The 57,671-nt window shown below is 48.2% G+C and carries 54 protein-coding genes and 1 pseudogene (2 of these 55 running past the window's edge); 29 read left to right on the top strand and 26 right to left on the bottom strand.

Annotation, left to right across the window (positions count from 1 at the left end; all coding sequences use genetic code 11):
- From mnmA to M2404_RS08235, 3 genes are all read right to left on the bottom strand, one after another.
- Positions 1-38: the beginning of a tRNA 2-thiouridine(34) synthase MnmA gene (gene mnmA, locus M2404_RS08245; protein WP_259239243.1), read on the bottom strand. The gene continues 1,087 nt to the left of window position 1, outside the view; only the first 38 of its 1,125 coding nucleotides appear in the window; its start codon is at positions 36-38; the stop codon falls past the left edge of the window.
- 68 nt (positions 39-106) lie between these two features.
- On the bottom strand, positions 107-562 hold the full coding sequence (locus M2404_RS08240) for an NUDIX domain-containing protein (protein ID WP_259239242.1): 456 nt from the start codon (positions 560-562) through the stop codon (positions 107-109).
- A gap of 16 nt (positions 563-578) precedes the next feature.
- Positions 579-1,175, bottom strand: a complete 597-nt coding sequence (locus M2404_RS08235) for a pseudouridine synthase (protein WP_405047776.1) — start codon at positions 1,173-1,175, stop codon at positions 579-581.
- Positions 1,176-1,375: 200 nt separating this feature from the next.
- On the opposite strand from M2404_RS08235, the gene M2404_RS08230 reads away from it, so the two are divergent.
- A complete protein-coding gene (locus M2404_RS08230) occupies positions 1,376-3,604 on the top strand; it encodes an NADP-dependent isocitrate dehydrogenase (RefSeq protein WP_259239241.1) in 2,229 nt (742 codons plus the stop codon).
- A 73-nt stretch (positions 3,605-3,677) separates the two neighbouring features.
- Here the strand turns inward: M2404_RS08230 and cspD are convergent, their stop codons facing one another.
- Positions 3,678-3,896 (bottom strand): cold shock domain-containing protein CspD, encoded by a 219-nt coding sequence (cspD, locus tag M2404_RS08225; RefSeq protein WP_068230786.1) that lies wholly within the window; start codon positions 3,894-3,896, stop codon positions 3,678-3,680.
- 192 nt (positions 3,897-4,088) lie between these two features.
- On the opposite strand from cspD, the gene clpS reads away from it, so the two are divergent.
- Positions 4,089-4,409 carry an ATP-dependent Clp protease adapter ClpS gene (gene clpS, locus M2404_RS08220; RefSeq protein ID WP_259239240.1) on the top strand — a complete coding sequence of 107 codons (321 nt, stop codon included), beginning with the start codon at positions 4,089-4,091 and terminating at the stop codon, positions 4,407-4,409.
- A 54-nt stretch (positions 4,410-4,463) separates the two neighbouring features.
- Positions 4,464-6,731, top strand: a complete 2,268-nt coding sequence (gene clpA, locus M2404_RS08215) for an ATP-dependent Clp protease ATP-binding subunit ClpA (protein WP_259239239.1) — start codon at positions 4,464-4,466, stop codon at positions 6,729-6,731.
- A gap of 83 nt (positions 6,732-6,814) precedes the next feature.
- On the opposite strand, the gene infA is transcribed toward clpA, so the two are convergent.
- From infA to trxB, 4 genes are all read right to left on the bottom strand, one after another.
- Positions 6,815-7,033: a translation initiation factor IF-1 gene (infA, locus tag M2404_RS08210; RefSeq protein WP_008610216.1), complete on the bottom strand. Its 219-nt coding sequence runs from the start codon at positions 7,031-7,033 to the stop codon at positions 6,815-6,817.
- A 94-nt stretch (positions 7,034-7,127) separates the two neighbouring features.
- The gene (locus M2404_RS08205; RefSeq protein ID WP_259239238.1) at positions 7,128-7,829 is read right to left on the bottom strand and encodes an arginyltransferase; all 702 of its coding nucleotides are present in this window, start codon (positions 7,827-7,829) and stop codon (positions 7,128-7,130) included.
- A complete protein-coding gene (gene aat / locus M2404_RS08200; protein ID WP_259239237.1) occupies positions 7,822-8,544 on the bottom strand; it encodes a leucyl/phenylalanyl-tRNA--protein transferase in 723 nt (240 codons plus the stop codon). Before aat ends, M2404_RS08205 begins: the two co-directional genes overlap by 8 nt.
- A 12-nt stretch (positions 8,545-8,556) precedes the next feature.
- Positions 8,557-9,513 carry a thioredoxin-disulfide reductase gene (gene trxB, locus M2404_RS08195; protein ID WP_259239236.1) on the bottom strand — a complete coding sequence of 319 codons (957 nt, stop codon included), beginning with the start codon at positions 9,511-9,513 and terminating at the stop codon, positions 8,557-8,559.
- Positions 9,514-9,734: 221 nt separating this feature from the next.
- Between trxB and M2404_RS08190 the strand changes: the two genes are divergently transcribed.
- Both M2404_RS08190 and M2404_RS08185 read left to right on the top strand, forming a co-directional pair.
- Positions 9,735-13,016, top strand: a complete 3,282-nt coding sequence (locus M2404_RS08190) for a sensor histidine kinase (protein ID WP_259239235.1) — start codon at positions 9,735-9,737, stop codon at positions 13,014-13,016.
- A 230-nt stretch (positions 13,017-13,246) separates the two neighbouring features.
- A complete protein-coding gene (locus tag M2404_RS08185; RefSeq protein WP_259239234.1) occupies positions 13,247-14,839 on the top strand; it encodes a S8 family serine peptidase in 1,593 nt (530 codons plus the stop codon).
- Between the two features lie 38 nt (positions 14,840-14,877).
- Here the strand turns inward: M2404_RS08185 and trhA are convergent, their stop codons facing one another.
- Positions 14,878-15,519 (bottom strand): PAQR family membrane homeostasis protein TrhA, encoded by a 642-nt coding sequence (trhA, locus tag M2404_RS08180; protein WP_259239233.1) that lies wholly within the window; start codon positions 15,517-15,519, stop codon positions 14,878-14,880.
- A 108-nt stretch (positions 15,520-15,627) separates the two neighbouring features.
- Here trhA and M2404_RS08175 point away from each other — a divergent pair, with 108 nt between their 5' ends.
- Positions 15,628-16,887, top strand: coding sequence for a glycosyltransferase family 4 protein (locus M2404_RS08175; protein ID WP_259239232.1), 1,260 nt, complete (start codon positions 15,628-15,630; stop codon positions 16,885-16,887).
- Between the two features lie 6 nt (positions 16,888-16,893).
- Here M2404_RS08175 and M2404_RS08170 read toward each other — a convergent pair whose 3' ends face one another.
- Entirely contained in the window at positions 16,894-17,268 is a 375-nt protein-coding gene (locus tag M2404_RS08170; protein ID WP_259239231.1) for a hypothetical protein, read from the bottom strand.
- Positions 17,269-17,403: 135 nt separating this feature from the next.
- On the opposite strand from M2404_RS08170, the gene M2404_RS08165 reads away from it, so the two are divergent.
- A complete protein-coding gene (locus M2404_RS08165; RefSeq protein WP_405047779.1) occupies positions 17,404-18,186 on the top strand; it encodes a Nif3-like dinuclear metal center hexameric protein in 783 nt (260 codons plus the stop codon).
- Positions 18,183-18,947, top strand: a complete 765-nt coding sequence (locus tag M2404_RS08160; protein WP_259239230.1) for a methyltransferase domain-containing protein — start codon at positions 18,183-18,185, stop codon at positions 18,945-18,947. The genes M2404_RS08165 and M2404_RS08160 overlap by 4 nt, the downstream gene beginning before the upstream one ends.
- Here M2404_RS08160 and tamB read toward each other — a convergent pair whose 3' ends face one another.
- The gene (tamB, locus tag M2404_RS08155; RefSeq protein WP_259239229.1) at positions 18,948-22,715 is read right to left on the bottom strand and encodes an autotransporter assembly complex protein TamB; all 3,768 of its coding nucleotides are present in this window, start codon (positions 22,713-22,715) and stop codon (positions 18,948-18,950) included. It lies immediately after the preceding gene.
- Positions 22,712-24,433: an autotransporter assembly complex protein TamA gene (gene tamA / locus M2404_RS08150; protein WP_259239228.1), complete on the bottom strand. Its 1,722-nt coding sequence runs from the start codon at positions 24,431-24,433 to the stop codon at positions 22,712-22,714. The genes tamB and tamA overlap by 4 nt, the downstream gene beginning before the upstream one ends.
- A 223-nt stretch (positions 24,434-24,656) precedes the next feature.
- Here tamA and M2404_RS08145 point away from each other — a divergent pair, with 223 nt between their 5' ends.
- The gene (locus M2404_RS08145) at positions 24,657-25,772 is read left to right on the top strand and encodes a beta-ketoacyl-ACP synthase III (RefSeq protein ID WP_259239227.1); all 1,116 of its coding nucleotides are present in this window, start codon (positions 24,657-24,659) and stop codon (positions 25,770-25,772) included.
- 69 nt (positions 25,773-25,841) lie between these two features.
- Here M2404_RS08145 and M2404_RS08140 read toward each other — a convergent pair whose 3' ends face one another.
- The gene (locus M2404_RS08140; protein ID WP_259239226.1) at positions 25,842-26,150 is read right to left on the bottom strand and encodes an isoamylase early set domain-containing protein; all 309 of its coding nucleotides are present in this window, start codon (positions 26,148-26,150) and stop codon (positions 25,842-25,844) included.
- A gap of 457 nt (positions 26,151-26,607) precedes the next feature.
- Between M2404_RS08140 and M2404_RS08135 the strand changes: the two genes are divergently transcribed.
- Together M2404_RS08135 and M2404_RS08130 are read left to right on the top strand one after the other, a co-directional pair.
- Entirely contained in the window at positions 26,608-27,828 is a 1,221-nt protein-coding gene (locus M2404_RS08135; RefSeq protein ID WP_259239225.1) for an efflux RND transporter periplasmic adaptor subunit, read from the top strand.
- A gap of 3 nt (positions 27,829-27,831) precedes the next feature.
- A complete protein-coding gene (locus M2404_RS08130; protein WP_259239224.1) occupies positions 27,832-31,020 on the top strand; it encodes an efflux RND transporter permease subunit in 3,189 nt (1,062 codons plus the stop codon).
- Positions 31,021-31,079: 59 nt separating this feature from the next.
- On the opposite strand, the gene asnB is transcribed toward M2404_RS08130, so the two are convergent.
- Positions 31,080-32,744, bottom strand: a complete 1,665-nt coding sequence (asnB, locus tag M2404_RS08125; protein WP_259239223.1) for an asparagine synthase B — start codon at positions 32,742-32,744, stop codon at positions 31,080-31,082.
- 202 nt (positions 32,745-32,946) lie between these two features.
- On the opposite strand from asnB, the gene M2404_RS08120 reads away from it, so the two are divergent.
- The 7 genes from M2404_RS08120 (at position 32,947) to M2404_RS08090 (ending at position 39,243) form a co-directional block, all read left to right on the top strand.
- A complete protein-coding gene (locus tag M2404_RS08120) occupies positions 32,947-33,765 on the top strand; it encodes a DUF3025 domain-containing protein (protein WP_259239222.1) in 819 nt (272 codons plus the stop codon).
- Between the two features lie 23 nt (positions 33,766-33,788).
- Positions 33,789-34,589, top strand: a complete 801-nt coding sequence (locus tag M2404_RS08115; RefSeq protein WP_259239221.1) for an ATP-binding cassette domain-containing protein — start codon at positions 33,789-33,791, stop codon at positions 34,587-34,589.
- On the top strand, positions 34,590-35,792 hold the full coding sequence (locus tag M2404_RS08110; protein WP_259239220.1) for an ABC transporter permease: 1,203 nt from the start codon (positions 34,590-34,592) through the stop codon (positions 35,790-35,792).
- Positions 35,793-35,930: 138 nt separating this feature from the next.
- A complete protein-coding gene (locus M2404_RS08105; RefSeq protein ID WP_259239219.1) occupies positions 35,931-36,137 on the top strand; it encodes a bacterioferritin-associated ferredoxin in 207 nt (68 codons plus the stop codon).
- 133 nt (positions 36,138-36,270) lie between these two features.
- On the top strand, positions 36,271-37,161 hold the full coding sequence (locus tag M2404_RS08100) for an aspartoacylase (RefSeq protein ID WP_259239218.1): 891 nt from the start codon (positions 36,271-36,273) through the stop codon (positions 37,159-37,161).
- A gap of 112 nt (positions 37,162-37,273) precedes the next feature.
- Complete coding sequence (locus tag M2404_RS08095) at positions 37,274-38,074, top strand: substrate-binding periplasmic protein (protein WP_259239217.1); 801 nt, start codon at positions 37,274-37,276, stop codon at positions 38,072-38,074.
- A gap of 110 nt (positions 38,075-38,184) precedes the next feature.
- Positions 38,185-39,243 (top strand): hypothetical protein, encoded by a 1,059-nt coding sequence (locus M2404_RS08090; RefSeq protein WP_259239216.1) that lies wholly within the window; start codon positions 38,185-38,187, stop codon positions 39,241-39,243.
- Positions 39,244-39,322: 79 nt separating this feature from the next.
- Here M2404_RS08090 and gloA read toward each other — a convergent pair whose 3' ends face one another.
- Positions 39,323-39,724 (bottom strand): lactoylglutathione lyase, encoded by a 402-nt coding sequence (gloA, locus tag M2404_RS08085; protein WP_259239215.1) that lies wholly within the window; start codon positions 39,722-39,724, stop codon positions 39,323-39,325.
- 349 nt (positions 39,725-40,073) lie between these two features.
- Here gloA and M2404_RS08080 point away from each other — a divergent pair, with 349 nt between their 5' ends.
- Together M2404_RS08080 and M2404_RS08075 are read left to right on the top strand one after the other, a co-directional pair.
- Positions 40,074-40,688 carry a DUF6795 domain-containing protein gene (locus tag M2404_RS08080; protein ID WP_259239214.1) on the top strand — a complete coding sequence of 205 codons (615 nt, stop codon included), beginning with the start codon at positions 40,074-40,076 and terminating at the stop codon, positions 40,686-40,688.
- A 166-nt stretch (positions 40,689-40,854) separates the two neighbouring features.
- Complete coding sequence (locus tag M2404_RS08075; protein WP_259239213.1) at positions 40,855-41,853, top strand: lipase family protein; 999 nt, start codon at positions 40,855-40,857, stop codon at positions 41,851-41,853.
- Positions 41,854-41,949: 96 nt separating this feature from the next.
- Here M2404_RS08075 and M2404_RS08070 read toward each other — a convergent pair whose 3' ends face one another.
- Both M2404_RS08070 and M2404_RS08065 read right to left on the bottom strand, forming a co-directional pair.
- On the bottom strand, positions 41,950-42,546 hold the full coding sequence (locus M2404_RS08070; protein ID WP_259239212.1) for an NADPH-dependent F420 reductase: 597 nt from the start codon (positions 42,544-42,546) through the stop codon (positions 41,950-41,952).
- A 7-nt stretch (positions 42,547-42,553) separates the two neighbouring features.
- Positions 42,554-43,303 (bottom strand): 3-oxoacyl-ACP reductase family protein, encoded by a 750-nt coding sequence (locus M2404_RS08065; RefSeq protein WP_259239211.1) that lies wholly within the window; start codon positions 43,301-43,303, stop codon positions 42,554-42,556.
- Between the two features lie 147 nt (positions 43,304-43,450).
- Here M2404_RS08065 and M2404_RS08060 point away from each other — a divergent pair, with 147 nt between their 5' ends.
- Together M2404_RS08060 and M2404_RS08055 are read left to right on the top strand one after the other, a co-directional pair.
- Entirely contained in the window at positions 43,451-44,377 is a 927-nt protein-coding gene (locus tag M2404_RS08060) for a LysR family transcriptional regulator (protein ID WP_259239210.1), read from the top strand.
- Positions 44,378-44,479: 102 nt separating this feature from the next.
- Positions 44,480-44,827: a hypothetical protein gene (locus tag M2404_RS08055; protein ID WP_259239209.1), complete on the top strand. Its 348-nt coding sequence runs from the start codon at positions 44,480-44,482 to the stop codon at positions 44,825-44,827.
- A gap of 106 nt (positions 44,828-44,933) precedes the next feature.
- Here the strand turns inward: M2404_RS08055 and M2404_RS08050 are convergent.
- A pseudogene (locus M2404_RS08050) lies at positions 44,934-45,089 on the bottom strand (endonuclease III); the annotation flags it as partial.
- 322 nt (positions 45,090-45,411) lie between these two features.
- Here M2404_RS08050 and M2404_RS08045 point away from each other — a divergent pair.
- The 7 genes from M2404_RS08045 (at position 45,412) to M2404_RS08015 (ending at position 49,226) form a co-directional block, all read left to right on the top strand.
- Positions 45,412-45,846 (top strand): hypothetical protein, encoded by a 435-nt coding sequence (locus M2404_RS08045; protein WP_259239208.1) that lies wholly within the window; start codon positions 45,412-45,414, stop codon positions 45,844-45,846.
- Positions 45,847-45,871: 25 nt separating this feature from the next.
- Positions 45,872-46,342 (top strand): hypothetical protein, encoded by a 471-nt coding sequence (locus M2404_RS08040; protein WP_259239207.1) that lies wholly within the window; start codon positions 45,872-45,874, stop codon positions 46,340-46,342.
- A 100-nt stretch (positions 46,343-46,442) separates the two neighbouring features.
- On the top strand, positions 46,443-47,003 hold the full coding sequence (locus M2404_RS08035) for a hypothetical protein (RefSeq protein ID WP_259239206.1): 561 nt from the start codon (positions 46,443-46,445) through the stop codon (positions 47,001-47,003).
- An 81-nt stretch (positions 47,004-47,084) separates the two neighbouring features.
- A complete protein-coding gene (locus tag M2404_RS08030; protein ID WP_259239205.1) occupies positions 47,085-47,474 on the top strand; it encodes a hypothetical protein in 390 nt (129 codons plus the stop codon).
- Between the two features lie 44 nt (positions 47,475-47,518).
- Positions 47,519-48,094 carry a hypothetical protein gene (locus M2404_RS08025; RefSeq protein ID WP_259239204.1) on the top strand — a complete coding sequence of 192 codons (576 nt, stop codon included), beginning with the start codon at positions 47,519-47,521 and terminating at the stop codon, positions 48,092-48,094.
- Between the two features lie 88 nt (positions 48,095-48,182).
- Positions 48,183-48,713 (top strand): hypothetical protein, encoded by a 531-nt coding sequence (locus tag M2404_RS08020; RefSeq protein WP_259239203.1) that lies wholly within the window; start codon positions 48,183-48,185, stop codon positions 48,711-48,713.
- 228 nt (positions 48,714-48,941) lie between these two features.
- Positions 48,942-49,226, top strand: coding sequence for a hypothetical protein (locus M2404_RS08015; protein WP_259239202.1), 285 nt, complete (start codon positions 48,942-48,944; stop codon positions 49,224-49,226).
- Positions 49,227-49,334: 108 nt separating this feature from the next.
- Here M2404_RS08015 and nth read toward each other — a convergent pair whose 3' ends face one another.
- The 8 genes from nth to M2404_RS07975 all read right to left on the bottom strand — a co-directional run.
- Complete coding sequence (gene nth / locus M2404_RS08010; protein WP_259239201.1) at positions 49,335-49,967, bottom strand: endonuclease III; 633 nt, start codon at positions 49,965-49,967, stop codon at positions 49,335-49,337.
- Positions 49,968-49,975: 8 nt separating this feature from the next.
- Entirely contained in the window at positions 49,976-50,671 is a 696-nt protein-coding gene (locus M2404_RS08005) for an electron transport complex subunit E (RefSeq protein ID WP_259239200.1), read from the bottom strand.
- 10 nt (positions 50,672-50,681) lie between these two features.
- On the bottom strand, positions 50,682-51,308 hold the full coding sequence (rsxG, locus tag M2404_RS08000) for an electron transport complex subunit RsxG (RefSeq protein WP_259239199.1): 627 nt from the start codon (positions 51,306-51,308) through the stop codon (positions 50,682-50,684).
- Positions 51,305-52,372 (bottom strand): electron transport complex subunit RsxD, encoded by a 1,068-nt coding sequence (gene rsxD / locus M2404_RS07995; protein WP_259239198.1) that lies wholly within the window; start codon positions 52,370-52,372, stop codon positions 51,305-51,307. Before rsxD ends, rsxG begins: the two co-directional genes overlap by 4 nt.
- On the bottom strand, positions 52,369-54,579 hold the full coding sequence (rsxC, locus tag M2404_RS07990) for an electron transport complex subunit RsxC (RefSeq protein ID WP_259239197.1): 2,211 nt from the start codon (positions 54,577-54,579) through the stop codon (positions 52,369-52,371). The genes rsxD and rsxC overlap by 4 nt, the downstream gene beginning before the upstream one ends.
- Before the next feature lie 7 nt (positions 54,580-54,586).
- The gene (rsxB, locus tag M2404_RS07985; RefSeq protein ID WP_259239196.1) at positions 54,587-55,138 is read right to left on the bottom strand and encodes an electron transport complex subunit RsxB; all 552 of its coding nucleotides are present in this window, start codon (positions 55,136-55,138) and stop codon (positions 54,587-54,589) included.
- Positions 55,138-55,719: an electron transport complex subunit RsxA gene (gene rsxA, locus M2404_RS07980; RefSeq protein ID WP_259239195.1), complete on the bottom strand. Its 582-nt coding sequence runs from the start codon at positions 55,717-55,719 to the stop codon at positions 55,138-55,140. The genes rsxB and rsxA overlap by 1 nt, the downstream gene beginning before the upstream one ends.
- A 115-nt stretch (positions 55,720-55,834) precedes the next feature.
- Positions 55,835-57,671: the 3' portion of an EAL domain-containing protein gene (locus tag M2404_RS07975; protein ID WP_259239194.1), read on the bottom strand. Its footprint extends 89 nt past the window's final position; the window shows 1,837 of its 1,926 coding nt (coding positions 90-1,926); its start codon lies beyond the right edge, outside the window; it ends in the stop codon at positions 55,835-55,837.

Below are 57,671 nucleotides of genomic sequence, written 5' to 3'. Positions count from 1 at the left end.
CTGTTAGCGGAGCTATCAGTTGAGCGGATATCTGGCATAACACTGCACTTTTGAAGGCCAAAAAAACAAGGCGCGGATTATACACCAAATTTATCTGCTGCGCATGTTATCGCGTTGGTTGGATCAGCGATAACGGCAAGCGTACCCCTTGTGTATATAAGCTGATAGCATCACTGACTAAACGGCTTCTAAGCGGCAGGGCTGCCTGTGACAGCTCATTGGCACTATACCAGTGCAAGGCCAGAATATCGCTGTCTTGTGGCTGGTACTGTGCAGGCAGGCTGCTGGGTTCAAATACAATATTCAGCCGCACATAGCGATGACCATTCGCTGCTTTTAACTGCGAAATTCCCAACCAGGCACTAGGTTCAAGTATCAAACCGGTTTCTTCTAACAGTTCGCGTTTTACTGCACCAAGCAAATCTTCATTCTGTTCAACATGGCCTGCCGGTTGGTTAAGCACACGCTGCCCCGTGAGTTTGTCTTTTTCCTCAACCAGCAAAAACTTTTGCTCAAAACAGACGATGGCAGCAACGGTAAGGTGTAGCAAATCTCTGCTCATAATGTGGCCGGTATCCTTATTTAAGCGCTGTTACGGTAAATTGGCCTGGTGCTAACTGGTTAAGATGCCAATCACCAATTTGTACCCGGATTAAGCGCAATGTGGGAAAGCCCACCGCAGCAGTCATCCGCCTTACCTGACGGTTACGGCCTTCGGTAATGGTCAGACTTATCCAGCAGGTTGGAATAGTAGCACGCTGGCGCACCGGCGGTTGGCGTGGCCAGACATCAGGCTCGGGCAAACGTTGCGCTATTGCCGGTGAAGTAGGGCCATCATTTAGCTGTACACCTGCACTTAATTGCGCCAGAGCGTCATCGCTGATATTGCCCTCCAGTTGCACCCAGTAGGTTTTGGCCATTTTATGTTTCGGATCGCTGATCTGATGCTGGGTTTTACCACAGTTAGTAAGCAGCAGCAGCCCTTCGCTATCGCGGTCAAGCCGGCCCGCAGCATACACATCAGGCACAGTGATAAAATCTGCCAGCGTGGCGCGGGGTGGGGTACTGTTATCGGTAAACTGACACAGTACATCAAACGGCTTGTTGAACAACACTAACACCGGCTGTCCGACCTTGGTCGTATTGCGTTTTTTCGTATATGGATTATTTTGCAAATTCTGCCTGCTACGCAACGGTTTCACTGTATTTTTGTCTCTGAAATTCATAGCATCCGGCTGCCTATTTTATTGAATGTCATGCTGCTATACTACCGCCGCTTAGCAACAAATGCGTTTAAAACATCAACATCGCCCGGATGAAGGTGCGAACTGGCCAGTATCAGCCAGCTGATCGCAAACACATTACAGGAATTAACATGTCAAACGAAATTGCAAAAATTATCTACACTGAAACAGACGAAGCTCCGGCACTTGCCACCTATTCGTTATTGCCTATCGTACAGGCATTCTCTGCTGCGGCTGGTATCGCGGTAGAAACCCGTGATATTTCTCTTTCTGGCCGTATTATTGCCAACTTTCATGATTTCTTAAAACCTGAACAACGCATTGCTGACGCCCTGACTGAACTTGGCGAGCTGGCGAATCAGCCTGAAGCCAATATCATTAAACTGCCGAATATCAGTGCTTCTATTCCACAGTTAAAAGCCGCTATTAAAGAGCTGCAACAACTGGGTTATGTCTTACCCGACTATCCGGCAGAAGCCAAAACTGAGCAAGAGCGTGACGTTAAAGCGCGCTACGATAAAATTAAGGGCAGTGCGGTTAACCCGGTGTTGCGCGAAGGTAACTCTGATCGCCGCGCCCCGGCATCGGTTAAACAATACGCGAAGAAAAACCCACACAGCATGGGTGCCTGGGCGGCTGCCTCGGCTTCCCACGTGGCTCATATGACACAGGGCGATTTTTACGGCAGCGAAAAATCAGCCACTTTTGCTAACGCAGACACACTGAAAATTCAGCATATTGCCAAAGATGGCACTGTATCAGTGTTAAAAGATAAAGTTGCGGTACTGGCAGCTGAAGTGATTGATGCGGCAACTATGAGCAAAAAAGCACTGCGCGACTTTTATCAGCGCGAAATTGCTGCGGCTAAACAGCAGGACGTATTGCTGTCACTGCATTTAAAAGCCACTATGATGAAAGTGTCAGACCCTATTATGTTTGGCCATGCGGTAACGGTGTTCTTTAAAACAGTGTTTGATAAACACGCCGCGTTGTTTGCTGAACTGGGTGTTGATGTTAACAACGGTGCCGGTGATATGTTCGCCAAGGTTGCCACGCTGCCACAGGCCAAGCAAGACGAAGTACTGGCAGATATTAAAGCCTGTTATGCTGCCCAGCCTGCACTTGCGATGGTGAACTCAGACAAAGGCATCACTAACCTGCATGTTCCAAGCGATATTATTATCGATGCGTCTATGCCGGCCATGATCCGCAGTTCAGGCCAGATGTGGGGCCCGGATGGCAAGTTAAAAGATACCAAAGCGATGATCCCGGATCGTTGCTACGCCGGTGTGTATCAGGAAACGATCGATTTTTGTAAGAAAAACGGTGCCTTTGACCCACGCACCATGGGCTCTGTACCAAACGTTGGCCTGATGGCGCAAAAAGCGGAAGAGTATGGCTCACACGATAAAACCTTTGAAATTGCTGCTGACGGTAAAGTGCAGGTATTAGACAGCAAAGGTGATGTGGTGTTTGAGCACAACGTAGAGCAGGGCGATATCTGGCGTATGTGTCAGGTAAAAGATGCACCGATCCGCGATTGGGTAAAACTGGCTGTAAACCGCGCCCGTTTAAGTAATACGCCTGCGGTATTCTGGTTAGACAGTGCCAGGGCACATGATGCTCAGTTGATTACCAAGGTAAAAGCCTATCTGCAAGACCATGATACCAGCGGGCTGGATGTTCAGATCCTGTCACCGGTTGAAGCAACCCGTTTTTCACTGCAACGTATCAAACAAGGGTTGGACACTATTTCAGTAACCGGTAACGTACTGCGTGACTACCTAACCGACTTATTCCCGATTTTAGAGCTGGGTACCAGTGCTAAAATGTTGTCGGTAGTGCCGTTAATGAATGGTGGTGGTTTGTTTGAAACCGGTGCTGGCGGTTCTGCTCCTAAACACGTTGAACAGTTTATCGAAGAAGACTATTTACGCTGGGATTCGCTGGGCGAGTTTTTAGCACTGGCGGCTTCACTGGAGCATTTAAGTCAGGTTACCGGCAACCGCAAAGCTAAAGTGCTGGCTGATGCACTGGACGGCGCAACGGCCAAGTTCCTTGATAATGATAAGTCACCACGGCGTAAACTGGGCGAACTGGATAACCGTGGCAGCCACTTCTACCTTGCTTTGTACTGGGCAGAGGCTTTAGCGGCGCAAAATGCTGATGCAGAGTTACAAAGCCGTTTTGCCAAGCTGGCAACCGTGCTGCAACAGCAGGAAGCTACAATCGTTGCCGAGCTTAATGGTGCGCAGGGTAAAGCAGTAGATATTGGCGGTTACTACCGGCCAAACCCACAGCTTGCAGCTAAAGCTATGCGGCCAAGCCACACCTTTAACCAGGCACTGGCTAAGGCGTAATAAACTGCCGGATAAGCAAAAGCAGGCGTAATGCCTGCTTTTTTGTCGGTCAGGTTACACCCAAGCAAATATATTATTCTGTCAGATCGCCGGGCAGTTTAATATTCACAGCGTGTAAGCCTTTAGGGCCTTCAGACAAGTCAAATTCAACATCTTGTCCAGCCTTTAGCGTGCGGTAGCCATCCATACTAATGGTTGAATAATGAGCAAAGATGTCTTCATCACGGCCATCTTCGCGGATAAATCCAAATCCTTTGGCGTTATTGAACCATTTTACTTTACCGGTAGCCATACAACTTACTTCCTTCTCTAAGTTAGCTAAATTCTGTATTCTTAGTCTTTATCAGCGGGATTGTTATTGATCCCAACAACTAATGTAGATAATTTGACCATGTAGTCAAGTTATTTGCAAAATTAAAACGAAATTTCACTAATATTTAACTCAAAGCTCCTTTGATGGAATACGCAGGCATGGCTATAGTTTATGAGCGGACATAAAGAAGGTAATGTACAACATGGTGGTTTAGAGGAACTAACACGGCAACGTGTGGCTCCGCCACCGATGTATAAGGTGGTGCTGCATAACGACGATTACACCCCGATGGATTTTGTCATTGATGTGTTAAGCCGTTTTTTTAATATGCAGTATGAACAGGCAACTGAAGTAATGTTAAAAGTACATTACGAAGGTAGAGGGGTATGTGGCGTTTTTACCGCAGAAATTGCGGAAACTAAAGTGCAGCAGGTTACGCAGTATGCGAAAGAGCATCAACACCCGCTGCTCTGTACCATGGAACGCGCTTAAGGTAAGTCCTGGCATGATTCTGGTGTCGTTACTCAGGTGGATTAGGAGTGGTGTATGTTAAATAAAGATCTTGAGTTAACTCTGAATTTGGCTTTCAGGTTTGCGCGTGAGCGCCGTCATGAATATATGACGGTAGAACACTTGCTGCTGGCATTGCTTGACAACCCGGCAGCAGGTGATGCGCTGCGCTCTTGTGGCGCAAATATTGAGAAACTGCGGCTGGAACTGGGCAGCTTTATCGATTCAACCACGCCAGTATTACCCGACGGTGAAATGGAGCGTGATACTCAGCCTACATTGGGTTTTCAGCGGGTACTGCAGCGTGCAGTATTTCATGTGCAATCATCCGGCAAGGCCGAGGTAACCGGTGCCAATGTACTGGTAGCCATTTTTAGTGAGCAAGAGTCACAAGCGGTTTATTTACTGAAGAAAATTGATATTAGCCGCCTGGATGTAGTGAATTTTATTTCGCATGGTGTAACCAAAACTGAAAAGTTAGAACAACATGATGAACATACCGCAGAAGAAGCAGGCGAAACGCTGAGCGACGATAGCAAGTATCTGGAAAACTTTACCGCCAATTTGAATATTCAGGCGAAGAACGGCCAGATTGACCCATTGATTGGCCGTGAGCATGAAGTTGAGCGGGCTATCCAGGTATTGTGCCGCCGTAAGAAAAATAACCCGCTGCTGGTAGGTGAGGCTGGTGTAGGTAAAACCGCTATTGCCGAAGGTTTGGCGTATCGAATTGTGCACAAAGAAGTACCGGACGTTATTGCCAATGCCACGATTTACTCGCTGGATATGGGCGCTCTGCTGGCGGGTACCAAGTACCGCGGTGATTTTGAAAAACGGCTGAAGTCTTTGCTAAAAGAGCTGGAGCGGGAAAAAGACGCGGTTTTATTTATTGATGAAATTCATACAGTCATCGGTGCCGGTGCGGCCTCCGGTGGTGTAATGGATGCCAGTAATCTGATTAAACCCTTGTTGTCCAGCGGACGTTTACGTTGTATGGGCTCTACCACGTATCAGGAGTTTAAAAGCATTTTTGAGAAAGACACGGCACTGGTGCGCCGCTTCCAGAAAATTGATGTGGCTGAGCCGAGTGTAGAAGATACCACCCGGATTTTGCTCGGTTTAAAAGAGCGCTACGAGCAGCATCACAATGTGCGTTATACGCAAAAGGCCATTCGTGCTGCGGCTGAGTTATCGGCTAAATATATTAATGAGCGTCATTTACCGGATAAGGCCATTGATGTAATAGATGAAGCCGGTGCCAGCCAACGCTTATTGCCGGTATCTAAGCGTAAAAAAGTGATCAATGTGCCGGAGATTGAGCATGTGATTGCTAAAATGGCGCGTATTCCGGAGAAGTCGGTATCGGCATCAGATAAAGATGTGCTGGCAAATTTAGACCGCAATTTAAAACTGGTGGTGTTTGGCCAGAACGAACCTATTGAAGTACTGACATCGGCTATCCGTTTATCGCGTTCAGGTCTTGGTAACGAAGAAAAACCAATAGGGAACTTCCTGTTTGCCGGCCCTACCGGGGTGGGTAAAACGGAGGTAACCAAGCAACTGGCTAAGGCATTGGGAGTAGAACTGCTGCGGTTTGATATGTCGGAATATATGGAGCGCCATGCTATCAGCCGTTTAATTGGCGCACCACCAGGCTATGTCGGTTTTGAGCAGGGCGGTTTACTGACTGATGCCGTATCAAAACACCCGTATTCTGTGGTATTGCTGGATGAAATCGAAAAAGCCCACAGCGATATTTATAATATTCTGCTGCAGGTGATGGACCACGGTACTTTAACCGATAATAACGGCCGCAAGATTGATTTTCGTAATGTAGTACTGGTAATGACCACTAATGCCGGTGTACAGGAAACCATTCGTAAGTCGATTGGCTTTAAACAGCAGGATCATAGCCATGATGCGTTGTCAGAAATTAACCGTACCTTTAGCCCTGAGTTCAGAAACCGGCTTGATGGTATTATCTGGTTTCAGCACCTGGCGGCAGACATTATCCTGCAAATTGTTGATAAGTTTATCTGTGATTTACAGGTACAGCTGGATAAAAAGCAGGTATCAATGGAGCTAAGCAGTGCAGCACGGCAATGGCTGGCTGATAAAGGTTACGACCATGCTATGGGCGCGCGGCCAATGGCCAGGGTTATTCAGGAGCAGCTGAAAAAGCCGCTGGCGAATGAAATTCTGTTCGGCCGTTTACTGCATGGCGGGGATGTGCGGGTAGATCTGGTTGATGGCCAGCTAAGCTTTGCGTATCAAACCACAGAAGAAGCAGCACTGGCAGATTAACGCCGGGAAGCTCAGCGGTAAAACAAAACAGTAAACCCGGCCAAGGCCGGGTTTGTTTTATCTGGCGTAATGCAAAAGCCGGCTTAGCGCTGGCGGAACACGATACGGCCTTTAGTTAAGTCGTATGGTGTTAATTCTACGGTTACTTTATCGCCGGTTAAAATACGGATATAGTTTTTACGCATTTTACCTGAGATGTGAGCGATAACGACATGGCCGTTTTCCAGTTCAACTTTGAACATGGTATTTGGCAGGGTATCCAAAATGGTACCTTGCATTTCAATTACGTCTTCCTTCGCCATTCAGCGTACTTGCCTCTTAATATTGGGTGAACCATAAAAAAACTGCGCAGATTGTGCCGAAATCATCGGCATAAGTAAAGCAACAAGCGCTTTTTTAGCCAAATGAATGCCATTGCCCCTGAATAAAGCGTTGTTGTGGCAAAAAAGCGGCTTTATAGGCCATTTTCTGACAGCTATTGATCTGATAGCCCAGATATACCCAGTTTTTCTGATCCCGCCCGGCACATTGCAATAAATACAATACAGCTAAAATACCGGGAGAGAGCGCACTGACATCGGGATGAAAAAAAGTATATACCGCCGAATAAGCATCGGTTGTTTCATCAACAATCGTTACTGCTACTAATTGCTGTTGATAATATTGTTCCAGATAACGTACTTTTAGCCATGAGCAATTTAACATAGAATCCAGTTGAGCCTTATCGGGCGGATACATATTACCATCAGTATGTTTATGGCAGATATAAGCGGCAAATAGCGGATAATAATGTGTGCTGGCATCGGTACACAGTTTGTATTGCCAATTGATGCGCTGTGCTTTATTAAGCAAACGGCGCTGGCTACGGCTGGCATTAAAAGCTGTAGGGTTAATACGTACTGACTCGCAGGCACGGCAGGCCGGGCAGTGCGGGGTGTAAACCTGCTCACCGCTGCGACGAAAATTAAGCTCAAGCAATTGCTGATACAGTGCTGCACTAACAGGCTGCTCAGGCAGCAAAAACACCAGTTGCTCCTGCTGCGCTTCCAGATAGCTGCATGGGGCTGGGGCGGTAAGGCCAAAACGAAGCTCATGCATCTGCACTATCCAGTTCGATAGCGCGGGCTTGCCAGTGCGATGGCGGCGTTAACTGCTGGCGGTATTGCTTTAGCAGCTGTACATAGTTATTACGTGACATCTCTTTTGCTCCCAACTGCATAAGAAACGGATTAGGTAACTGGCAATCAATCCAACCCGGTGCAACCTGCTGTAGATGTTGCTGCAGGGCAACTAACGCCAGTTTGGCTGTGTCCGGCAGCCGGTTAAACATTGACTCACCACAAAACAGGCTGCCAACCAGCACGCCGTATAAGCCACCAACTAAACGCTCCTGTTGCCACACTTCAATACTGTGGGCGTGCCCCTGTAAGTGTAATTGCAGATAGGCCTGCTGCATTTGCGGCAGGATCCAGGTAGCGGGTTGGCGTGCTCTGGGGGCTGCGCATTCGGTTATAACCTGTGTAAACGCAGTATTGATACTAAAGCGTAGCTGATGGCGCTTAATCTGTTTTCTTAGTGTGCGGTTTAGTTTAAGGCTGTCGGGAGCAAAAGCGGCGCGGACAGACGGGCTCCACCATAACAGTGGATCGCCTTCACTAAACCAGGGAAAAATACCATTTGCATAAGCATTGATAAGGCGGGGCGCAGATAAATCTCCGCCCATTGCCAGCAAGCCGTCAGGCTCGGCCAGCGCACGATGCAACGCAGGAAAGCTGACATCGTTTGCTGACAGCTCTGGCAAATAAATGGTCACAGTACAACCTGTTTACTTGTTCAGCGCATCCAGATAACGTTCGGCATCCAGCGCGGCCATACAACCGGTACCGGCAGAGGTAATAGCCTGACGGTAAATGTGATCCGACACATCACCGGCAGCGAATACGCCGGCAATACTGGTTTGCGTAGCATTGCCTTCAGTACCGCTTTGTACTTTCAGGTAGCCGCCATTCATCTCCAGTTGTCCGGCAAAAATGTCGGTATTGGGTTTATGACCAATGGCAATAAATACGCCCTGTAATGCCAGGTCTTTATCGGCTTCGCCTTTGGTTGAGGTTAACCGTACGCCGGTTACACCCATATCGTCGCCCAGCACTTCGCCCAGTTCACAGTGAGTGTGCAGCACGATATTGCCGCTGTTTACTTTAGCCATTAAACGGTCAACCAGGATTTTCTCGGCTTTAAAGCTGTCACGCCGGTGCACTAAATGTACTTCAGCAGCAATATTGGATAGGTATAATGCTTCTTCTACGGCGGTATTACCACCACCTATTACCGCAACTTTCTGGTTACGGTAGAAAAAGCCATCACAGGTTGCACAGGCCGATACCCCCCGGCCACTGAAAGCCTGCTCTGACGGCAGGCCAAGGTATTTAGCTGAGGCACCGGTGCAGATAATCAGTGCATCGCAGCTATAAACGGCGTTATCACCGGTAAGCATAAAAGGCCGTTGCTGCAGATTTACCGTGTGAATATGATCAAATACAATTTCAGTATTAAAGGTTTCGGCGTGTTGACGCATACGGTCCATTAAAGCCGGGCCGGTTAAACCATGCGCATCGCCCGGCCAGTTTTCTACCTCAGTAGTCGTGGTAAGCTGGCCACCTTGTTGCATACCGGTAATTAAAACCGGTTTCAGGTTAGCGCGGGCAGCATAAACCGCAGCAGTATAGCCAGCAGGGCCTGAACCTAAAATAAGCAGGCGGCTGTGTTTAACATCAGACATGAATTTCTCCGGAAACAACATAATTAACAGCGGTAATGGCGACGATTTTAAAAGAATGCAACCCCAAGCGAAAGTAGCACCTGAGATTTAATCTGCGTCGCACTGTAAAGCCTGGCTTGCTATGCTATGGTTAGTTCGTACCGCATACTTTAACTACTTTAATATTAACGGCTTGGGCGTCAGAAATTATCGGGGGCATTTTGCACTGTCAGAAAATAGGGATGGTTTTCATTGTACGTTGTTTGATGGTGTTGCTGGCGTATTGCGCCGGCGCGTCGGCTGAACAGCATTACGTTCGTATCGGTGTTGACGACGGTTTGCCCAATGCCACTATCTACAGTATTAAACAAGATAGCACCGGTTTTATATGGCTGGGTTCTACTAATTCGGGTTTATTGCGCTACGACGGCTACCGCTTTGTTGAGTTTGCAGTACTCACTGCTGCCGAGTTACGCAGCCACCAGACACCTGATGTAGGAGTGGTACTGATTGATAATGCCGATAATATCTGGGCCGGTACCTGGGGCCTTGGGCTATCAAGGCTGGATGCACAAACCGGAGAGTTAACACGCTATACCCGTGAAAACGGGCTGGCCGGAAACCAGATCCAGGGCTTATTGCAAGACGCGGACGGTAACATCTGGGTGGGCACGACATCGGGTTTAAGCCGTATTAATACGCAGTTTCAGATCACCAATATTGGCCAGGACGGGGCTGAACAGGCATTGGCAGATCAGCGGGTCTGGAGTTTAACCCAGTCATCTGACGGGGTGATTTGGGTTGGTACCGCCGCCGGTTTACACAGCTGGCAGCCAGACAAAGGTTTAAGCCCTGTCTATAAGTTAGTTAACCATAAAGAGCACTCTGCGCCCGGTAATTTTAGCCGTGATAACGAAATCCGCGCGGTTTATGCTTTAGGGCAACAGCTGTGGGTTGGCAGCCGGCAAGGGCTGTTTTTGTTTAACCGGCAACGGCTTCAGTTTGAGCAGGTATCTTTGGCTTTATATGGTGAGGCAGAGCCTTTAATTAACATACTGTCAGTTGACGACAGCACTGCTGAGTTATTAGCCGGTAGTTATAGTGGTTTGTATCGTGTCTCGCCAACTCATCAGGCCGGGCAGAGCATAAAAAAGGCCGAATTAGGTAATGTTAATGTACGCAGTATTTTGCAGGATAACTCCGGTGTGCTGTGGCTGGGTTCGCGGGAAAGTGGCTTGTTTCGCAATATTTTATCCAGTAGAGCATTTGATGGCATCAACGCTTTTTCCAGGGCACTTGGTGAGCACAAAAGATTTTCTGTTACGGCTATATATAAACAACCCGATGCACTGTGGCTTGGCAGCTCAAATGGTGTATACCGCATTACCTTGCCAACCGGAGATTTTCAGTTTTTCAGCACAGGTAGTAGAGTTAACGCCATCGCTGCTACACCGCAGAGCGAGGTTTATATTGCCTCTGATACAGGTTTACTAAAATACAACGGTACGGCAGAGCTGCTAAAAACCGATGAACCATTCGAGCTGGCTAACGTCGTTAACCGTAATGTAAGAGATTTACATATTGATGCCGCAGGCAGATTTTATCTGGGTATGTGGGGAGAGGGTGTTATAGCCTGGCAACCTGAACTGCAGCAGGCAAAACGTTGGTTAACGCAGCTGTCAGACAATATGGTGGGCAATGCCGTTCAGCAATTGTTTGTTGGCTCTTCGCAGCAGCTTTGGGTCGCCACACGTTACAGCGGTTTGTTTCAGATCGATTTAGCCACTGATAAAGTCACACAGCACACTGTCAATTCTACATCAGGTATAAAATTACCCCACAACGATGTCAACTGTGTCAGTGAACACGCCGCTGTATTGGCAGTTTGTACCCGTGATGGGCTATTACTGATAAATCTGGCAACAACTGAGCAGCAGTTACTGACAACACAAGACAGCTTACCTGACAACGATATTTTGGGAGTGTTACAACAAGATCAGCAACTATGGGTGATGACCCCGAAGGGCCTGGCGCTGAGGCTGGCTGGCCAGTTGCATTTTATTCACTATAACCGTAATGACGGTATGATAAGTTCTGAATTAAATACCAATGCGGTAATTGCGGATGACAGTAGTGTTTTATTTGGTGCTATTGCTGGGTTGATAGTGGTAAAGCCTGACCAGTTGCAAAATAACCAGAAAGTGCCAGACCCTGTATTATCCGCATTGGTTATTGATTATCAGCAATTGCACACTAAACCACATAAGCAGCCCTGGAAGATGATTAATTTATCGGCGGATCAGCATACGATGAATTTTGAATTCAGCGCCTTGGATTATCAGGACCCGCAGCGTAATCAGTTTCAGTACCAGCTTGAAGGTATTGATAAAAAATGGGTTATTGCAAATGAACGCAATAGCGCCTTTTACGCAAACTTGCCGGTGGGCACCTACTCATTGTGGCTGAAAGCCTCTAATAATCATGGTGTTTTCAGTGAGCCGGTAAAAGTGGCTACCTTAAATGTTATGCCGCATTGGTGGCAGCAAAGCTGGGTACTGTATTCGCTTGTTGCACTTGTAAGCCTGTTGTTGTGGCTGATGCATCAGTATCGTTTACGCCATGTCAGGCAAATAAACCGCTTGCTGCAGGCTGCGGTAGAAAATAAAGCTAAGGCTCAAACCGTGCTGGAAACCCGGGTTGCCGAACGAACCCGGGCACTGGAAGAAAGTTCGGTTACGTTATCACTACGTACCCGGCAATTAGAACGCAGTCTGGATGAGCTGGCTAAAACCAATCAGGAGCTGAAATTGCTTGATAAGCTAAAGGATGAGTTTATTGCTACAGTCAGCCATGAACTGCGTACACCGCTTACCGCGATAAGAGGCGCCATAGGGCTGATTACGCAAAAGGTGGTTACTGCTGATTCGGCACTATATCAGGAGATGCTGCAAACGGCTCAGGCTAACAGTGAGCGGCTGGCACATTTGATTAACGATCTGCTGGATTTACAAAAATTCGCTGCTGGTACCTTTACGCTGAATATCACCCGTTTGGATATTACCGCACTGACCCGTCATGCCATTAATGCCATGCAGCCTTATGCCAGCCGTTATCAGGTTGAACTGCAACTGGCATCAGAGCAGGACTACCCGTTATGGGTAGAAGCAGATGCACTGAGGTTAAGACAGGTTATTGATAACCTTATTTCCAATGCGGTGAAGTTTTCAGCGGAGCAAGGTGTGGTAATAGTGCGCCTGATTGAGGTGCCGCAAAGCATAAGATTTGAAGTTGAAGATTTTGGCAGCGGTATTCCTGCTGAATTTCAAAAACATATCTTTGGTAAGTTTTCGCAGGCTGATTCCTCTGACAGCCGGGCAAAAGAAGGCACCGGGCTTGGCCTGGCGATATGTAAAAAGATCATTGAAAATCATCATGGCCAGATTGGTTTTAGCTCTGCAGCAGGGAAAGGCACAGTATTTTGGTTTAAATTAGCCCGGCAGCATGAGCCGGTGTCAACAGGCTGATTTTTTAACAAACGTATTTATCATGATTATTACCCCTTATGTTGTACCTTAAAAAACTATTTTGTTTCTGATAGTTGTCTATTTTTTCTGGAATGGGTTTATCTCATACATTTGTAAATTATTTATAAGACCTTTGTAATGGTGGCAATGCCTGTTATCTGATTAATTGCTAAGCGGCAGGATGCGGAACGTACAACAAGGACCTTAACTTATAATCCAAGGGTACTGTAATGAAAAACATGATGAAAAAAATGACAACTATACTGGCGGTTACATCTGCTGGTTGTTTTGCACTAAGCCTGACGTCGGTAGCGGTAGCAGAAGGTATAAAAAAAGCAGAGCCAGCAGAGCGTGAATTTAGCCTGGTTGACCTGACAGAAGATAAAACCAACCGTTATATTATTAAATTTAAAGAGCCGGTCGCGCAGATGAGTGCAACCGGCACAGAGCAGCGCGCTGAGTTCTCGGTACAACGTGCACAGCAAGTGCTGCAAAAAGCCAACGTTGACGCACTGTCACATTTAAAATCAGTGCATGCCAGTGTGGCCGAGCTGACACCTAAACAGCTAAAGTTATTGCAGACTAATCCTGACGTTGAATACATTGAAGAAGATCATAAACGTTATCTGATGGATGTGATCACGCCTATGGCACAAACCACACCTTATGGTATTACCATGGTGCAAGCTAATCAGGTAAGTGATGGCAGCGCCGGCAATACAAAAGTGTGTGTTATTGATACCGGTTGGACTTCAGGGCATGAAGATTTACAAAACTCGGGCGTGACGGGATATTCTTTTTCCGGCCATGGTAACTGGTATCAGGACGGTAACGGCCACGGTACTCATGTAGCCGGGACGATGGTGGCGCTGAACAATAACAGCGGTGTAGTGGGGGTTATTGGTTCCGGCCAGGCCGGGGTGCATATTGTTAAAATTTTCAATAATTCTGGCAACTGGACCACAGCTTCAAACCTGATCACGGCTATTCAGTCTTGTAAAGATGCCGGCGCTAAAGTAGTCAATATGAGTCTGGGTGGCGGCTCGTCTAACCAGACTGAAAATACGGCGATGACCAATTTCTACAATGGTGGTATGTTGCTGGTGGCTGCAGCGGGTAATGCCGGCAATACCAGTTTCTCCTACCCAGCGTCATACAACGCCGTGGTGTCGGTTGCTGCGGTAAACTCAAGTGGCGCTTTAGCCAGTTTTTCACAGCGTAACTCTCAGGTAGAAATTTCCGGCCCGGGCGTTAACGTTAACTCTACCTGGAACAACGGTGGCTACAACAGCATTAGCGGTACCTCTATGGCATCGCCTCACGTTGCAGGTGTTGCTGCGCTGGTGTGGAGTAATCACCCGCAATGTACTGCAGCACAAATTCGTAATGCGCTTAATGCTACGGCTGAAGATCGTGGTGCCGTCGGCCGTGATACGTCTTACGGTTGGGGTATTGTCAAAGCCAAAGCGGCACATGATTACTTAACCAACAATGGCTGCGGCGGTGGCGGCAGTAACCCACCACCAACCGGTGGCGCGACATTCCCTAACCTGTCAGCAACCAGTGGCCAGTGGTTAAGAGGCAGTTACCAGATCCCTTCAGGTGTATCAACGGTAACTTTCCAGATATCCGGCGGTACCGGTGATGCCGATTTATATGTTAACTATGGTACTGAACCGAGCACAACAAGCTATAACTGCCGGCCTTACCTAAATGGTAACAATGAAGTCTGTACCATTAATAATCCGCAAGCCGGTACTTGGCATGTGGGGATCCGTGCTTACACGGCCTTTAGTGGTGTAACCTTCAGTTATCAGTACTAATAACGTTAAACAGGCCGGATGATTCCGGCCTGTTTTTTCTAGACTGGTAATACGTAGTAATACACTGCGAAAAAATGTAATACACTGCCCCCGAGCACAAATAAATGCCAGATAGCATGGTGCATAAAAAGCCGTTTCCAGGCATAAAATATCACGCCAAAAGAGTAACTTAAGCCACCGGCGAGCAATAGCAGCAGGCCTCCGGTGTCAACATTGTTCAGCATCGGCTGTATGGCAATAATCACCAGCCAGCCCATCCCCAGGTACAAACCCAATGATAATTTTTTATATTTCAGTGCTGTAGCCAGCTCTATAATTACGCCCGTTATTGCTACCAGCCAGATCAGGCCAAATAGTGGCAGGCCCCAGTCGTCGCGTAAATTTACTAACGTGAATGGTGTATAGGTACCGGCAATAAGGATAAAAATTGCCGCATGATCAAGCTGCCGTAGCCGATGTTTAATTTCAGTATGCTGAATTGAGTGATACAGCGTAGAGCTGCTGTACAACAGGATCAGACTGCTGCCATAAATAATACTGCCAAACAGACGCCAGTTGTCGTTTGCCTGTATAGATAGCTGTAGCATTAATATCAGCGCTAAAACACTGAGTATTGCGCCAATACCGTGGCTTATTGCATGTAAGTGTTCTTCGATAGGGGAGTAATGTGTGGTTGTCATATCAGGTTACCGGCGAAAGCATGTAGCATTTTAGCATGACCCTGCCCGCTGCCAAGCTGTTACCGCGCAACAATTACCGTTAGAATGCCAGTTTTTTCCGGAGGTGCTATGCCCCTTAGCAAGGTGCCATTGTTAATTATAATTGGTTATGTCTGGCCAGAGCCCAACTCATCTGCTGCCGGTTACCGGATGCTGAGTTTAATTAAGCTGTTCCTGGCAAGAGGTTGGCAGGTTCTGTTTGCCAGTGCTGCCGAACCGGGGCAGCATCGTTATCCGCTTGCAGAGCTGGGTGTAACTGAGCACAGTATCAGTTTAAATGACAGCAGTTTTGATCAGTGGATAAGCCAGCAGGCACCGCAGGCGGTAATGTTTGATCGCTTTATGCTTGAAGAGCAGTTTGGCTGGCGTGTCGAACAAGCCTGCCCGCAGGCGCTGCGTATTCTGGATATGGAGGATTGCCATGCGCTGCGGGATGCCCGCCAGCACAGTTTTAATGCCGGTAGGCAAGTGTCAGCAGAGGATTTAAACTCAGAACTGGCGCTGCGCGAAATAGCCGCCATTTACCGCTGTGATATCACACTGGTTATTTCGGAGTTTGAACTGCAGTTATTGCAGCAACACTATAACGTGCCGTCGGTATTATTGTGTTACTGTCCGTTTTTGCTTGATGAACCATCGTTACAGCCGCTGCCTGATTTTGATATGCGGCAACATTTTATTGCTATTGGTAACTTCCGCCATGCCCCTAACTGGCACTCTGTATTGTGGTTAAAGCAGGAGATCTGGCCTTTAATCCGCCAACAGCTACCACAGGCAGAGTTGCATATTTATGGCGCTTATCCGCCGCCTAAAGCTACTGCGTTACATAACCCCAGGCAGGGTTTTTTAATTAAGGGCTGGGCGGCTGATGCCTTAGCTGTAATGCAACAGACCCGGGTTTGTTTGGCCCCGTTGGCTTTTGGTGCCGGTTTAAAAGGTAAACTGCTGGACGCTATGCGCTGTGGCACTCCCAGTGTAACCACTGCGGTGGGGGCAGAAGGAATGACATTACATGGCGATTGGGGCGGGGTTATTGCACAAGACAGCGATACTATCGCCCAGGCGGCAGTGGAGTTGTATCAGCAGCCCGAGTTATGGCAACGTTTGCAAAGTAGCGGTTTTGGCATAGTGCAGGAAAAATTCAGCCTGGCTCAACATGAATCGCGTATTTGGCAACAGCTTAATGTGGTTATGCAGGATTTACAGCGGCACCGTCAGGCGAATTTTACCGGGCTTATGCTCAGGCATCATAATTATCGCAGTACCAAATTTATGGGGCAGTGGATTGAAGCAAAAACGCGTCTGGCTGCATTAACACAGCCAGACTGACGCTGGTTAACGATAGCCGCGGGGCTGGCGTTGTTTGTTGTCTAACCGTGCTGCCCAGATATCAGCTGCTGACTGGCCATCGCCACCTTTAGCTTTGCTGGCTTTGGCTGGCTTGGCAGCAGGTTTTGGGGCTGGTTTGGCTGCAGCTTTGGCCGGAGCCGCTTTCTTTTCTGCGGCAGGTTTAGCCTTGGTTGCACTGGTGGTAGCTTTTTCAGCACTGTAGCTGGCACCTAATTCAGCCAGTTCTGCCAGACGGATATTTTTACCGCCGTCTACGCTGAACCAGCCGGGCTTTTGTTCCAGTTGCGGCGCTTTACCAAATGCAGCTTTGTAGGCTGCAGTAAATTCAGCAACAACCTGATCTTTGTCCAATTTACTCATACGGATCCTTAACAGACATTATTTAAGCGTGTCGCCTGCTATTTATACAACTTTTATTGTGGATAGACAAATGTGCCTGATTTTTTTGCCTGTTACAGTACAATACCGCTATTAACCGCAGCGGAAAACCAGCCGATGATAGAGCGCGATCAGTTAGTCAGATTTCTCAACAACGAATTACAAAGTGAAAAAATCCGGGATTATTGCCCCAATGGTTTACAGGTAGAGGGCAAAGCCCGGATAAGCCGTGTGGTAACCGGAGTAACCGCCAGCCAGGCATTACTTGATGCAGCCGTTGTCGCAAATGCCGATGCAATACTGGTACATCACGGTTATTTCTGGAAGAACGAAACCGCCCAGGTTACCGGTATCAAAAAGAAACGTCTGCAAACGCTTTTACGCCATGATATTAACTTACTGGCTTATCATTTACCGCTGGATGTTCACCCACAGCTTGGCAATAACGCGCAGTTAGGCCTGTTACTTAATGCGCAAAATATTAGAGCTGTTACCGCCGCTGAACCAACCGGTGTGTTGATGCAGGGCGAGCTGACACAGGCGCTGGGTGTTGCCCAAATTGCACAGCAACTGGAAAACACCTTGCAGCGCCGGGTATTACTGCATGCTGTTGATCATACCGGTGATAATAGTATTGCCAGCCATACTGTCAGTAAACTGGCCTGGTGTACCGGTGGCGGCCAGGGCTATATCGAGCAGGCGGCAGCGGCCGGAGCCCAGCTGTTTATCAGCGGTGAGGTGTCAGAACAAACTATTCATTTGTCACGTGAGCTGGGTATTCATTTTATTGCCGCCGGTCATCATGCAACAGAGCGTTATGGCGTAAAAGCACTGGGCGAATTTATTGCCCGCCAACTGCGGCTTGAAGTGCAATTTATTGATATTGATAACCCGGCATGAAGCAAAAAACCGATCGCAGCTTTGATGGTATCGCTGCCAAGTTTAGCCGTAATATCTATAACAGCACCAAGGGCAAGTTGCGCCAGTTAGTGCTGTTACGTGATTTAGCCGAACTTGAAGTATTGCAACAACCTTGTCAGATCCTCGATGTTGGTGCTGGGCAGGGCCAGTTAGCACTGGCACTGGCCGCACAGGGTCATAGTGTGCATCTGACCGATATTTCTACCCAGATGCTGCAACTGGCACAGCAGCAAGCTACAGAGCAGGGGCTTACACAGCTAACCTTCAGCCAGACAGGGCTGGCTGAGCTGGCAGCAACGCACCAACAGCAATACAAGCTGGTGTTGTGTCATGCCATGCTGGAGTGGCTGGCACAGCCAGAACTGGCTATTGGCCAATTGCGTAAACTGGTGGCACCGGACGGGGTGTTGTCTTTAATGTTTTATAATAAAGATGCCAAACGCTTCGGCAATATATTGTTTGGTAATTTTGATTATGTCGCGGCAGATTTTCAGGTGAAGAAAAAAGTGAGTTTAAACCCGCAGCACCCGCTGTCACCGCAAGATGTGCTGCGCTGGTGTGACGAAGCCGGTTTTAGCTTATTGGCAAAAACCGGAGTACGCTGTTTTCATGACTACCTGCAAGACCGCAGCCAGCAGCAAAGCCATTTTGAGCAACTGCTGGCGTTGGAGTTACAGTATAACCGCACTGAGCCTTATGCTTCATTGGGCCGTTATCAGCATGTATTGCTTGGTTGCTGATTAATCAAATTCAAATTTGTACAATAAATCCACGGCGTTATCCAGGCTGGTGACGGCTTCCAGATAAAGGCTGCGCATTAGCCGGTAACGCAGGGTAAACTCGCCAATAGCGTTAAAAATGCCGTAACCGTATTTTATCTGCAGATCGCGCGATAAATAACCGCTTACGGTTACCTGAGAGTCATCCCCGGCGCCTGCGGTATCCAGTGTCAGATCACGTACACCGAACACCTCGCCCAGCTCGCCCACTAAAGCACCGGTAGACGAAATAGACATACCAATCAGGCTGGTAGTCAGTGCGGCGCCGGTACTGCCGGAGTCACTGCCGATATCGCGGCCCATAAGCAAATACGCCAGCGCATTGGCCTGCGGTTTGGCGGGTTCAGAGAAAATGGTAATGGTTGGTTCATCAGCCGGGCCGGTAACCCGGATGCCGGCGATAACGTCGTCTTCTATGTTGTCAGGGTTTCTGATCGCTTCAACATTTAAAAAGGGTTGATCAGATGGGCCGTTAAAGCTCATTTTTCCCTGCCGGATCAGTAAATCCTGGCCATAAGCCCGGAAAGTACCATCTTGCAGGTTGACATCGCCGTTTACCGTAGGCTGCTGGTTAGGCTGCTGGCGCACCCTTAAGTTACCGCTGAGGCGGGTTTCCAGACCAAAAGCGGATAATTGCACTCTTCTGCCAAGCACAACATTAATATCAGTTTGTAGCGCAAAAGCGGTTTTTTCTTCAGCCGGTATTGGCTGCAAATGTTCATCCAGCAACACCAGATCATTTGATAAGCCAATAGCCGTTTGTGGCAGGCTGTCGATACTGATCCGGGCGGCAGGAATTTGCACTGTGCCTTTAAGTGATGTCAGGCCTGGCCTGGCGGTCAGGGTTAAATCCGGTGCTACTTGCAGCCGCGCCTGAGGAATTTGCAAACTCAGCTCATCACCTTTCACTTGAAGTGCGGCTTGCCAGTTATCCAGTTGCGGCCACTGTGCATCACCGTTCAGGTTAATTTCGCCTTTGCTGGTTGTAACCAGGCCTTGCAGTGTGGCTTGTTGCCCGGCGAACTGCAGTTCTATATTGGCGTCTGTAACGTCTAGTGGGGCCTGCCTGCCAGCCAGTTTAAACCCGCTTAGCGCCAGGTTGCCGTTAATAGCCGGGTTGGTTAAATCGCCATTAAAGTGTAATTCGCTGTTAAGTATGCCGGCAAGCTCACTGCTTTGCTCCAGCAGTGGTTGTAAAAAGGCCAGACTGAACTGTTGTAACAGCAATTTTCCTTCAATGTTGCGTGATGAAGATTGTACGTCGGTGATGGTGGCTTCAGTTTTTAAACTGGCATTGTTGTCCAGTTGCAATTGCACAACACTGGTTAAGGTATCTTTGGCCAGGTTAGCTTCCAGCTGCCAGTTTTGCCAGCCCAATGCCAGCGGCTGTTCAATCTGATACTGCCAGTTGCCGCTGCTGCCATTAAGTTTAATCTGTGCTTGTGGCTGTTGGCCTTGTTGCCAGTTGGCGCTAACTTGTGCATCAGCACTGCCTTGTAACGTCATCAGATGTGGCAAAAAACCATCCAGCGCTGATAGCGTAAATTGCTGCAGGGCAAGGTCCAGCTCTATATGTTCTGCGCTGAGCTTTAGTGGCTTAATGGCACAGAGGTTAGCCGGTTCTTGCTGCCAGCAGTGTGGCTGTATGGTTAAGCGTGCGTTGGCAAAGCGGTAATCCAGAGCGGCGCTATCAACCAGTTGCCATGGCCCCAGCAGGCTGTCTAACTGTGCGGATACCAGCCTGCCTTGCCAGTATTCGCCTGCTTTTAAGCTACCGCTTAAGGCAATGCTGGCATTATGCTCGGGGCTGGCCAGCTCCAGTGTCAGTTGATGGCGTAATTCGGTACCGTTAAGGCTCAGGTTTAGCTGGTCGATACTTTGCTGCTGATACCTGCCGTTAGTGGCTTGTAACGTCAGGGCTGTTGTCAGGTTTTGCTCGCTGCTTAAGCTCAGATCGGTATCCAGCGTTAGCTGCTCCAGGCTGGCATCCTGCCACTTTAGATCGCTGGCATGCAGCGTACCTTTAAGCTGTGGCGTGTCGCGCTTGCCACTAAGCCTGAAGTCTGCACTGATTTCTCCGCTGGCGCCGCTTATGGTTTGTTCCAGTTCAGGTATGGCGATCTTCATCGCCAGTTGCCATTGTTTATCCAGCGAGCCGCTAAGTTGGATCTGGTTTTTGGCATGGCGCAGTGTCAGGCCGGGGGTGTTTAGCTGGTAGTCGCCTTGTCCGCTAGGGTCTGCCGCGTTCAGGCTGCCTTCAAGCAACAGTTTATAGTCGCGTAGTGTGCCGTTAAGGTCCAGTTGTGGCAGTGCCAGTTGCCAGCCGCCTTGTTCTGTTAAATTACCGCTTAGCTGCATCTTGCCATTTAGCTCGCCGTTGTAATCCGGCCAGAACTGGCCTGGCTGAACCTTAGTTAATTGCAGCTTACCCAGCCAGCTTAGTTGTTGCTGCCAGCTAAGCTCTGCCTCGGCGCTAAGCTCACCGCCAAGGGTATTAACAATTAAACTGTCGAGCGTAACACCGGTTAAGCTGCTTTGGCCGCTCAGTTGTATATTGGCTGCCGGTATTTGTTTGCCGTCCAGTGCGACCTGACTGGAGAAAAGTAACTGCTCCAGATTGCCGTTTGCTGTTATGTCCAGTTGGCTCAGTTCAATGTCTGCCTGGCCTGAAAGCGGCCACTGCAACTGCGCAGCATTTAAGCTGGCCCGCAGTGGCAGAGTGTTGTCCAGCAGGTTAAGCCACAGTGATAATTCAGCTTCAAGCAACTCTCTGGCATAAGCCTGCAGTTGCAAATCGGCCAGCGTGCCATCCAGTGTTACACGCAGCCGTTGTCCTGCCAGTTCTGTGTCCAGTAGCCGTAGCCGGATATCGGCTTTGAGTGGATAATTGCCGCTTGGCTGTAGTCTGGCCGATGCATTTAACGTGGCCATGGGGTGGCTGATATCCAGCTGGGTCAGGTTTATTTGCTCTGGTGACATTTGCAGGCTGAATGTCAGTTCATTAATAGTTTGTGGTTCTGGCTGTTGCAGTGTGAAATCTGTCAGGCGGAAACGATCAACAAATAAACTCAGCGGCAGCCTGATATCCGTTAGTACCGGTGCCTGGTAGGCAAAGGGATCGCTGGTTGCTGTATCGCTGCCTTGTGTATTACTGCTTTCTGGCAGGGCCAGTGTTACTTTATGCCAGTGCGGCTGGTTAAGCTGTACTTTATTGCCCCACAGTTGTGCGCCGGTGCTAAATTGTTGCCAGTTTAATGTCGTACCACTTACGGCCACATTGGCGTTGTTCAATTGTAGTTGCGCAATATCAATTGCAAACGGCAGCCATAAACCACCTGTGGAGTCAGGTTCATCCTCCGGGGCGGGCGTGTCGGTAGTGGTTATTTCAAGCTGCAGGCCTTGTAATGTAAGTTGCTCAATACAAAGTGTTAAGCGCAAAAAGCAGCTGTTATTAATTTGCAGTGTGCTTTGTTCCAGCGCCAGGCTGGTGCTGGCATCCTGCCAGCGCAGATCATATAGGGTATTGCCACCCAGTACACTGCCTTCGCTGCGCTCTACGCTAAAACCACTAACAAAATGTTGTGCCAGCCACAGGTTAAAACGTAAACCTGCAGAGGTGTAAAGCAAAGTAAAAAGTAACAGGGTTAATGCGGCACACGGGATCACTAATGTCCAGTTCAGCCATTTTAAGCTGCGTTTTAACCAACGCTTGGTGGTTTGCCAACTCATAATTCAGGCCCTAATGCAAAATGCAGCTGGAAACCTCTGCCCGGATCATCCAGGCCCCAGGCAAAGTCAATGCGGATAGGGCCCACCGGTGATGCCCAACGCACCCCCATACCCACGCCTTGCACCCAATCGGGGGTGTCGTCCCAGGCACTGCCATAATCGGTGAATGCAGCCAGCCACCAGTTACCTTTTACCCGGTACTGGTATTCCAGAGTGCTGGTTACCATATAACGGCCGCCGGTCAGCTCATCGTCACTGTTGCGTGGTGACACGGTTTCATAGCCATAACCGCGGATACTGTTATCACCACCAGCAAAAAAACGGAGTGATGGTGGCAGCTGTGACAAGCTTTCCATCAAAATAGCGCCGGCATCAACACGGGTTACAAAACGGTGATTATTGCCAGCGCTGCCTATCCAGCCGGCACGGCCACGCAACCGGAAAAAACTGGCATCAGAGCCCCAGCTTTCATCTGACACTTCAACACCAAACAATAAGCGGTTAGCGGAAGAGGGCATTGACCCTGCCGACTGCTTGGTACGGCTATAACTTAAACCCGGCATAATCAGGCTGATAGTATCGTTTTGGTCAGCCTGCACGAAGTCTTCATATAACCAACGCACGGAGGCGATACGATACCAATCGCTGCGCAGTAACCAGTGGCGTTCCAGCACCAGGTTTGACTCACGGCTTTTGGTGTCCTGATTATCACGGTTACGAAAACCAAGCTGCACCTGATAAAAATCGGTAGCGACATTGGCCAGTGGTAATTTGTATGCCGCTTCTACGCTTTGTTCTATTTCAGATAATGCCAGTTTACTGCTCAGACTGTGACCGGCAGTATTTAACCAGGGTTTGTTCCAGTTGAGTTTCAGCCGGGTTTTCACATCAGTGGAATAGCCAATACCGGTTTCGATAATATTGCGTCGTTCAGGTTCCAGCGCCACATTAATTGGCAGGGTAAAATCCTGCATATCTGACGTATCGGCTTCTACCAATATGGAAGAAAACCAGCCGGTAGCGGCCAGCGCCTGGTTAAATTCACCCAACTCACTGGCCAGATAATAATCATTTTCGGCAAACGGCACTAAAGACTGTAATCTGGGTTCTGCTATCTGATTACCGCTAAAACTTACTGCGCCAAATCTGTAGCGCTTACCGGCATTAAAATGTAAATGTACAAAGGCTTGTTTTAACTCTGGCGCTACTTCAAGCCGTGCCAGTTCAAAATCGGCGTCAAAATAGCCCTTACGCATCGCCAGGCTTTTCAACGCGCTTTTAAAACCATCATAAGCGCCATGGTGCAGGATCTGGCCCTGTTTAGGTGCCTGAGCCGCAAGCAGGGCTTTAAAATCAGCATCTGTAGAGGCTTCACCAGACAGTTGAACATCGCTTTTGCTAATGCGCACCGGCTCACCGGTTTTTACATTAACCTGCACCAGCCTGGGTTGGGCTGCATTGTGGGTAACCGTAATCTGGTTGTCGTAATAGCCCAGAGCTTGCAGAGCGGTATTAACTTCCTCTTCCAGGGTAGCCTGAAAACGCACGCCGGGTATATTGTCTGCATCGCTGTATTTTTGCAGATAAATAGCTACGTTGTCGTATAAAGAGCCGCTTAAACCATTAATTTTAAATTGATATGACTCCGCGTAAGCGGTCGAACTAATGCTCAGCGTGGCTGCCAGCACTGCAGTGATCAGTAAGCCTGAGTTTTGCATCCGCCTTGAAAAATCCCGTATTAAAATAAGCAAAATAATGAAAGATATGTGAATACTGGCGCTATTATGGCTTACAGTCGTTGCTAATGTACACCGTGTAGCATAAATCGTGACTGAATAAGCCGCTGGTAAAACACCGGGGTACAACTGAGAGTGTAACTTCAGTTATACTGGCGTCACTTTTAAAACGGCAGTAAAACCGTTATCAGACAAGGTTAGTACTATGAAGAATGTTGTTATCAGTGGTTCTGGTTTATTTACGCCACAGCAGGTTATTACTAACGAAGAACTCGTCGCCAGTTATAACCGTTATGTTGACCAGTTTAATGCGCAGCAGTCTGTTGCTATTGCCAATGGCGATGTGGCTGCGCTGGAGCATTCCAGCTGCGAGTTTATTGAAAAAGCTTCAGGTATTAAAGCACGCCACGTGTTGTACAAAGACGGTATTTTAGATCCCGCTATTATGCAGCCTGTGCTGCCCCGGCGTAGCGAAGAACAACTGCCTGAAATGGTTGAAATGGCAGTTATTGCAGCCCGTGAAGCCATGGCGCAGGCAAATAAAACGGCTGCCGATATTGATCTTATTATTTGCGCAGCCTCGAATATGCAGCGCTCTTATCCAGCATTATCAATTGAATTACAACAACAGCTGGGCGCTGCCGGTTATGCTTTTGATATGAATGTGGCATGTTCTTCTGCTACTTTTGCCATCAGCAATGCGGTAAATGCTATACGCGGTGGTACGGCCAAAGTGGTGCTGGTGGTAAACCCGGAGTTTGCTTCGCCGCAGGTGAATTATCGCAGCCGTGACAGCCATTTTATTTTTGGTGATGTTTGCACTGCTACCATTATTGAAGCGCAAGACAGCTGCAGCAGCGACAATGCCTGGCGTATTAACGGTATGCGGCTTAAAACGGAGTTTTCTAACAATATCCGTTGTGATATCGGTTATACCGAACACTGTTTGCCGCCGGATCCTCTGGCACCCTTTTTTAAACAGCAAGGTCGCAAAGTCTTTAAAGAGCTGTTGCCAATCGTTGCGGATGTAATACTGGCAGAAATGGCGGCACAGCAGGTAGCACCAGAGCAGTTAAAGCGTTTATGGCTGCATCAGGCCAATATTAATATGAATATCTTTGCGGCAAAGAAAATTCTTGGCCGTGATCCCCTGCCAGAGGAAGCGCCGCTGGTGCTGGATACTTATGCCAATACGGCGTCGGCAGGCTCAATTATTGCGTTTCACAAGAATAAACAAGGTTTGCAGCCGGGCGATCAAGCAGTTTTATGTTCGTTTGGTGCCGGTTATTCGGTAGGATGCTTGTTACTGCAAAAATGCTGAGTATTAAAAAGTGCTGAGCGCGAAAATAACACAGGCCGCTTTGCGGCCTGTGATCTGTAAAGCAACAAATTACAGCCTAACCACCGAATTATTGTCGTAAGACACCGGCGAGGGCTGATAACAGTCTGCTGCTTCATCATTTAGCCAGGTACCACCATTAACCAGATAGCGGAACTGATATTCTTTATTTTTTTCCAGATTAACGGTTGCAGTAAAATCACCGCTTTTACTTTTTTTCATTGGCAATGCTGCCGGATCCCAGTCATTAAATTCGCCCAGCAGCGCCACTTGCTCTGCGGAAACACCGCGGTGAGCCGGTAACGTAAAAGTAACTTTGCACAGTGGTTTGGTTTTCAGATATTGCTTGCTGATACTCATAGATTGCCCTCAAATTGTGACGGATTATGCTTAACTAAAAATGTTGCAGCCGGCTTGTATTGCCTAATTTGCCAGCGTGGTGATTAATTAATGATCAGAACAGCATCATGCCAACATAGAAAATTTTTTGCGATACGGCAAATAACCATTTTGCAGGTTGATATAACTATTTTTTTACTTTTGCTCACAGGGCCGTAAAGTACTGCAGTTGTAACAAGATATTACATTGTAGCCAGTGTTATTTGCACAAGGCTGTAACCAGGCAAAGGCTAAAATGGTTGCCGTGCCACAAGATATAAGGCTTGGCTGAGAGATACCACTAAGCGCAGTTGCAGAATAATATCTCTGCTACCGCCTGGCTAAGCCGCTATTGATACAAAGCGTAACATTCGCAGGGTTACTTTATTGTGCTGGCGTTTTAGTATGGCGTCAGTAAAACAGCATCGTGGGAAACAACATGGCAGCAAAAATTATAAAAATCATTGTTCCGGTGGCCGTTATCGTACTGGCGGTCGTTGCGGCAATAGGCCTGGCAAGTATGCGAAAACCGCCGGAGAAAAAAGAAGAGCAACGGCTGGGCATACTGGTTAATGCACAGCAAATAGCCTCGCAAGACCTGACATACCGTATTCAGTCGCAAGGTACAGTGCGGCCGAAACTGGAAACCAATTTAAGCTCAGAAGTAAATGGTCGTATTGTTGAAGTAGCAGAGCACTTCGTAGAAGGTGGCTTTTTTAACAAAGGCGATTTACTGGTACGGGTTGAACAAGCAGACTACCTGACTAACGTTAAAGCAGCAGAGGCCAGTTTAGCCAATGCTCAGTCCGCATTGGAAGAAGAAAAAGCCCGCGGCCGTGTTGCTGAAGAAGAGTGGCGCTCTTTTACCGCAGGTAAAGCGCCGGAGCTTGGCTTGCGCCGGCCACAGCTGGCCGGAGCGCTGGCAACAGTGCGCTCGGCAGAAGCTGAGCTGGAACGCGCTAACCGCGATCTGGCCCGTACAGAAATCCGTGCGCCATACTCTGGTATGGTGAAAAGCCGTGGTGTCAATCTGGGCCAGTTTATCAGCCGTGGTACTAGTGTTGGTATAATTTACGGCACTGACATAGCAGAAATCAGATTACCACTAACCGACAATGATTTAGCCTTTTTACAGATCCCCGATTTTACGCAAAATACTAATCAGCCAGAAGTTGTGCTGACAGCCGCAGTGGCAGGCCAGATTATGCAATGGCCCGCCAGGCTGGTGCGTACCGAAGGAGTATTGGATGAACGCAGCCGGGTAATTTACGCTGTTGCGGAAGTTACCGACCCTTACCAGCGGGTTAGCCGTAAGCAGTCACCATTGCGTTTTGGCCGTTTTGTGCAGGCACAAATTATGGGCAATGCCACTGAGCAGGTGGTTGTGATCCCACGGCATTTATTACTGGCACAACAGCAGGTACTGGTGGTAGACAAAGAAAGCCAACTGCAGTTTCGCCCGGTAATTGTAGAACGCGCTGACGAGCGCTCTGCCTATATCCGCTCTGGTTTTACTGACGGTGACCGCCTGGCAACCTCCGCTATTGCTAATCCGCTGGCGGGTACCGTGGTGCGAGTTGCCTCTGATATAAATGAGCAGGTGGCAGAAAGTGCTGCCAGGCTAGAAGCCGTAGTGGCAGCCGGCCAGGGCAAGGAGTAAGGCATGGATACCAATAAGGGCTTAATATCCTGGTTTGCCCGCAACAGCGTGGCGGCTAATTTACTGATGGCGATTATTTTGGTTGCCGGTATCGCCTCGGTTTTTACCATTAAAAAACAGATGTTTCCCGAAATAGTGCTTGAGCAGGTTAATATCCGCGTGCCTTATCTGGGCGCAGCACCACAGGAAGTAGAAAGCGGTGTTATAGATAAAATTGAAGAAAGCCTGCGCGGTGTAAACGGTATTAAGCGCATTCGTTCAACTGCAGTTGAGGGTCTGGCTACAGTACGCGCTGAAATTGCCAATAACTACAACGTGCAGGAGGTTATGGATGAAATTAAAACCCAGGTGTCAGCCATTTCATCCTTGCCGGAGCAAACCGAAAAGCCGGTAGTGTACCGGGTGCGGTTTGAAAGCGATGTAATGTGGCTATCGCTGTATGGCGATGCCTCTGAGCGCACGTTAAAAGAGCTGTCTAAAGATATCCGCGATGAGCTGCGCAAACTACCGGGTGTCAGTAAGGTAGAAGTGGTAGGTGCCCGCGATTACGAAGTGTCTGTTGAACTGTCTGAGTTAAAGTTAAAAGAATACGGCCTGACCTTTGAACAGGTGGTGAGTGCTATTCGTGGCAGCTCTGTCGATTTACCCGGGGGCTCTATTAAATCTGACAGCGGTAATATCCTGCTGCGCACTAAAGGCCAGGCTTACTTTTCACAAGATTTTGAAGACATAGTGCTGCTGACTTTTGCTGACGGCACGCGCTTATCGTTAAAAGATATTGCTACTATCAACGATGGCTTTATCGAGCGGGAGGATTTATCAACCTTCGATGGTAAAAGCTCAGTGTCTATCCGGGTTGCGGCGGTGGGGGATGACAACACACTGAAAATTGCCGAACAAGTAAAAGCTTACGTTGAGCGTAAACAAAAACAATTACCGTCGTCAGTATCTATCGCGCATTGGGGTGATTCCAGTTACTACCTGCAAGGCCGGCTTGATTTAATGAGCAACAATCTGGTGATGGGCGCCTTTCTGGTATTACTGGCATTAACCTTATTTCTGGAGTTTCGCATTGCGTTCTGGGTAATGGTGGGTATTCCGGTGTGCTTCCTTGGCGCTATGGCAATGTTGCCGCTACCTATGTTTAATGTGTCGATCAATATGATCAGTTTATTCGGCTTTATCCTGGTATTGGGGATAGTGGTCGATGATGCCATTATTATTGGTGAAAGTGCCTACAGCGAAATTGAAAAGCGTGGTAAATCGGTAGATTCGGTTATTGCCGGGGCAAAAAAAGTGGCCATGCCTGCTACCTTTGGTGTGTTAACCACCATAGCGGCATTTGCTCCAATGTTAATGGTAGGCGGAGCCCAGGCCCCGATTTGGGGTTCTATTGCCTGGGTGGTGGTGCTGTGCCTGATTTTCTCGCTGGTAGAATCCAAATTAATTTTACCGTCGCATATTATCAATATGGACACAAAACCGTGGGATCCTGACCGCAAAGGCATTTTTTACAGCTGTGGCCGTGCTTGCAGTAATGCATTAAAAGCCGTGCGGATGAAGGTAATGTCCGGCCTGAACCATTTTATCCAAAAATGGTATCAGCCATTTGTTGAGCGCTGTATTCATTACCGTTATGTCACTATGGCAGTCTTTATGGCGATGTTGATCGTGATGTTTGGTGTGATCGGTGGAGGCTTTGTGCGCTGGGTGTTTTTCCCTGACATTCCCAGTGACTTTATCAATGCCAATTTAACCATGCAGGAAGGCTCGTCAAACCAGGCTACGGTAAATGCCTTGCGCGAAGCTGAAGCTGCGCTGGTGCGCGCCAACGACAAGCTGTATGCCGAATACAATGACAGTATTATCAAGCACCGCTTAGTGTTTTTAAACAGTGATACTGCCGGCCAATTGGTGGTTGAACTGGAGAAAAGCGAAGGGCGTGAAATTGATGGTTTTGAAATTGCTAATCGCTGGCGTGCCGAAATGCCGGATATTCCCGGTGTAAAAGCTTTTAAGATTAATGCTTCAACTGCCGGTGGTGGTGGTGCCGACATAGCGTTACAGCTTCGTGGTACTAACCTGGACAACCTGAAACTGGCCACTGAAGAGTTAAAAAGCCGTTTAGCTGAATATGCCGGTGTTTATGACATTGAAGATAATTTACTCGGTGGCAATGACGAAATTGTATTGCAGTTGAAGCCTGAAGCGCATTTACTGGGGTTAACCCTGTCAGATGTGGCCCGTCAGGTACGTTATGGCTTTTACGGTGCTGAAGCGCAGCGGGTACAGCGCGATGGCGAAGAAGTAAAAGTGATGGTGCGTTACCCGCGTACCGAACGCAGCTCTGTTGGTAGTCTGGAAAATATGCGTATTCGCACGGCTGACGGCGGCGAAATTCCGTTTAATCAGGTAGCCAGCTATACCATGCAGCCCAGTTTCAGCGCTATAAACCGGGTAAATGGTGAGCGTGCAGTAACTATTACCGCTGCGGCCGATAAATCGACCATTGAACCTGGCAAAGTTGTGGGGGAAATGCGCCGTACTGTTATCGCAGAAGTAACGGCTAAATATGAGGGGGTAACCGGCGAGTTGGACGGGGCCAGCCAGGACGAAATGGACGCACAGCTTGACCTGATGAAAGCCGGAGTATTTGCGCTGTTCTGTATTTATGCGCTGATGGCCGTACCGCTGAAATCCTACAGCCAGCCGCTGATTATTATGAGCGTGATCCCGTTTGGCTTGGTTGGTGCAGTGCTTGGGCATATGGTGCTTGGTTTGAGTATGAGCATTATGTCGATTTTCGGTTTAGTCGCTCTGGCCGGGGTGGTCGTAAATGACTCATTGGTAATGGTTGATTTTGTTAACCGTGCCCGTGAGGAGGGCTTATCTATCCGTCAGGCAGTATCGCAGGCCGGTGCGCAGCGTTTTCGCGCGATATTGCTCACTTCGCTTACTACCTTTGTCGGCCTGGCGCCGATAGTGCTGGAAAAAAGCTTGCAGGCAAAAATCGTGGTGCCGATGGCGGTGTCGCTGGCATTTGGTATTCTGTTCGCCACCGTTATTACTCTGCTGTTAATACCGGCGCTGTATATCATCCTGGAGGATGTGAAAAACCTGTTTCGCAGTAAAGATAATAAAATTGACACCCGTGTCGCACTGCAACCACAACAGGAACAGTTTCAGAAATAGTTTAGCCCCAAATAAACAAGGCCACGCAATTGCGTGGCCTTGTTGTTTAGGCTTACAGCTTAATAAGCCTGGGTATGTACATCGCGCACTGCGCGGCCGGAAGGGTCAGTCATTTGTGCCATTTTCGCATCCCATGCCAGCGCTTCTGGCGTTGAACAGGCAACAGATTTACCACCCGGTACACAGGCAATAGCACCGGCGTGTGGGAAGTGTTCTTCAAAGATCACCCGGTAATAATAGGCTTCTTTGCTGTCTGGCGTGTTCACCGGGAAGCGGAAGCTGGCGGTAGCCATTTGCTGATCGGACACTTCTTTTTCAGCATGGGCTTTTAGGCTGTCAATCCAGCTGTAGCCTACACCGTCAGAGAACTGCTCTTTCTGGCGCCACAAAATTTCATCCGGCAGCAGGCCATCAAATGCCTGGCGCAGAATGTGTTTTTCCATTTTGCCGCCGCCACACATTTTTTGTTGCGGGTTTAAGCGCATGGCAACATCCATAAAGTCTTTGTCGAGAAACGGCACCCGCGCTTCAATACCCCAGGCCGACATGGCTTTGTTGGCGCGGTTACAGTCAAACATATGCAGCCGGTCCAGTTTACGTAAGGTTTCCTCATGGAACTCTTTCGCGTTGGGCGCTTTATGGAAATATAAATAGCCGCCAAACAGTTCGTCTGAACCTTCGCCCGACAACACCATTTTAATGCCGGTGGCTTTAATTTTACGCGCCATCAAATACATTGGTGTTGAGGCCCGGATGGTGGTGACATCATAGGTTTCCAGGAAATACACCACATCACGCAGCGCGTCTAAACCTTCCTGCACGGTAAAATGCACAGTATGGTGCACGGTGCCGATGGCATCGGCCACTTTTTGCGCTGCAACTAAATCCGGCGAACCGGCCAGGCCAACGGCAAAAGAGTGCAGCCGTGGCCACCAGGCTTCAGATTCGTCGTTATCTTCTACCCGGCGTTTGGCAAATTGCTGGGCAATAGCCGAAATAAGCGATGAATCCAGCCCGCCTGACAGTAACACGCCATAGGGTACGTCTGACATTAAATGGCTTTTTACGCTGTGCTCCAGCGCAGCTTTTAGCTCAGTTAAACTGGCCGGGTTGTCTTTTACTGCATCATAGCTTTGCCAGTCACGCTGATAGTATTTACGCAGTTCGCCAATTTTACTGTCAAAGTAATGGCCGGGTGGAAACTCTTTAATTTGCTTACATACCGGTACCAGCGCTTTTAGCTCTGAGGCAACAAACAACTGGCCATGTTCGTCGTAACCATAGTACAGCGGAATAATACCAATATGGTCACGCGCAATCAGGTAACGGTTTTGCTCTGCATCGTACAAAATAAAGGCAAACATGCCCTGTAGCTGGTCAATAAAATCGCTGCCGTGCTCCAGATATAGCGGTAATATCACTTCACAGTCTGACTTAGTTTTGAATGGGTAAGGGCTTGCCAGCTCTTTTTCGAGCTGCTTATGATTGTAGATCTCACCATTCACTGCCAGAATGTGATTTCGATTATCATTAATCAGGGGCTGGGCGCCATTTTCAGTATCTACAATCGCCAGGCGCTCGTGCACTAAAATGGCATTGTCGTTATTCCACACGCCAGACCAGTCTGGCCCGCGGTGACGTAATAACTTGGATAACTGTAGCGCCTGCTGGCGCAAGGCTTTAACATCAGTTTTGATGTCAAGCACCCCGAATATCGAACACATGATAACCTCTATTAATTAATGTCGTGTAAACACATTTTGTACCCTATAGATTTCGACCTATACGGGTAGTTTTGGCAGTATGTACGTCTAAACGCACCCCTTGAATGTGCCACGCCATGCTAAAATTGCAAGCGCTTTTTCGTGCTTTTCGTAAGTAATTCATGCTGAGGGTTTTCAGCGACAGCAACAGACAAGACAGCCTATGCAAAAAACTGAAGTAAAAATCCGCTTTACGCCACCGGCACACTGGAACACAGCGTTGCTACTTGGCAACCCGATATTTGCTGATTTATGTCAGCGTTTCCGCTTTGACCCGTTAACAGATTACCCTGATATTGGTTGGCTTAATCGGTGCATGGTGCAGTCGGGTGTGAGCTTTGTTGATAATGACATGCTTAGCGCTGATGGCCGCTACTATGAAGAATATATTTATGCCACTCAGTGCATACCTACCCGCAAGGACAACTGGCACGACTTTTTCGGTGCGCTGATCTGGTGTTTATATCCAAAAACCAAAGCGCTTTTAAATCAGCTGCATATGGCAGAAATTGCTCAGCACGGGCTGAAACAGCGCAGTAAGCTACGGAATAAATTAACGCTGTTTGATGAATGCGGCCTGGTGCTTTGCCTTGAACCGGCTGCATTTGAGCATGCTGAACTGCTGCGCCAGCACCAGTGGCAGCAAAGCTTTGTAACAAAGCGCAGCGACTGGTGGCAGGGCGTGCGGCCAATGATTTTTGGCCATGCCATATACGAAATGGCTACAGCCCCCTTTATTGGCTTAACGGCCAAAGCCTTATTTATTGAAGTACCGCCGGGTTTTAGCCAATGGTCTTTAACAGCTGCTTACAGTTTTGTTGATGCTAAATTGCACGAACAAATTGCTAACGAGGCAGTACTTCTTGATAATCAACAACTAACGCCTTTGCCATTGCTTGGCGTACCACGCTGGTATAACGATAATGAAGCAGCGGGGTTTTACCACAACACTGACTATTTCCGGCCAAAGCGTGAGCGCTAAAGCACCGACAACAGGACAGTTGCATGATTGATATTCAGGATTTAGCCAAGGCCTTTGCACTTGGTAAAAACAGCAAGTTATCCGATACCGAAAAACAAGATGTGCGTTACAGCAAAGAGGCATTTCACTCGGTGCGTAATGTCAGCTTTAGCTGCGGCGCGGGGGAAGTGTTGGGGCTGCTGGGGCCAAATGGCGCCGGTAAAACCACCACGCTACGTATGCTGTCTACTGCATTAAAACCCGATGCCGGATCAGTGTTGTTAAATGGCGTTGATGTATTAAAACAGCCGGTAAAAGCGCGCCAGCAAATCGGTTTTTTATCAGCGGATACCGGCCTGTACGGCAAACTAACCGCATTTGAAAATATTGCCTATTTTGGCCGTTTGCATGGCATGAAAGAAGATGCCTTAAAGCAGCGCATTGACGAGCTGTTTACGCTGCTTAATATGCATGATTTTGCCAACCGCCGTGCCGATAATATGTCTACCGGTATGAAGCAAAAAACCGCCATTGCCCGTGCAGTAGTGCACAGCCCTAAAGTGGTAATTCTGGATGAACCCACCACCGGGCTGGATATTATGACCGTGCAAACAGTGCTGGATTTTATCAAAGGCTTAAAAGCAGCCGGTACACCGGTTATTTTCTCTACCCACCATCTGGACGAAGTGGCATCACTTTGCGACAGAGTGGTTGTTATTGATAAAGGCATCAGTGCTTTTTCCGGGGATATCGGCCAGTTCAGGGCATTAACAGACAATGGTGATTTACGCGATGCATTTTTAAGCGTACTAAACAGTGCAACAAACCAGCAGGGAGCAGCATAAATGTGGCAAGTCTATCTGAAAGAACTTACTGAATTAATGCGCGATAAAAAAACGCTGATTTTTGTTATTTTACTGCCGATTTTTATCTTTCCGGTGATCTTTGGCGTAATGGGACTGGTGTTATCCAGTACCACCAATACGGCTATGCAGGCTGAGCACCGTTATGTGATTATTAACGCAGAGCAGGCGCCCAAATTTGCTGATGCGCTGTTTTATCATAAAAACTTTAAGCAGGTTAAAACGGATAAAACCAGCGAAGCAGATCTGGTGGCGGCTATCCGTAATGACGAGTTTGATGTCGCGATTGTGATCCCGGCCGATTTCTCTGCTAAGCGCCAGGCAGTCGAGCAATCACAGTGGCAGATTATTTATAACCAGTCATCACAATTTGACTTTATGTACCGCTACTTTGCTGAAGTGCTGGGCAATTTTAATGAACAGCTACAGCGCGATACGTTAATGCAGCTGAATGTCGACCCGGCAAACCTTGCTGCTATTATAAAACCGGTTGATGTGCAAAAAGTTGATACCGCCGCCAAGCGGGAAAATATCGGTGAAAAATTCGGTGCGGTAATTGCCTATATTCTTATTCCGTTATGTTTACTGGGCGCATCTTATCCGGCTATTGATATGGGCGCCGGTGAAAAAGAGCGCGGTACCTTGGAAACCCTGTTAATTTGCCCGATAAGCCGCGTTAGTATCGTACTGGGTAAGTTTTTTACGGTATTAACCACCGGCTTGGTAGGGGCGTTGATCACCGTAGGCAGCTTTGGGATCTGGGGCGCGATTATCGGCTCTTTCGCCGGTATGGCGGTAGTGCAGGAGGCAATGTCGGCGATAGCGATTACCGAGCTTATTCTGATTTTCTCGTTGTTGCTGCCGATCTCTGCGGTGTTTGCAGCCTTGCTACTGGCAATATCGATATACGCCCGTACCTTTAAAGAGGCTCAAAACTATATCAGCCCGCTGTCGATAATGATCTTTTTACCGTTGGTGGCCGCTATGATGCCCGGTGTTGAGTTAACAACCAAAACGGCATTGGTGCCAATAATGAACGTGGCACTGGCGATAAAAGAGCTGATTAAAGGTACTGCCGATTATGGTTTACTGGCGTTAATTTTTGGCTCTACCCTGGTGCTGGCCAGTGTTGCTATTGGCTTTTGCGTGCATTGGTTTCAGCAGGAAAAAGTGCTGTTTCGCTAATACTGCTAAGGCTTTAGCACCCAAACAGCGCCGGTTTTTACCGGCGTTGTTATTGCAACAGGTTCCGGTTTATAAATACTATTGATAATAATTCTTAGTAATATTAAAATGGCGGCGTTATATTAGCGGAGTACAGTTATGTACGTATGTCTGTGTAAAGCTGTTACCGATAAAGCCATTAAGCAAAAAGTGGCTGAAGGTGTATCTACCATGCGCGAACTGAAAATGTGCACTGGTGCGGGCAGCCAGTGTGGTAAGTGTGTCTGTCAGGCCCAGCAAATTCTGCATAACGAACTGGTACGTATTTCCGACGCCTCTTTAGCACTGGCACAGCCAGCTGCTTAATCTGCATTTATATGCTTATTTCAGGCATTTAAATTCTATATCTATTCTTTTTCCGCCCGGCACTGGTCATAATAACGCTAATAATTTAGGCTAAGCTCTGGCTTGGTGTAATCGCAGCAGTTATGGAAAAAGTATGGATAAAATTAATCAGGTTGCCATTGTTGGTGGTGTGCATGGCAATGAATTCTCAGGTATTTATTTAGTTAAGCAATATCAGGCTAAACCTGACATCGTCAGCCGCGCCAGTTTTACTACCGAGCTGGTATGGGCCAATCCCGAGGCGCATTACGCCAACAAACGTTATTTGCACAGTGATTTAAACCGCCAGTTTAAAAATACCGATTTAGCCAACCCCGGGCTGGCTAATTATGAGCAAAGCCGGGCCAAAGTGCTTAACGCCCAACTGGGTCCTAAAGGCAACGCCAAAACCGACTTGCTGATTGACTTGCATAACACCACCAGCAATATGGGCGCCTGCTTAATACTAACCCAGGCCGGGCCATTTTATAATCAGCTGGCCGCTTATGTAAAAATGGTGATGCCTGAAGCCATTATTTCCCGTGATGAAGATCACTTTGCCGCTGAAGATCACGTGCTGATGTGTACTGTAGGCCGTTATGGTGTGCTGGTAGAAGTAGGGCCACAGCCGCAATCGGTATTACGCCAGGATGTACTGGAATTAATGGACACCATGACGCGGCATATTCTCGATTTTGTTGAGCTGTACAACAATGCCAGCCTGCCGCCGCTGCCCAAACACACCGAAGCCTTTCGCTATTTGCACAGTATTAAGCTACCAATGAATGACAAGGGCGAGCGTATTGGTATGGTGCATAAAAATGTGCAGGACAAGGACTATCAGCCGATCAATCCCGGCGATCCTATCTTTACCTTGTTTGACGGCAGCGAGATTTATTACGATGGTGATGTAACGGTATACCCAACCTTTATTAACGAAGCCGCTTACTACGATAATAATCTGGCGATGTCATTAAATGAAAAAGTTGTTATTACGCTGGAGTAATATTGTTTAGTCTGATATCTGTATCATGTTCATTATTATGGTTTTCTTTTGGCAATTGCTGTGTTATTAAACTGTTATTAATGATCTGGTCTGGCGATGTCAATGGTACCGAATGAACGTTAAATTAAGCGCCTGGGTGTTAACTATAGTATTGTGTGTTTCAGCAAGTGCCGTAAAGGCACAGTCGCTGCGTTTTCTTACTGAGCATAACCCGCCGGGAGAATATCTGGACGAGCAGGGGGAGGTAAGTGGCGTAACAACCAGCCTGGTGCGTATACTGCAGCAGCGGTTGGACGACCCCGGCACTATAGAGCTGATGCCCTGGGGACGGGCGCTGAGTATTGCCAGATCTGAAGACAATATAGTGCTGTTTGAGACCGTGCGCACAACTGAGCGCGAACCCTGGTTTAAATGGGTCGGGCCGCTTAAGCACTATCAGATGACTTTATATGGCTTAAAGCACCGGGTAGGGGAGACACCGTCACTGGCCGCATTACCCAAAAGCTACACTGCCTGTAATTATCGTAATTCGGCCACTATAAATGATATTAAAGCCCTGGGCTTTACCGAAGGAAAAAACCTGATACTCACCAGTAAATCAGGTGATTGTCTGGATATGCTGCTGTTAGGCCGTGCTGATTTAATGGCAGTTAGCGAGCTGTCAGCGCCGGAGTTTTCAGCCAGTGCCGCAGAGGCCGGCAGCCAGTTGGTTAAGGTAAAGTATCTTAGTGAGCGTAAGCGTTATCTGGCGTTTTCCCGCAATGTATCAGACGAGCGTATTGCCCGCTGGCAGGCGGCACTGGAACAAAGCTACAGCGATGGCACCATGCGCCAGTTGTATCAGCCGGTGTATAGCGAGCAGATTATCAGGCGGTTAGAAGATTTTGCCGCTAATCAACAACAAAAAAACTGAAAAATCATTGCTTAGCCATATGTAAACACTGGCTGATTATTTACTATACTATTTCTTGTTTTTTTAATTTTTGTACTTTACTGGCGTAAACCTGATGAAGGAGTCTGATTGTGGTCAGAATTTCAGTTTGGCGTTCGTGCATTGCCGTGTTAGCCCTGACGTTATCAAGCACCGTAGCTGCTTTGGAACGGGGGCGTCAGCTACTGATCACAGAGCAGGCTGTTGCAGATAGCGTATTAAGCACGGTTGAAAATGCACTTTGGGCAAGTGATGGCAGCATTGCTGAAAAGCCGGTTTATATCGTATACAGCACTGAATGTGGCTGGAGTAAACGCCTGTATGAACAAAGCCGTCAGTTAGGCGATAAGCTGCAGCTACGCTGGATACCGGTGGCCGCTCGCGGCGCTGATACTGTAGTCGCTGAGCGTAGCGGTGCAAGCGTCGCTGCAGCCTTTGCCGGGCAGTTTGGCAGTGCCCCTGATAAAGCACTGGCTAAGCGCGGCGTTGATTACAATTATGCAGTAATGAACAGCTTGTCTTTTCAGTTTAAACCTTACTACAACGACAGCAGTTTTGCTTTTCCCACGCTGATTTATCAGACTGCTGATGGCGTAAAAGTGATTTCCGGTAATCCACCCAGTATTGATGTACTGCAACAGGAAGTGCTTACCCAGCCCGGCAAAGCTGGGTTGCAACCTGCAGCCGTTGAGCTTACAGCTGAGCCGGTTGTGGTACATAAAAGCCCGCGTTTATCTGCGTATGTTAACCTTAACAGCACATCTGCTAAGGTATTTGCTGCACCTGATCTTCGTGCGCCGCAGCTTGATCTGCTGGCTCAAGGCTTTGAAATGCCGGCAACCGGTATTGTTGCTAACAGCCCGTGGATTGAAGTTGCTCCTTGGGGTAATCGTGGGCCTAAAGCTTATATTCAGGATGAACTGACAGCCAGATTGGCATTATTATCATTTCAGGTTAAACGCAGCTCAGGTAACCTGGTTGCAGATAAGCCACTGCAAATACGTTCACACCCTGATTTATCGGCCCCGGTGCTGGATACTCTGGAAAAGGGTTATCAGCTTACTAAATCTGGTGTTGTCGAGTTAAATGGCAAAATATGGGATGAGATTATTCTGTATACAGACGGTACTAAAGGTTATGTTGCCCGTTAGATGTGATATTACATTATAGTTTTGCAAATCAGTAAGGCCCGTATCAGCGGGCCTTACTGATTTTAGGTGCAATAGATAATCAGAGCGTGTTGTAACTGTCTTTTTTCTGGATCAGTTCTATGGCGTAGTTATCCGGATCGCGCACAAAGGCGATTTCAGTAGTACCACCTTTTACCGGGCCGGGTTCACGGCTTATTACACCGCCTTTAGCACGTATCTTTTCGCAGGCGTCGTATACGTTTTCTACTTCCAGTGCGATATGGCCATAGGCATTGCCTAAATCGTAGCTGTCGGTACCCCAGTTGTAAGTCAGCTCTAACACGGTATTTTCGCTTTCATCGCCGTAGCCAACAAACGCCAGCGTATATTTGTACTCAGTGTTTTCTGACTGACGCAGCAGTTTCATGCCCAGTACTTCAGTGTAAAACGCCAGTGATTTTTCCAGATTACCCACGCGCAGCATGGTATGTAGCATTCTCATACAAACTCCTAATCGGTTCTGTCTCTAAACTTGCAGTGCAGGCGGTAATGGTAACATATTTTGTAGCACTATAAGGCACCACTGCAGCGGGTAGCTTTATAAGCGTATGCTACCCTAGATCACCGTGAATCCAGGAGAGTGGAGCGCTGTGACAGCGACATTACACCCTCGCTTAACTAAGTAAATGGTCACTATAACCATATCTGCCATCAGCACTACTACATCCTTAACCTAAATTATCACCACATACATAATGTTAAATTTGTTTATTTATTTGTAATAAAAATATTGCTTTGACAGGCAGGCTATTTATAATGTTAACCACTATTTTCTTTACAGGATGGTCGTAATGCTGGGATGGCAGCCTCTTAATCTTAAGGCGATAGCCGTTGGCTTGGGCCTGATACTTTCTGTATTAGCAACGAACGTGGAGGCAGGTGTGTTTGGTTGGTTAAAAAGAACAGAAATTCAATGGTCGCCTGAAGTACATGGTGTAATCGTTGAACATGATAAGCCGGTTGTTAATATTGAGGTCAAACGCCGCCTTTATTACGATGGCAAAGAACGTTACGACAGTGTTACCACCGATGACACTGGCCATTTTTACTTTCCTAGGAAAACCCTTAAGGTACGCCGAGTCTTGTTCGATGTCAGCATAGCACTAGAGCTTTATGTTGTGGATTACCCTAGTAAATCAGAGGAAGATCAAGTTTTTCGTCTGAGCACTCTGAATGACTTGGACTATAGAAGTGTAGATTTTGTGATGTCTGATATCCGCTGTGAGCTGACTGCTGAAGCAAAGGTAGACGAGCTAAAGAACCTTGAAATTCCCGGTAATTCAGCGCCGAATATTCGTTCTAAATGCACTTTTGCTCACGCGGAGATAGCCCTTTATTCAGATGAAGAAATTGAGCAACAAAGGTTGGAGCTTGAACGGATCATAGATAAACAAGAAGGATTTTAAAATGCAAAGAACACTCCCTCCAAAAACTGCTGCTTGGCTGGCGAATTCACCTTACGACGCAGAGAATATAAGAGCAGGACAAAAGTTTGTTCCTGACGCAAAAGAAGTAACAAGTCATTTTGATTTCAGTCAAACTGGTGGCGTAATTCACGGCACATCAGGAAGTGTGATATCCAAACTATTCAACCGCACGACCGGTTTTGCTATTGTCGGCAAGGGAAAAGGCCGGTTCAGTAGCGATGTTGCGGTGGGGATCCGTGGCACAAATATGAGCAGTGGCCGTGACTGGTTTAGTAATGCCAATGCCAGCTTAGCCGTAGCTGATAATCAAAGTGCTGTGCATTCAGGGTTTCAAAAAGTATTTAAAAGCATGCAGCCCACTTTGGAGAAGCAACTGGCACCGCTACTTAATACAAACAGCAATGGTATTGTTCATTGTGCAGGCCATAGCTTAGGTGGTGCATTGGCAAGCCTTGCTGCAATCTGGATAAAGCAACGCTTCGGCAATCACGTAGCACTCTATACATTTGGCGCGCCGCGAGTTGGGCTGAATGACTTTGCCATGAAATCGTCTGGCAGTATTGATAAAATCTATCGTTGCATACATGGTGATGACCCGGTGCCTATGGTGCCGGTATGGCCTTTTTACCATGCGCCAATAAACGGTAGTAGTGTTCTGCTTACCTCCGCTACCGGTATCAATATTTCATCTCACTCTATGCTTAAAAACCCTGGGTATACCAATACCGCCCGCGGTCAATGGGAAGACTTACAGCGCAGAGGTGACGTGGTTAAGGCCGTCCGCTTATGGTATGACCGCCGATTTGAATGCAGCTTCAGTACTCACTGGCAAGAGCGGCTAAGTCACGCTCTGATTACGTTGTTAAAAGATGCTGGCATGTTAACTGCGATATCTGTGCAAATGACTATTAGTGGCATTATGACGTTTTATGATGTGCTGGCTTTGGCAGTAGAAAAAATTGCAAACATAAGCAGCCAGTTTGCCGAGCAGGTGAAAGGCTTACTGGGCCATATGTTGGTATTTGCCGGTAAAGTGACCACAGCGGTTACTGAGCTGACTGTCCGTTTTATTCGCTGGGTGTTTAGGGTAACACTGGAGGCAATGTATCGCGTGGCTCGCAAAGCGATTGAGATGGTAAGTTAAGTTGTACCTATAGATAAACGTAGGTTTATTCCCTACAGTCCCCGGTTTGGTAGTGGCTATTTTAGAACAGGGCCGGCTGCTGCCGGCCTGTTACTATTAGCTATGTTTCACCAGATTCAGTGCCGGTAAGGGCCCGCCCGGAAATTGCGCTAACCGGCCTTGTTCCAGATTACCAAGGTCAATGCTGAAGAACCCCAGCTTCTCTATCAATGCCGCTACTGTCTGCTTGGCGGCTTGATGTTCACCTGAGTAAAACAGCACCCTTTTGCCACCTTCTGCTGCCGGGTTGGCCAACAGCGCCGGCGGCAGATGGTTAAAAGCTTTCACCAGTTGAGCGCCCGGTAGCATGTCGGCAACCACCTGACTGGACGCTTTGCCCGCTAAGTCAAACGGTTTGAACAACGGTGCCTCTATTGGATTGTTTGTATCGACCACAATCCGCCCCCGCCAGGGCCCCAGCGCTTGCACCGCTTGCGGCAGCTTTGACCAGTTCACCGCCAGAAATACGATGTCGGCGCGACTCGCTTCCTGCACGGTTACTGCCTGAGCGTTTCCCCCTAAGCCGGCGACCAGCGCGGCCAGACTTGCCGGACCACGGCTGTTGGCAATGCCAACCTTAATGCCGTTTTGCGTCAACAGCTTTGCAATGGCGGCACCGATAGCACCGGCGCCAATAATACCGATATTCATCATCAGCTCCTTATGCGGTAAAGCCGCCGTCAACCATCAGTTCAGCACCGGAAACAAAGCCCGCTGCCGGACTGGCCAGGTATGCAACAGCGCTGGCGATATCTTTACCTTCGCCATAGCGGCCTACAGCAATTTTCGGCCTGACGAAATCAGCTACCGGGCCATCTGCTGGGTTCATATCACTGTCTGTAGGGCCCGGATGTACAGTATTAACAGTAATACCGCGCGGACCTAAATCTCGCACCAGACCACGGGTAAAACCGGTAACCGCGCCTTTGGTTAACGTATAAGCCGACGCTGTGCCAAAAGCTGCATGTTGCACCATTGAGCTGCCAATATGAATTATGCGGCCGCCTTCACTCATGTGCTTCAGGGCTTCTTGCGTAGCAACAAAAACACCGGTGACGTTAACAGCCAGAATACGTTCAAAATCGGCAAAGGCGATTTCTTCCGGTTGGCCCAGCACACTGATACCAGCGTTGTTTACCAGAATATCAACCTTGCCAAAACTGGCGGCGACCTGGCTGATAGCGTTACGTACTGCCTGCGGGTTACCGGCATCAGCCTGAATGGCTAATGCTTTGCCACCTGCCGCCTGAATGTCGGCAACTAAAGCTTCGGCCCGCTCAGGAGAAGCATGGTAAGTGAAGGCTACCGTAGCGCCATCTGCGGCCAGGCGGCGAACAATAGCAGCACCTATACTGCGTGAGCCGCCGGTAACAACGGCAAATTTATTAGTTAGTGGTGTAGTGTATGACATGGTTATTTCCTCATTCCGGGTTAAGTTCAGCGTCGTTTCCTGTCTGGCTTATTGCCTAAGGTTCGGGCTAACTATAGAGCGCACGACTTTGCCCCGGTAGCCGGCAATAGCTATAATCACTTTCAACTAAACATTGAAAATAGCCCTATGGAAACCTTGTCGAATATTGAGTCTTTTGTCCGCAGCGCCGAGCAGGGCAGCTTTTCTGCAGCCGCGCGGCAACTGGCGCTAACCCCCGCTGCGGTATCACGTAATGTGGCGCAGCTGGAGCGTAACCTCGGTGTGCGGTTATTTCAGCGCAGTACCCGCAAGCTCACACTGACTGAAGCCGGCGAGCAGTTTCTTGCCGGCGTGGCAGATAATTTGAATACCATTCAGGCGGCTATTTCTGATGTCACGCAAAACGCTGGTCAGCCGGCTGGCAACTTGCGAATGAGCCTGAGTCCGGGCTTTGGCGTTGAACATATTTTGCCGTTAATGCCCGGTTTTTTGCAGTGTTATCCGGCCGTAACATTAGATTGGCAGCTATCCAACCGTCAGGTGAACTTGATTGCTGATGGTTTTGATGTAGCCATTGGTGGTGGTATTGAGCTCACTCCCGGCGTAGTTGCCAGACGGCTGGCGCCGGTGCATGTGATCGTGGTCGCAGCGCCAAAATTGCTGGCAGGTAAAGGTAAACTGCAACACCCCGACCAACTGCGGGACTTGCCGGGCTTAGTGATGCGCTCGCCGCAAAGTGGCAAGTTGCATCATTATCATTTCCGCGGGCCAGGCGGTGAAGATTGTGCGCCGCACTTTAACGCCCGCTTTATCGCCGACGATCCTGACGCGCTGACCCGTGCTGCAGTTATGGGCATGGGGGTTGCCGCAGTAGCTATGCCGCATGCTAGAGTACATTTACTTAGTGGTGCCTTAGTGCGCTTGTTACCGCAATGGCATGCCGATCTTGGCAATATCAATTTGTATTTTGCCGGCAACCGGCTGATGCCGGCGAAAACACGGGCTTTAATCGATTACATCACAACTGAATTTGACAGCCAGCAGCTGGTAAAGCAATTTAGTGCAGGGGAATGAATCTTATTAGTCCGTAAAGGCTTATTACGAGATAGCGTGTTTATATATTTTTGTTTGAAATAGAGCAATTTGTTCGGAGTTTATTAACTCCCATGAGGGCTTATGAGCAACAAAGTTATTTATGTGAAAGCACATTTCAAACCCACATATGGCAAGCCAGGAGTTCTGAAATCGTTATTTGGCTCTACACAAACGGGAAGTCAGGCAAAGCCTCCGGAAGGCATGGAGCACAAAGGGTGGTCAGATTGTGAGATTGATGGTGAACGATTAACTGAAGATATTGCAATTGCTATTGAACAGCTAAATAGCGCAGGGTTTGATTTACACAGCGTGGAGAATATTGTTTCTGGGCGATACAACTCAGACTACTCCACTACTGAAAAGTCCAGTTATGGATGGGGTTATGGTTTTAGTTTTACCGAAGGCGTGATCGTTATCGGGAAAAAGTAGATTGCTGCACAGTCTTTTACACGAAGCGAATTGTCTATTAATTGCTGCTAAGGCATCTGCATAATCCCGAATCTGTCTTTCCTGGTAGTTAATGTCTTTGGAATGTCAGAATAAGCCAGTGGTGCACGTCGAGCTTAAACTCGTCTGGCACCACTTTAAGCAATTTGTGTTCTACCTCGTCGACATTTTTACCTGGCGCCAGTTTAGGGCGGTTAGATACGCGGAAGATATGGGTATCTGCGGCTATGGTGGGCCAGCTAAATATCGCAGTGCGGTAGCTGATGGCAACATATTCAGCTGTCTCGGAAAGACAGCTTAGTGGCAAAAGCTGATATTGGAGTTGGTATTTAACGTCTGAAAATAGCTGTATTTATATGCATATAATGCCCAAGCCCGGTTCGTGCTTTGTTTAGCGGGTTAACCCGTATTTTTCGCCCGCACAAATACCAATTGTAATTGTAAGTTGTTGTAAGTTTTAAAGACGCAGTGTAATGTTCTGTACATTAAATTTACAAAGGCAGGGTAACCCGTGTTTAAAAGCGGGTCGACCCGCCCAATAAGCGTTAGCTGAAAAGGAAAGTCAGTTGAATATTTCGAGATTCATTTTTGTCTTCTTAACGTTTTTATCATTCTCAGCATATGCAGATAAGCGGACTTATATAAACTTGGATGGCACGGCGGATGTTCTTAATTTATACGGGATCAATCTAAAGGCGATGGAGCCAGAACACAGCCCTATCGGATTCAGATATACAGTAACGTACCCGACAAAAGTTAGAAATGGATACGAAATTGAGCTGGTGAGATTGCAGATAACAGAAGATAAATACGAGGTTTTCCAAACTGATTTATTTTCAGGCATTGCCGAGAATTCAACCAATAAGCATACTTTCAATTTCAAAAATGGCATGGGTAAAATACTTTCAATCAGCTTTTTATATCACTCTGTCGTTGAATCAAAAGTTATTAGCATAGGAGTTGAAGATATCAGTTCTGCACCAGTTGAGTTCGTGATGTGAACAATCAGTGTTTTCAGGTTCGCAATTGGCAGTTGATGGTTGGTTTTCAGCTAACAAGCAAAGGCAGCCCACGCTTACAGCGCTGCTGCTTTGGGCGTTATGCATTAAGTGGGGTACGGAGTTTATGAGCAAACAAATTGTTATGGCAACCTGGGTAATAACAATAAGTTCGCTTCTGTGGCTTCTTAGTAAGGCTAAACCAGAGTGTCTATTTTTTGATTGGCTAAATTATTTAACAATTTTGGTTGTGGGTATTTTCGCGGGTAATGCCTTGTCAAAAATGCACTCAACACATAAATCAAAGCCTCAGTGGGCTGCCTTGATGAAGTTGATATTGCCATTTTATGTCGGCGTTGCATGCATTATATGCGGTGTTTTATTTTCAGCTACTAACTTTTTAGGGAGTCAATGGCCTGGCTTTTTCCTCGCAATATTCGGTATTGTTTTTTACCAAATAGTGCTGACCAAAGCTGACTTTTTTTATAGGCAGCTATAAATGCATAACAATCGCCATCAAAAACGCGCCCGTTGGGCGCTCGACTCGCAACAAGTTGCTCGCGTTTGTGGCGGGCGTTATGCACCAGCAGGGGTAGCTCATGGAACCTGACAGAATCTACTTCAAGGATAACCCTTGGCCAGAGGGGCATCCAATTAAGACGTTCTCATGGTCGGCAAAAGAGGTGGATGGCGATGTATGGTTCGATATACATCTTGAGTCTGCAGATTATTACTCTGAGCGCGACATAGAGGATGATGAAAATTTCGACTACTCATCGGATTGGGCGGCACCAATCGTCTGGGGAAATTATCACTCATGCAAGCTATCTTCCAACTATTGGCATGATGGTGGGTTCAAGGTATGTGCCGTCACAGAGTACACGCCGGAGTTCCTAGACGGTTTCGAGTTGGTAGTGGACCCGACCCCCGAAACCATAGAAGACTGGGATGATCTCGCATTTCACATATACCTGCTAGGCCATGATGCCGTTGGCAAGCACAGGATCAGGTTTGAGCGAGTCGGCAATTCCATGCAGTTCAAGGTTACGTGGTTGGGGGCGATCGCTCAGGCATATGTGGGAGACTACGAGTTCAAACACGAGTTTTCTGCTTTGGTGGCTGCAGCGGACTTTCCAGCTCTACCAAACAAGAGTGCATAACAAATTGCTGCACTCGGAAAATTACTCGCTGCGCTCCTAATTTTCCGGTGAGCAAAGCGTTATGTTTTAGGTGAATCGAGAATGCGGTGTTTTGTTTTCCTATATCTGTTAAGTTTTGCTTCTTATGGATCATCATGCGTTCAAAGTGATGAGCAAGTAACAGCATGGAGATCAAAATATGCTCACTTGTTTGATGTAAGTATGCAGATTAATAATAATTTATTCTCTGTTTATATAGATTTGCCAGTAACAATTGAAGAAAGAGCACTTCATTCTGTTTGGGTTGTCGTGGGCGATCTAAATGCCCCATTGATTGCTTTGCCAACAACAGTGTTTGAAGAAGATGGGAAGACAAGAGCTTGGTTCGTCGCTAAACCAATTGATAACGAAGAATATAAATTTATCATTAGTTACGGAACAGGTTGCAGTATTTCAATTGAAGTACCAGTTGAGTTTAAAGAAAAAACATAACAAGCGGCTGTTGTCGTGTCTTTGGCGCTGGCTAGGAGCACAATTTGCGACCATTTTACTTTCTAATACTTTCATTTTCATTATTTGCTACTGCTGACAAGTGGCCAGAACCGCTTTTGTCTTCAACCGTCAGTGAAGACTCATCGATAATAGTTAGGGTCACTCCTGGCAATGGCTTTTTTAAATTGGAATCGGAAATTAAAAATGCGGTTGCAGATGTGTATATCTGGAATGGTTCTAACGGATATGATTATTCTCGTAGTGTGATCTTATTGAACCCAGCTGCTCCATTGGACATATTTGTAGATGACGATGGTTATATTATTACCTTAGATAATTGGTATGAGACTGGATATGGCAAAGCGGTAGTGATTTATGACCAATCCGGAGATATTGTTAAATCATATGAGCTGACTGAGTTATTTCCAGATAGCGTTGAGTTCAACAAACTCTCAAGGTCGGTATCTTCATTACATTGTCGCTGTCGGGAATTGGACGCCGAGTTTAATTATGGGTACTTTTACGTGCCGCATATGCTCGGTGGCAGCTTCAGATTTGATTATAAAAAAGGCAAATATGACCGCATTATGCCAAATGAACGTTGTAAAAATGGTAGCTAACAATCGCCATTAAAAACGCGCCCTTTGGGCGCTCGACTCGCAACACGTTGCTCGCGCTTGTGGCGGGCGTTAGCCATTATCGAGAATTATGATGAAGTACTTACATCTGCTTTTTGTTTTAACGATTTTCAGTTCTGAGTTATTAGCTTGCTCTTTTGCAAGTTGGGAGCCTTTTGAGCCGACACTTGAACGCTGGAAGCAAAATCCTGGTCCAGCTCAACTTGATAAAGCTAGCGGAGGTGAGTATTGGGAAAGTGCTCCAGCACCAGTTGTTTTAGTCTCAGAGATTGTACGTGCCACCTATAAATCTGGAGAGCCTTGTAGTGATGCCGGATTAATTCTACTCGATGTTACTTTGCCGGATGATTCAAGCTACCGTATAGAAGAGTTTGGTGTTTACTTGAGGATACAGAGTGGCTCAACTCCAGACCTTATTTTTCCTGACATTCCAGTTATTGGAAGAATCGAGGGTAGAAAAATGACATTGTTATTTCCCTGGCTTGATTCTCATCCTTCTAGGCAATATCCGCTAGATTTGGTTTTAGAAGCAACTTTAGTTACAAATGGTCTTAACATTGGCAAACCAACAGTTTTCCACATCAAGCAAGATAATAGCTAACCAGCGCAGCCACAAACGGCCACTGCGTGTCCTGAACCTTAACCGCTGCGCGGGTTTCGGCCTGTGTTGCGAGCGTCATGTTTTAAGGGAAATAATATGGATGTAATCTTCGACCTAGAAAAAGATAGTACTGATTGGGCCTCTGAAATAAATACTGAGCTCCAATCATCATTTCCAAAGTTCTTTGCAGCGAGTCCTCATATCGGCACATCAGAATGATGGGCTTCGTTGTCGCCGGATATCTCAAAGGGCAAAATTACGCACGTTGGTCCGGTTGTAGAAGATGGCCAGCTTTACGACATAGTTGCAATCGAGCCTTTGGATGAAGATCTAAATGGTGCTCAACCTGGCGCAATCGGACAACCTGAGTTTTCTCTGGCAAGAGAGGATTATTGGCTCTCTGACAGTGTTCGTGAAGGTAAATTTGTTCAGATTGAGTCTGTAACGTTGTTGCCTACTGGTGAGCTGGATGAGCATTCAATCTACATCGAGACAAAGGTGTCGGTGTGGTAAAACATAACAATCCGCGTCATTCGGGGCCTGCGGCTCTTGCGCCGCTCACAAGTTCGCACGCATGCGCAGGGCGTTAATATCCGCTAATCGCACAAATCAGCCATTTAACTATTCCGTCTTTTCTTTAAACTCGCACAAATCTTCAATAATACAGCTGCCGCAGCGCGGTTTGCGCGCTACGCAGGTGTAACGGCCGTGCAGGATTAGCCAGTGGTGTACGTCGAGCTTAAACTCGTCTGGCACCACTTTAAGCAATTTGTGTTCTACCTCGTCGACATTTTTACCTGGCGCCAGTTTAGTGCGGTTGGATACGCGGAAAATATGTGTATCTACGGCTATGGTAGGCCAGCGAAAGGCGGTGTTTAGCACCACATTGGCGGTTTTGCGGCCAACGCCGGGGAGGGCTTCTAAGGCTTCACGACTTTCCGGCACTTCGCCGCCGTGTTGTTCTACCAGAATACGGCAGGTTTTAATGACGTTTTCGGCTTTGGTATTAAACAGGCCAATGGTTTTAATGTAGTGCTTTACGCCGTCAACGCCTAAATCCAGCATTGCCTGTGGGGTGCGTGCTGCCGGAAAAAAATGTTTAGTAGCTTTATTTACCCCTACATCGGTGGCCTGAGCGGATAACAGCACGGCTATCAGTAGCTCGAAAGGCGAGCTGTATTCCAGCTCGGTAGTGGGTTTTGGGTTAGCTGCGCGCAGGCGGCTGAGTATTTCTATGCGTTTTTGTTTATTCATCTGTTTTTTTACTGCGCAGCGCCGGTAACACGGGCTCGGGCGATACTGCCTTTTTCCACCGCCTGGCGTTGTTTAAGTTTATTATCAATAACGTTTTTCAGTGCAATCAGCAGCCCCATACCAAGGAATGCTCCGGGTGGCAGCATAGCCAGCAGAAAATGACTGTCGGCGTGGAATACTTCTATCCGTAATGCTTTGGCCCAATCACCCAGTAATAAGTCGGCACCGTCAAACAAGGTGCCCTGGCCGAGTACTTCGCGCATGGCGCCCAGTACCAGCAATACCAGCATAAAACCTAAGCCCATCATAATGGCGTCAATGGCAGAGGGTAGCACCGGGTTTTTTGAGGCAAAGGCTTCAGCCCGGCCGATAATGGCGCAGTTAGTGACAATTAATGGAATAAAAATACCTAAAGACAGGTACAAGTCATAGGTATAGGCATTCATCAGCAATTGTACGGCGGTAACCAGGCTGGCAATAATTAATACAAATACCGGAATGCGAATTTCGCTGGCAACATGGTTACGCACTAAAGATACCGCGATATTGGAACCCAGGAGCACCAGTAATGTTGCTGCCCCCAGCCCCAGCGCATTGGTAACGGTGGCGGTAACGGCCAGCAGCGGGCACAGGCCCAGCAGCTGCACCAGGCCGGGGTTGTTTTTCCATAAACCCTGCAGGGTTAGTTCTTTAAACTGACTCATTGTAGCCTCGTTATAGAGCGCAGTTGGCTGGTATAGCGGCCAGTTCAGGCTGTTGCTGTATCAGTAAGGCAGCATTGCGTACCGCCTGTACTACCGCGCGCGGTGTAATCGTGGCGCCGGTAAACTGATCAAAGTCGCCGCCATCTTTGCGTACTGCCCATTTGCCGGCATTGTCGTTTGTTACTGCTTTACCGCTAAAACTGAAAATCCATGGTGAGCGGCGGGCTTCTATTTTGTCGCCAAGGCCTGGTGTTTCCTGGTGGTTAAGTACGCGGCTGCCTAAAATAGTGCCATCCGGCGTTAACGCGACGATTAAATCAATATTACCGCTGTAGCCATTTGGCGCTGTGGTTTCGACAATAAAGCCTGCCAGCTCGCCATTCTGGCGCCAGCGATATACTGCCTGTGGGGTAGTGCGGCCCAGCAATGCTTCATTAGTTACCTGCACGCAACCCTGCAATAACGACTGGCTGGCGTCTACCCCCGGTAATACTTCAGACAAAATAGCCAGCTTGCTGGCCAGCAGCTGTTCACTGATACGGGGAGCAGTTTGCTGGTTTACCAGGCTGAGTATGGCGACACAAAACACAGCTGCTGCACCAAGCGCCAGGGCATTTTTACTGATAGCTCGGATCATTTTAGTTCGCTCCGTGGCCGGTGGCCATAAGTACGGGGCCGGGTGTAGTAGTCTATTAATGGCACCGCCATATTAGCCAGTAATACAGCAAAGGCGTAGGCGTCGGGGTAGCCACCAAAATTACGGATTAAAAACACCAGCAAGCCAATCAGAGCGCCGTATACCAAACGGCCTTTGTTGGTTGTAGAGGCCGAAACAGGATCGGTTGCAATAAAAAACGCTGCCAGCATAGTACCGCCACTAAACAAATGAAACAGCGGCCCGGCAACGGTGTCTGGTGCAGCCAGAGTAGCAATGGCAGATAATACAAACAGGCTGCCGATAACGGCCAGCGGAATACGCCAACTGATCACTTTTTGCTGAATAAGTAATAAGCCGCCAGCCAGATAGGCCAGGTTTACCCATAACCAGCCGGTACCGGCGAAAGTAAAAAATACCGGCCGGTTCAGGCTTTCATCCAGTGTCAGGCCCCGGCCCAGATCAGTGCGTAGGGTGTCCAGCGGCGTGGCCATGGTTATACCATCTATATTGGCTTGTAGCTGGCTGAGGCTGAAACCACTGCAGCTGTAGTGCGTAAAAATACTGCAGACAGCGTCCAGCGGGGTTAAATCAACACTTTGCAGTGACAACGGTGGCAGCCACTGTGTCATTTGCAGCGGAAACGACACCAGCAGCAGCACATAAGCAGCCATAGCGGGGTTAAACAGATTATTACCCAGGCCGCCATACAACTGCTTAACCATAATAATGGCAAAGGCGGTGCCTATAACAATAATCCACCAGGGCGCATAAGGTGGTATGGCTATCGCCAGCAATACTGCGGTAAGCAGGGCGCTGTTGTCTTTAAGGCGCGGCAGTACGGCTTTGCCACGTAATTTTAATACCAGGGCTTCACTTACCCAGGCCGTAACGATTGCCAGCACTAACTGGACAAGTACACCATAGCCAAATAATACCGCCTGCACGGCGATGCCGGGTAAACAGGCCAGAGCCACCAGCCGCATGATATGTGCCGTGCTGCGCTGGTTATGCTGGTGGGGTGAGCTGGCGATTTTAAAACTCATGAGTTCTCACTGTCGGCTTGTTTACGTGCTTTGGCGCGGGCCAGTGCTGCGGTAATGGCCGCTTTGCGCGGATCTTCTGTCACAACAGCATCTGGTTCAGGTGTGACTGGTGTACTGGCTGCAGTTTGCTCTGTAGCTTCAGCATTGGCTTGCTTTTTAGCTTTGGCACGGGCCAGTGCGGCGGCGACTGCCGCTTTACGCGGATCTTCTGCTGCAGTAACAACATCAGATCCTGCGGCTGGTTTATTTGCAGTACTGGCAGTAGCCGGTACTGCACCGGTTTCATGTTCAGTTTGCGCCTGTTGCTTAGCTTTAGCACGGGCAATGGCGGCTGCAATAGCTGCTTTACGTGGATCCGCCTCTGTTGATACTTCAGCCTGGGGGCTTTTTTCTGTATTAGGCGCTGGCGTTAGTTGCTGTTCTGTCGCGTCTTGCTCTGCGGCCTGGGCTGCTTTTTTCGCCTGGGCGCGGGCAATAGCTGCAGCTACGGCGGCGGCTTTGCTGTTGGTCGTCGCGGTTGTAGCAGTTTGCTCTGTTGGCTCACTGTGTTGTTCAGTAGCCTGTTGCTGGGCTTTCTGCTGCTCTGCTTTTTGTTGCTGGTGCTCACGCGCCTGCTGTTTTTTCAGCTCGCGCTCGGCCAGAATTTGCTCTTTACTGCGCTCCTCTGCTGGTGCCGCCTGGGCCTGTTTTGCTTTAATACGCGCCAGGGCGTCGGCCACAGCGGTATTGGCACCACTGGCCAGCTGCTGTTGCTGGCGTGCGGCAGCCAGTTGCTGGTTGCGTTGCAGCCGTTCTTGTTTTTCTTGCTCTAACCTGGCATTGCGGGTTTCAAACCGGGCTTTGGCCTGTTCGGCTTTTAACGCTTCGCGCTGCTGCTCACGAATATCGGCTTTGGCTACCCGGTAATATTGCACCAGAGGAATTTCACTCGGGCAAACATAAGCACAGGCACCACATTCAATGCAGTCGGCCAGGTTATATTCTTGCAGTTTATCGCTGTCTTTGGCTTTGCTGTACCATAACAACTGTTGTGGCAATAAGCTGGCCGGGCAGGCGTCGGCACAGGCACTGCAGCGAATACAGTCCATTTCTGTGCTGGCTGCCGGTAGCTCCTGTGCTGTGGGGGCTAGTATACAGTTGGTGGTTTTAACCACTGGCACACTTAAATCGGGCAGGGTAAAGCCCATCATCGGCCCGCCCATAATAACCCGTTGTTGTGGCTGGCTTTGAAAGCCGCAGGCATCAAGTAAGGCAGACACCGGTGTACCCAGCAACGCCAGCACATTTTGTGGCTGGTTTAAGGTATCGCCCGCAACGGTAACAATGCGGGACAGCAGTGGGTGATCGTCCAGCACCGCCTGGGCAATGGCAAAAGCGGTACCGACATTTTGCATAACGATGCCGATATCGGCAGGGCGGCGGCCATTGGGTACTTCTTTATTGGTTAGCAGCTGAATAAGCTGTTTTTCACCACCAGACGGATATTTAGTCGGCACTAGGCGTACATAGTAGTGCTCGCGCTGGCTGCAGGCGGCCATCATGGCTGCAGCGGCTATAGGTTTATCATCTTCAATGCCAATTAATACCGCTTTGGGGTTAAGCAGGCGGCACAGAATATCAATGCCCTTAACAATGGTGGTAGCGGCTTCCTGCATCAGTAAATCATCGGCACTGATATAGGGTTCGCATTCAACGGCGTTAATAATCAGATAATCTACCGGCTGGGTAAGGCCGGCTTTAATATGGGTAGGAAAACCGGCGCCGCCCATTCCGGCTATACCGCTGTCCTGAATACGGCTAAGCAGCGTCATATTGTCGCAGGTTAAAAAATTAAGCGGCTCGCGCTGGCGCCATTCGTCCAGGCCGTCGGGTTCCAGTACCAGGGTAAGTTCCGGCAATGCTGACGGGTGCGGGCTGGTATGAGGCGTTATGCTCAGCACTGTGCCGGAGGTAGGCGCATGTACCGGCACCGCCATAGAGTTTTCTGCACTGGTAAGCTGCTGGCCTTTTAGTACCCGCTCACCTACCCGTACCAGCAACTGGCCAGCCACGCCTATATGCTGGCGCAGCGGCAGATACAGCCGGTCAGGTATCGGTAATACGGCAATCGGCTTTTGATTGGTTTGCTCTTTGCGGCCCGGCGGATGAATGCCGCCATGGAAGTCCCACAGCTTACCGGCCTGAATTTGCTGAAATAAACCTGGCATGGCGTTACTACTCCACCATCCGAACCGGAATTGCCGCTAAATCCCACTTCCAACGCTCTGGCGTGGTGGCAACCGGTATCATATCTATACAATCTACCGGGCAGGGGGCAACACAGAGATCACAACCTGTGCATTCGTCTGCCAGTACTGTGTGCATCAGTTTGGATGCGCCGACAATGGCATCAACCGGGCACGCCTGAATACATTTGGTACAGCCTATACATTCATCTTCACGGATATAAGCAACCCGTTTTACGTTTTCGGTTTGCGCTTCGTTCAGCGGTTTGGCTTCAACGCCCATTAAATCAGCCAGTTTACGGATAGTGGCTTCGCCGCCCGGTGGGCATTTGTTAATGTCATCGCCGTTGGCGATAGCCTCAGCATAAGGCCGGCAGCCGGGATAACCGCACTGGCCGCACTGGGTTTGCGGTAATACGTCGTCAATCTGTTCCACCAGCGGGTCGCTTTCTACTTTAAAGCGAATGGCAGCGTAACCCAGCACAGCACCGAATATCAGCGCCAAGGTACCTAAAGCAATCAGGGCAGTTAATAAACTCATCAGACTTTTACCAGGCCGGTAAAGCCCATAAAGGCCAGCGACATTAAGCCGGCTGTTATCATGGCAATAGCAGCGCCTTTAAAGGGTACAGGTACATCGGCAGCCGCCAGGCGCTCACGCATAGCAGCAAACAGGATTAATACCAAAGAGAAACCGGCCGCTGCGCCAAAGCCATAAATAACAGAATTAATAAAGTTATGCCGCTCGTTCACGTTTAACAGGGCCACGCCAAGCACCGCGCAGTTGGTGGTAATAAGTGGCAGAAAAATACCCAGCAAACGATACAGCGTGGGGCTGGTTTTGTGCACAACCATTTCAGTAAACTGTACCACTACCGCTATAACCAGAATAAATGCCAGCGTGCGCAAATAAAGTAAATCCAGCGGCGCCAGCAGGTAGTGATCAACCAGATAACTGCACAACGATGCCAGGGTAAGCACAAAGGTAGTAGCCAGCGACATACCAATAGCTGTTTCCAGTTTGCCGGATACGCCCATAAAAGGGCACAGGCCAAGAAACTTAACCAGTACAAAGTTATTGACCAGCACAGTACTGATTAACAACAGCAAAAATTCAGTCATTGTATCGCTCAGGCAAAAATCAGGCGCATATTATGCTATTAAGCAGCTTGTGACACAACCGGACAAAGCATAAGGACTTGGCGGCTGCTATTTGTACAACGCCGCCGTTATGGTATTAGATTGGTGAGGGTTTACCGATGTAATACCCCTGATTGCCGTCAATAAACAGAGATTCCAGCATATGTTTTTCTTCCTGGGTTTCAACGCTTTCCGCAAAAACACCGACACCGATACGGTGGGCCAGGTCGATCATCAGCCGCATAAAGTACTGGTTGTTTTTATCATCATTAATATGGCGGGTGTAGCTGCCGTCCATTTTGACGTAATCGGGTTTAAGATCACGGAAAAACTTAAATGAGGTGATACCCACACCAAATTTTTCCACTGTGACACGGGCACCGGCGCGGTGCACCATATCAATAAAGCGTTTGCTGGTTTTCAGGTTTTGCTGCAAACCAAATTCAGTAACTTCAAATATCAGTTTGGCAGCGATATGGGCATCTTTTAATAACCGTCGCTCCAGCCAGATAATAAACTGGTCATCATGCACACAGCGGGCTGAAAGGTTTAAACCAAAATATTGATCCTGCAGGTTTTTATTTTTAATAGTGGTTAATGCCGTTTCAATGATCAGCCGGTCTACCTGTACTATTCGGTCTAGTTTTTCTGCCATGGCTAAAAACGAGGCCGTAGGCAGCACCTGGTTTTCCTGGGTTTTAAAGCGCACCAGAATTTCTGAGTAAGCTTTAGCTGAGCGGTTAGCCGGTTGAATAAGTTGCACCAGTAAGGCGATGCGGTGGTTGGTTAGCACATCATCAATAACATTACGCCAGTTCTGGTTACCGTAACTGCCATTGGTCATATCTAAACCGGATGATTCTTTTTGCAGGTGCCAGGCATTAGGCTGTTTGGTTTGCGCCAGGCTGATAGAGGTATCGGCTACTGCCAGCAGCTCACCCAGTGCTTTACCTGACTCATAGCTGACCAGGCCGGAATAGGCTACTGAATCCAGCTCGGCCATTTTTTGATATTCGTTCAGCCTGCTTTGCAGCTGCAGGGCAAAGTTTTCCGCTTCTTTGGGCGTGACTCTGGGCAACAAAATGCCAAAGTCTGAGCTGTTAAGCCGGTAAACGCGGTTGTCTTTATAATTGTCTGCCAGTTTTTTAACGATATTGGCTACTTCACGGATATAGCTGTCGCCTTCCTGGTAGCCACGGGTTTGGTTTAGAGCCTGTAGCTCAGTGCAGCGGGTAATAGCAAACACACCAAAATCGTGTTGCTCGTTCTGGCGGATATTTTCTTCGTAATATTGCACAAAGCGGTTACGGTTGGGCAAGTCGGTAACCGGATCTTTATAAGCCTCTTCAGCAATCTGATGTGCATTGTTGGTCATTTCGTTGTACTGGCTGCGGGTATAGTGCGCCAGCTTTTGTAACGCGACATTAATATCGGCAAATTCCGGTGGAATTTTATTCCAGTCGGGTTCGCTTTTTTGCGGGTCAACAATAAAGCGGTCAATTAACTCGTTTACCGCAGCAGTGGTGCGTTTATAGCTGCGGCTAATGCTGCTTTTGCTCATTAACACCGGCAACCAGCCAATAATAAAAGGCGTTAACGTAAGTAACAGCAATAATTGCAAGAATGCCTGCAACCGCTGGCTAACATCCAGCTGATAACTGATTTGGATATTTTGTTCCTGATTGCGTACTGTGTGCTGTTTAAATTCGCTGCCAAACAACCCCAGTATGGCAGTAGCAATAGCGGCATTATTATTATTCTGGTTTTGTTCATGCAGTACCGTGCCATCAAGCTGGCTGATACGTAAGCTTTTTAAAGCAAAGCTGCGATCGAGCTGGCGGCTGAGTATTTTGCCGTCACCGGTAAGGTGATGGCTGAGAATTTGTTCAATAACTGCGTTGGCATGTTGTTGATCGTTATCCAGTTGGTGTTGG

The organism is Rheinheimera pacifica (assembly GCF_024809855.1).
GTDB classification, from domain to species: Bacteria; Pseudomonadota; Gammaproteobacteria; order Enterobacterales; family Alteromonadaceae; genus Alishewanella; species Alishewanella pacifica_A.
Note: the sequence above shows the minus strand (reverse complement) of the source record. Positions and strands in the feature narration are given on the sequence as shown.

Coding starts and splice junctions, on each gene's coding strand:
- M2404_RS08190 (WP_259239235.1), top strand. CDS start 9,735: ATGGTTTTCATTGTACGTTGTTTGATGGTGTTGCTGGCGTATTGCGCC.
- M2404_RS08135 (WP_259239225.1), top strand. CDS start 26,608: ATGGCAGCAAAAATTATAAAAATCATTGTTCCGGTGGCCGTTATCGTA.
- M2404_RS08100 (WP_259239218.1), top strand. CDS start 36,271: ATGGATAAAATTAATCAGGTTGCCATTGTTGGTGGTGTGCATGGCAAT.
- M2404_RS08020 (WP_259239203.1), top strand. CDS start 48,183: ATGATGAAGTACTTACATCTGCTTTTTGTTTTAACGATTTTCAGTTCT.
- M2404_RS08065 (WP_259239211.1), bottom strand. CDS start 43,303: ATGTCATACACTACACCACTAACTAATAAATTTGCCGTTGTTACCGGC.
- infA (WP_008610216.1), bottom strand. CDS start 7,033: ATGGCGAAGGAAGACGTAATTGAAATGCAAGGTACCATTTTGGATACC.
- M2404_RS08115 (WP_259239221.1), top strand. CDS start 33,789: ATGATTGATATTCAGGATTTAGCCAAGGCCTTTGCACTTGGTAAAAAC.
- tamB (WP_259239229.1), bottom strand. CDS start 22,715: ATGAGTTGGCAAACCACCAAGCGTTGGTTAAAACGCAGCTTAAAATGG.
- clpA (WP_259239239.1), top strand. CDS start 4,464: ATGTTAAATAAAGATCTTGAGTTAACTCTGAATTTGGCTTTCAGGTTT.
- M2404_RS08095 (WP_259239217.1), top strand. CDS start 37,274: ATGAACGTTAAATTAAGCGCCTGGGTGTTAACTATAGTATTGTGTGTT.
- M2404_RS08120 (WP_259239222.1), top strand. CDS start 32,947: ATGCAAAAAACTGAAGTAAAAATCCGCTTTACGCCACCGGCACACTGG.
- clpS (WP_259239240.1), top strand. CDS start 4,089: ATGAGCGGACATAAAGAAGGTAATGTACAACATGGTGGTTTAGAGGAA.
- tamA (WP_259239228.1), bottom strand. CDS start 24,433: ATGCAAAACTCAGGCTTACTGATCACTGCAGTGCTGGCAGCCACGCTG.
- rsxG (WP_259239199.1), bottom strand. CDS start 51,308: ATGATCCGAGCTATCAGTAAAAATGCCCTGGCGCTTGGTGCAGCAGCT.
- M2404_RS08145 (WP_259239227.1), top strand. CDS start 24,657: ATGAAGAATGTTGTTATCAGTGGTTCTGGTTTATTTACGCCACAGCAG.
- M2404_RS08170 (WP_259239231.1), bottom strand. CDS start 17,268: ATGAGTAAATTGGACAAAGATCAGGTTGTTGCTGAATTTACTGCAGCC.
- M2404_RS08175 (WP_259239232.1), top strand. CDS start 15,628: ATGCCCCTTAGCAAGGTGCCATTGTTAATTATAATTGGTTATGTCTGG.
- M2404_RS08110 (WP_259239220.1), top strand. CDS start 34,590: ATGTGGCAAGTCTATCTGAAAGAACTTACTGAATTAATGCGCGATAAA.
- M2404_RS08130 (WP_259239224.1), top strand. CDS start 27,832: ATGGATACCAATAAGGGCTTAATATCCTGGTTTGCCCGCAACAGCGTG.
- M2404_RS08105 (WP_259239219.1), top strand. CDS start 35,931: ATGTACGTATGTCTGTGTAAAGCTGTTACCGATAAAGCCATTAAGCAA.
- M2404_RS08080 (WP_259239214.1), top strand. CDS start 40,074: ATGCTGGGATGGCAGCCTCTTAATCTTAAGGCGATAGCCGTTGGCTTG.
- M2404_RS08230 (WP_259239241.1), top strand. CDS start 1,376: ATGTCAAACGAAATTGCAAAAATTATCTACACTGAAACAGACGAAGCT.
- rsxA (WP_259239195.1), bottom strand. CDS start 55,719: ATGACTGAATTTTTGCTGTTGTTAATCAGTACTGTGCTGGTCAATAAC.
- M2404_RS08035 (WP_259239206.1), top strand. CDS start 46,443: ATGGAACCTGACAGAATCTACTTCAAGGATAACCCTTGGCCAGAGGGG.
- M2404_RS08165 (WP_405047779.1), top strand. CDS start 17,404: ATGATAGAGCGCGATCAGTTAGTCAGATTTCTCAACAACGAATTACAA.
- M2404_RS08205 (WP_259239238.1), bottom strand. CDS start 7,829: ATGCATGAGCTTCGTTTTGGCCTTACCGCCCCAGCCCCATGCAGCTAT.
- rsxC (WP_259239197.1), bottom strand. CDS start 54,579: ATGCCAGGTTTATTTCAGCAAATTCAGGCCGGTAAGCTGTGGGACTTC.
- M2404_RS08005 (WP_259239200.1), bottom strand. CDS start 50,671: ATGAGTCAGTTTAAAGAACTAACCCTGCAGGGTTTATGGAAAAACAAC.
- M2404_RS08070 (WP_259239212.1), bottom strand. CDS start 42,546: ATGATGAATATCGGTATTATTGGCGCCGGTGCTATCGGTGCCGCCATT.
- rsxD (WP_259239198.1), bottom strand. CDS start 52,372: ATGAGTTTTAAAATCGCCAGCTCACCCCACCAGCATAACCAGCGCAGC.
- asnB (WP_259239223.1), bottom strand. CDS start 32,744: ATGTGTTCGATATTCGGGGTGCTTGACATCAAAACTGATGTTAAAGCC.
- M2404_RS08060 (WP_259239210.1), top strand. CDS start 43,451: ATGGAAACCTTGTCGAATATTGAGTCTTTTGTCCGCAGCGCCGAGCAG.
- M2404_RS08185 (WP_259239234.1), top strand. CDS start 13,247: ATGAAAAACATGATGAAAAAAATGACAACTATACTGGCGGTTACATCT.
- M2404_RS08160 (WP_259239230.1), top strand. CDS start 18,183: ATGAAGCAAAAAACCGATCGCAGCTTTGATGGTATCGCTGCCAAGTTT.
- M2404_RS08240 (WP_259239242.1), bottom strand. CDS start 562: ATGAGCAGAGATTTGCTACACCTTACCGTTGCTGCCATCGTCTGTTTT.
- M2404_RS08055 (WP_259239209.1), top strand. CDS start 44,480: ATGAGCAACAAAGTTATTTATGTGAAAGCACATTTCAAACCCACATAT.
- trhA (WP_259239233.1), bottom strand. CDS start 15,519: ATGACAACCACACATTACTCCCCTATCGAAGAACACTTACATGCAATA.
- M2404_RS08030 (WP_259239205.1), top strand. CDS start 47,085: ATGCGGTGTTTTGTTTTCCTATATCTGTTAAGTTTTGCTTCTTATGGA.
- gloA (WP_259239215.1), bottom strand. CDS start 39,724: ATGAGAATGCTACATACCATGCTGCGCGTGGGTAATCTGGAAAAATCA.
- trxB (WP_259239236.1), bottom strand. CDS start 9,513: ATGTCTGATGTTAAACACAGCCGCCTGCTTATTTTAGGTTCAGGCCCT.
- cspD (WP_068230786.1), bottom strand. CDS start 3,896: ATGGCTACCGGTAAAGTAAAATGGTTCAATAACGCCAAAGGATTTGGA.
- M2404_RS08140 (WP_259239226.1), bottom strand. CDS start 26,150: ATGAGTATCAGCAAGCAATATCTGAAAACCAAACCACTGTGCAAAGTT.
- nth (WP_259239201.1), bottom strand. CDS start 49,967: ATGAATAAACAAAAACGCATAGAAATACTCAGCCGCCTGCGCGCAGCT.
- rsxB (WP_259239196.1), bottom strand. CDS start 55,138: ATGAGTTTATTAACTGCCCTGATTGCTTTAGGTACCTTGGCGCTGATA.